The organism is Streptomyces sp. NPDC058295, from assembly GCF_042880655.1.
Taxonomy (GTDB): Bacteria; Actinomycetota; Actinomycetes; order Streptomycetales; family Streptomycetaceae; genus Streptomyces; species Streptomyces coriariae.
This window is the reverse complement of sequence record NZ_JBHVYO010000033.1, coordinates 1-56,105: the sequence shown is the minus strand read 5'-3', so window position 1 is coordinate 56,105 and position 56,105 is coordinate 1. Positions and strand designations below refer to the sequence as shown.

The 56,105-nt window shown below is 71.4% G+C and carries 50 protein-coding genes and 1 pseudogene (1 of these 51 running past the window's edge); 35 read left to right on the top strand and 16 right to left on the bottom strand.

Translation table 11 applies throughout. The features are described from left to right. From ACFVYS_RS30040 to ACFVYS_RS30030, 3 genes are all read left to right on the top strand, one after another. Positions 1–356 carry the end of a hypothetical protein gene (locus ACFVYS_RS30040; protein ID WP_389507079.1) on the top strand. The gene continues 1,072 nt to the left of window position 1, outside the view, so 356 of the gene's 1,428 nt are visible here — the last part of the coding sequence; its start codon lies off the left edge, out of view; the stop codon is at positions 354–356. A 176-nt stretch (positions 357–532) separates the two neighbouring features. Then, positions 533–1,996: an alkaline phosphatase PhoX gene (locus tag ACFVYS_RS30035; protein ID WP_389507078.1), complete on the top strand. Its 1,464-nt coding sequence runs from the start codon at positions 533–535 to the stop codon at positions 1,994–1,996. Positions 1,997–2,500: 504 nt separating this feature from the next. Continuing rightward, on the top strand, positions 2,501–4,084 hold the full coding sequence (locus tag ACFVYS_RS30030) for a TROVE domain-containing protein (protein WP_389507076.1): 1,584 nt from the start codon (positions 2,501–2,503) through the stop codon (positions 4,082–4,084). A gap of 409 nt (positions 4,085–4,493) precedes the next feature. Here the strand turns inward: ACFVYS_RS30030 and ACFVYS_RS30025 are convergent. Then, positions 4,494–4,753 (bottom strand): annotated as a pseudogene (locus tag ACFVYS_RS30025) (SDR family oxidoreductase); the annotation flags it as partial. Between the two features lie 125 nt (positions 4,754–4,878). Here ACFVYS_RS30025 and ACFVYS_RS30020 point away from each other — a divergent pair. The 3 genes from ACFVYS_RS30020 to ACFVYS_RS30010 all read left to right on the top strand — a co-directional run bounded on the left by ACFVYS_RS30020 (position 4,879) and on the right by ACFVYS_RS30010 (position 7,531). Continuing rightward, the gene (locus ACFVYS_RS30020; protein ID WP_389507074.1) at positions 4,879–5,532 is read left to right on the top strand and encodes a GntR family transcriptional regulator; all 654 of its coding nucleotides are present in this window, start codon (positions 4,879–4,881) and stop codon (positions 5,530–5,532) included. Between the two features lie 127 nt (positions 5,533–5,659). Next, a complete protein-coding gene (locus tag ACFVYS_RS30015) occupies positions 5,660–6,676 on the top strand; it encodes a 1-aminocyclopropane-1-carboxylate deaminase (RefSeq protein ID WP_389507072.1) in 1,017 nt (338 codons plus the stop codon). Between the two features lie 519 nt (positions 6,677–7,195). After that, on the top strand, positions 7,196–7,531 hold the full coding sequence (locus tag ACFVYS_RS30010; protein WP_389507070.1) for a hypothetical protein: 336 nt from the start codon (positions 7,196–7,198) through the stop codon (positions 7,529–7,531). A gap of 81 nt (positions 7,532–7,612) precedes the next feature. Here the strand turns inward: ACFVYS_RS30010 and ACFVYS_RS30005 are convergent, their stop codons facing one another. Further along, positions 7,613–9,109: an MFS transporter gene (locus tag ACFVYS_RS30005; protein ID WP_389507068.1), complete on the bottom strand. Its 1,497-nt coding sequence runs from the start codon at positions 9,107–9,109 to the stop codon at positions 7,613–7,615. A gap of 166 nt (positions 9,110–9,275) precedes the next feature. Here ACFVYS_RS30005 and ACFVYS_RS30000 point away from each other — a divergent pair, with 166 nt between their 5' ends. Beyond that, entirely contained in the window at positions 9,276–9,848 is a 573-nt protein-coding gene (locus tag ACFVYS_RS30000) for a TetR/AcrR family transcriptional regulator (protein ID WP_054239184.1), read from the top strand. Positions 9,849–9,933: 85 nt separating this feature from the next. On the opposite strand, the gene ACFVYS_RS29995 is transcribed toward ACFVYS_RS30000, so the two are convergent. From ACFVYS_RS29995 to ACFVYS_RS29965, 7 genes are all read right to left on the bottom strand, one after another. Next, entirely contained in the window at positions 9,934–11,124 is a 1,191-nt protein-coding gene (locus ACFVYS_RS29995; RefSeq protein WP_389507140.1) for a TerD family protein, read from the bottom strand. Positions 11,125–11,217: 93 nt separating this feature from the next. After that, the gene (locus ACFVYS_RS29990) at positions 11,218–12,207 is read right to left on the bottom strand and encodes a zinc-dependent alcohol dehydrogenase family protein (protein ID WP_389507066.1); all 990 of its coding nucleotides are present in this window, start codon (positions 12,205–12,207) and stop codon (positions 11,218–11,220) included. Beyond that, entirely contained in the window at positions 12,204–13,028 is an 825-nt protein-coding gene (locus ACFVYS_RS29985; RefSeq protein ID WP_389507064.1) for a carbohydrate ABC transporter permease, read from the bottom strand. The genes ACFVYS_RS29990 and ACFVYS_RS29985 overlap by 4 nt, the downstream gene beginning before the upstream one ends. After that, positions 13,025–13,963 (bottom strand): carbohydrate ABC transporter permease, encoded by a 939-nt coding sequence (locus tag ACFVYS_RS29980; protein WP_389507062.1) that lies wholly within the window; start codon positions 13,961–13,963, stop codon positions 13,025–13,027. The genes ACFVYS_RS29985 and ACFVYS_RS29980 overlap by 4 nt, the downstream gene beginning before the upstream one ends. Continuing rightward, complete coding sequence (locus ACFVYS_RS29975; protein ID WP_389507060.1) at positions 13,960–15,330, bottom strand: ABC transporter substrate-binding protein; 1,371 nt, start codon at positions 15,328–15,330, stop codon at positions 13,960–13,962. The genes ACFVYS_RS29980 and ACFVYS_RS29975 overlap by 4 nt, the downstream gene beginning before the upstream one ends. 79 nt (positions 15,331–15,409) lie before the next feature. Beyond that, positions 15,410–16,180, bottom strand: a complete 771-nt coding sequence (locus ACFVYS_RS29970) for a DeoR/GlpR family DNA-binding transcription regulator (protein ID WP_389507058.1) — start codon at positions 16,178–16,180, stop codon at positions 15,410–15,412. Positions 16,181–16,544: 364 nt separating this feature from the next. Continuing rightward, positions 16,545–17,369, bottom strand: coding sequence for an NAD-dependent epimerase/dehydratase family protein (locus tag ACFVYS_RS29965; RefSeq protein WP_389507056.1), 825 nt, complete (start codon positions 17,367–17,369; stop codon positions 16,545–16,547). 238 nt (positions 17,370–17,607) lie between these two features. Between ACFVYS_RS29965 and ACFVYS_RS29960 the strand changes: the two genes are divergently transcribed. Continuing rightward, a complete protein-coding gene (locus ACFVYS_RS29960; protein WP_389507055.1) occupies positions 17,608–18,549 on the top strand; it encodes a 5-dehydro-4-deoxyglucarate dehydratase in 942 nt (313 codons plus the stop codon). After that, positions 18,550–19,725 carry a hypothetical protein gene (locus tag ACFVYS_RS29955; protein WP_389507053.1) on the top strand — a complete coding sequence of 392 codons (1,176 nt, stop codon included), beginning with the start codon at positions 18,550–18,552 and terminating at the stop codon, positions 19,723–19,725. Here ACFVYS_RS29955 and ACFVYS_RS29950 read toward each other — a convergent pair. Continuing rightward, a complete protein-coding gene (locus ACFVYS_RS29950) occupies positions 19,662–20,900 on the bottom strand; it encodes an MFS transporter (RefSeq protein WP_389507051.1) in 1,239 nt (412 codons plus the stop codon). The genes ACFVYS_RS29955 and ACFVYS_RS29950 overlap by 64 nt on opposite strands. A gap of 465 nt (positions 20,901–21,365) precedes the next feature. On the opposite strand from ACFVYS_RS29950, the gene ACFVYS_RS29945 reads away from it, so the two are divergent. The 11 genes from ACFVYS_RS29945 (at position 21,366) to ACFVYS_RS29895 (ending at position 33,106) form a co-directional block, all read left to right on the top strand. After that, positions 21,366–21,965, top strand: a complete 600-nt coding sequence (locus ACFVYS_RS29945; protein ID WP_389507049.1) for a TIGR03086 family metal-binding protein — start codon at positions 21,366–21,368, stop codon at positions 21,963–21,965. A gap of 104 nt (positions 21,966–22,069) precedes the next feature. Further along, positions 22,070–22,831 (top strand): MBL fold metallo-hydrolase, encoded by a 762-nt coding sequence (locus ACFVYS_RS29940; RefSeq protein ID WP_389507047.1) that lies wholly within the window; start codon positions 22,070–22,072, stop codon positions 22,829–22,831. Positions 22,832–23,008: 177 nt separating this feature from the next. Next, the gene (locus ACFVYS_RS29935; protein ID WP_028806956.1) at positions 23,009–23,689 is read left to right on the top strand and encodes a GntR family transcriptional regulator; all 681 of its coding nucleotides are present in this window, start codon (positions 23,009–23,011) and stop codon (positions 23,687–23,689) included. After that, positions 23,686–24,597 carry a dihydrodipicolinate synthase family protein gene (locus ACFVYS_RS29930; RefSeq protein WP_314222430.1) on the top strand — a complete coding sequence of 304 codons (912 nt, stop codon included), beginning with the start codon at positions 23,686–23,688 and terminating at the stop codon, positions 24,595–24,597. The genes ACFVYS_RS29935 and ACFVYS_RS29930 overlap by 4 nt, the downstream gene beginning before the upstream one ends. Then, positions 24,594–26,339, top strand: a complete 1,746-nt coding sequence (gene araD / locus ACFVYS_RS29925; protein ID WP_389507044.1) for an L-arabinonate dehydratase — start codon at positions 24,594–24,596, stop codon at positions 26,337–26,339. Before ACFVYS_RS29930 ends, araD begins: the two co-directional genes overlap by 4 nt. 118 nt (positions 26,340–26,457) lie before the next feature. Beyond that, positions 26,458–27,393, top strand: coding sequence for a carbohydrate ABC transporter permease (locus tag ACFVYS_RS29920; RefSeq protein ID WP_389507042.1), 936 nt, complete (start codon positions 26,458–26,460; stop codon positions 27,391–27,393). Beyond that, positions 27,390–28,289, top strand: coding sequence for a carbohydrate ABC transporter permease (locus ACFVYS_RS29915; RefSeq protein WP_389507040.1), 900 nt, complete (start codon positions 27,390–27,392; stop codon positions 28,287–28,289). The genes ACFVYS_RS29920 and ACFVYS_RS29915 overlap by 4 nt, the downstream gene beginning before the upstream one ends. Further along, positions 28,286–29,572, top strand: coding sequence for a polysaccharide lyase family 1 protein (locus ACFVYS_RS29910; RefSeq protein WP_389507039.1), 1,287 nt, complete (start codon positions 28,286–28,288; stop codon positions 29,570–29,572). The genes ACFVYS_RS29915 and ACFVYS_RS29910 overlap by 4 nt, the downstream gene beginning before the upstream one ends. Then, positions 29,569–30,747, top strand: coding sequence for a Gfo/Idh/MocA family protein (locus ACFVYS_RS29905; RefSeq protein ID WP_389507037.1), 1,179 nt, complete (start codon positions 29,569–29,571; stop codon positions 30,745–30,747). The genes ACFVYS_RS29910 and ACFVYS_RS29905 overlap by 4 nt, the downstream gene beginning before the upstream one ends. Further along, positions 30,747–31,601 (top strand): PmoA family protein, encoded by an 855-nt coding sequence (locus ACFVYS_RS29900; RefSeq protein ID WP_389507036.1) that lies wholly within the window; start codon positions 30,747–30,749, stop codon positions 31,599–31,601. Before ACFVYS_RS29905 ends, ACFVYS_RS29900 begins: the two co-directional genes overlap by 1 nt. Further along, on the top strand, positions 31,598–33,106 hold the full coding sequence (locus ACFVYS_RS29895) for a family 43 glycosylhydrolase (protein WP_389507035.1): 1,509 nt from the start codon (positions 31,598–31,600) through the stop codon (positions 33,104–33,106). The genes ACFVYS_RS29900 and ACFVYS_RS29895 overlap by 4 nt, the downstream gene beginning before the upstream one ends. Here the strand turns inward: ACFVYS_RS29895 and ACFVYS_RS29890 are convergent. Further along, positions 33,093–34,367 carry an RNA-guided endonuclease InsQ/TnpB family protein gene (locus ACFVYS_RS29890; protein ID WP_389507033.1) on the bottom strand — a complete coding sequence of 425 codons (1,275 nt, stop codon included), beginning with the start codon at positions 34,365–34,367 and terminating at the stop codon, positions 33,093–33,095. The genes ACFVYS_RS29895 and ACFVYS_RS29890 overlap by 14 nt on opposite strands. 158 nt (positions 34,368–34,525) lie before the next feature. On the opposite strand from ACFVYS_RS29890, the gene ACFVYS_RS29885 reads away from it, so the two are divergent. The 9 genes from ACFVYS_RS29885 to ACFVYS_RS29845 all read left to right on the top strand — a co-directional run bounded on the left by ACFVYS_RS29885 (position 34,526) and on the right by ACFVYS_RS29845 (position 45,034). Then, entirely contained in the window at positions 34,526–35,863 is a 1,338-nt protein-coding gene (locus tag ACFVYS_RS29885; RefSeq protein WP_389507031.1) for an ABC transporter substrate-binding protein, read from the top strand. Between the two features lie 104 nt (positions 35,864–35,967). Next, entirely contained in the window at positions 35,968–36,765 is a 798-nt protein-coding gene (locus ACFVYS_RS29880) for a rhamnogalacturonan acetylesterase (protein WP_389507029.1), read from the top strand. 59 nt (positions 36,766–36,824) lie between these two features. Then, the gene (locus ACFVYS_RS29875; protein ID WP_389507027.1) at positions 36,825–38,156 is read left to right on the top strand and encodes a polysaccharide lyase family 1 protein; all 1,332 of its coding nucleotides are present in this window, start codon (positions 36,825–36,827) and stop codon (positions 38,154–38,156) included. 96 nt (positions 38,157–38,252) lie between these two features. After that, positions 38,253–39,398, top strand: a complete 1,146-nt coding sequence (locus ACFVYS_RS29870) for a pectinesterase family protein (protein ID WP_389507025.1) — start codon at positions 38,253–38,255, stop codon at positions 39,396–39,398. Positions 39,399–39,402: 4 nt separating this feature from the next. Beyond that, positions 39,403–40,431, top strand: coding sequence for a pectinesterase family protein (locus ACFVYS_RS29865; RefSeq protein WP_389507138.1), 1,029 nt, complete (start codon positions 39,403–39,405; stop codon positions 40,429–40,431). Beyond that, the gene (locus tag ACFVYS_RS29860; protein ID WP_389507024.1) at positions 40,418–41,644 is read left to right on the top strand and encodes a dienelactone hydrolase family protein; all 1,227 of its coding nucleotides are present in this window, start codon (positions 40,418–40,420) and stop codon (positions 41,642–41,644) included. Before ACFVYS_RS29865 ends, ACFVYS_RS29860 begins: the two co-directional genes overlap by 14 nt. 49 nt (positions 41,645–41,693) lie before the next feature. Next, on the top strand, positions 41,694–42,806 hold the full coding sequence (locus ACFVYS_RS29855) for a chondroitinase-B domain-containing protein (RefSeq protein ID WP_389507022.1): 1,113 nt from the start codon (positions 41,694–41,696) through the stop codon (positions 42,804–42,806). Between the two features lie 142 nt (positions 42,807–42,948). Then, positions 42,949–43,746, top strand: a complete 798-nt coding sequence (locus ACFVYS_RS29850; RefSeq protein WP_389507020.1) for an HAD family acid phosphatase — start codon at positions 42,949–42,951, stop codon at positions 43,744–43,746. A 133-nt stretch (positions 43,747–43,879) separates the two neighbouring features. Beyond that, entirely contained in the window at positions 43,880–45,034 is a 1,155-nt protein-coding gene (locus ACFVYS_RS29845; protein WP_389507018.1) for a right-handed parallel beta-helix repeat-containing protein, read from the top strand. 15 nt (positions 45,035–45,049) lie between these two features. Here the strand turns inward: ACFVYS_RS29845 and ACFVYS_RS29840 are convergent, their stop codons facing one another. Beyond that, positions 45,050–45,928: a hypothetical protein gene (locus ACFVYS_RS29840; RefSeq protein ID WP_389507016.1), complete on the bottom strand. Its 879-nt coding sequence runs from the start codon at positions 45,926–45,928 to the stop codon at positions 45,050–45,052. Then, complete coding sequence (locus tag ACFVYS_RS29835; protein WP_054239212.1) at positions 45,925–46,494, bottom strand: SigE family RNA polymerase sigma factor; 570 nt, start codon at positions 46,492–46,494, stop codon at positions 45,925–45,927. Before ACFVYS_RS29835 ends, ACFVYS_RS29840 begins: the two co-directional genes overlap by 4 nt. Positions 46,495–46,762: 268 nt before the next feature. Here ACFVYS_RS29835 and ACFVYS_RS29830 point away from each other — a divergent pair, with 268 nt between their 5' ends. Next, positions 46,763–48,211, top strand: coding sequence for an NCS2 family permease (locus tag ACFVYS_RS29830; RefSeq protein ID WP_389507014.1), 1,449 nt, complete (start codon positions 46,763–46,765; stop codon positions 48,209–48,211). Positions 48,212–48,271: 60 nt separating this feature from the next. Here the strand turns inward: ACFVYS_RS29830 and ACFVYS_RS29825 are convergent, their stop codons facing one another. From ACFVYS_RS29825 to ACFVYS_RS29815, 3 genes are all read right to left on the bottom strand, one after another. Further along, a complete protein-coding gene (locus tag ACFVYS_RS29825; protein WP_389507012.1) occupies positions 48,272–49,729 on the bottom strand; it encodes a peptidoglycan D,D-transpeptidase FtsI family protein in 1,458 nt (485 codons plus the stop codon). Positions 49,730–49,839: 110 nt separating this feature from the next. Further along, complete coding sequence (locus tag ACFVYS_RS29820; protein ID WP_389507010.1) at positions 49,840–50,310, bottom strand: GNAT family N-acetyltransferase; 471 nt, start codon at positions 50,308–50,310, stop codon at positions 49,840–49,842. A 3-nt stretch (positions 50,311–50,313) separates the two neighbouring features. Next, on the bottom strand, positions 50,314–51,087 hold the full coding sequence (locus ACFVYS_RS29815; RefSeq protein ID WP_389507008.1) for an IclR family transcriptional regulator: 774 nt from the start codon (positions 51,085–51,087) through the stop codon (positions 50,314–50,316). Between the two features lie 139 nt (positions 51,088–51,226). Between ACFVYS_RS29815 and ACFVYS_RS29810 the strand changes: the two genes are divergently transcribed. From ACFVYS_RS29810 to ACFVYS_RS29790, 5 genes are all read left to right on the top strand, one after another. Then, the gene (locus tag ACFVYS_RS29810; protein WP_389507006.1) at positions 51,227–52,756 is read left to right on the top strand and encodes an aldehyde dehydrogenase (NADP(+)); all 1,530 of its coding nucleotides are present in this window, start codon (positions 51,227–51,229) and stop codon (positions 52,754–52,756) included. A gap of 141 nt (positions 52,757–52,897) precedes the next feature. Further along, the gene (locus ACFVYS_RS29805; RefSeq protein ID WP_389507004.1) at positions 52,898–53,506 is read left to right on the top strand and encodes a DUF1349 domain-containing protein; all 609 of its coding nucleotides are present in this window, start codon (positions 52,898–52,900) and stop codon (positions 53,504–53,506) included. A gap of 41 nt (positions 53,507–53,547) precedes the next feature. Further along, positions 53,548–54,084 (top strand): GNAT family N-acetyltransferase, encoded by a 537-nt coding sequence (locus ACFVYS_RS29800; protein WP_389507002.1) that lies wholly within the window; start codon positions 53,548–53,550, stop codon positions 54,082–54,084. A 103-nt stretch (positions 54,085–54,187) separates the two neighbouring features. Next, positions 54,188–54,904, top strand: a complete 717-nt coding sequence (locus tag ACFVYS_RS29795; protein WP_389507000.1) for a DsbA family oxidoreductase — start codon at positions 54,188–54,190, stop codon at positions 54,902–54,904. A 97-nt stretch (positions 54,905–55,001) separates the two neighbouring features. Beyond that, on the top strand, positions 55,002–56,054 hold the full coding sequence (locus ACFVYS_RS29790) for an aminotransferase class V-fold PLP-dependent enzyme (protein WP_389506998.1): 1,053 nt from the start codon (positions 55,002–55,004) through the stop codon (positions 56,052–56,054). Positions 56,055–56,105: the final 51 nt, after the last annotated feature.

Below are 56,105 nucleotides of genomic sequence, written 5' to 3'. Positions count from 1 at the left end.
CCGAACCCGCCGTCCGTGAGGTCCTCGACGACGCCGAACTCGGCGGCCTCGCCCGCGTCTGGCTCAGCGAGCTCGGCGCGACGGACGTACCGGCGCCCTCCGAGGACCTGGTCTTCTGGCTCACCATCGACACGCTGGCGGCGCAGCTGGCCGCCGAGGGCAACTCCGAGGAGCTCCAGGCCCTCGTCGAAGGGCTGGCCCAGCAGCACGGCGGGTTCTTCTCGGCGGCCTGGCGGGTCGACCACCCGGCGACCCCGGACGTCCTGGAGGCGATGGGGCGCCTGCATCCGGACAAGCGCATCGCAAAGGAAGCCCGCAAGGCCGCGTTCAAGGCGAGGTCACAGCAGGGCGGATGAGTCTCCCGCGGTGCGGGCGCCTTGGGGCTGCCGTGGCCGGATCCGTACGGATTCATGGAACGGGGTCCCCTGAAGTCGCCCCCCGTTCAACTCCCGTTCAGGCATGAGCGGGACGGTGACGCCGAACCGAGGTCCGCCACCCTCCACGGCACTCTCACCGCGTCTCAGGAGACATCATGTCGCTCACCCGCAGGGACTTCGCCAGACAATCCGCGATCACCGGTGCCGGGGTCGCGCTGGCGGGCAGCGTAGGCGCCCTCGCCACCGCGCCGAACGCCCTCGCGTCCGCGGAGACCGAGTCCGCGGCGGACACCGCGGACGCGAAACAGGCGTCGGGGGCCGGGCACCACGGAGTCGGCTACGGACCGCTGCTGCCCGACCCCGATGGCATCCTCGCGCTGCCCGCCGGGTTCAAGTACCGCGTGATCACCTACAGCGGCAGGACCAAGCTGGAGTCCGGCGAGATCACCCCCTCCAACCACGACGGCACCGCCACCTTCTGCGGCCCGCGCGGCGCGACCCTGCTGGTGAACAACCACGAGCTGAAGGGCCCGCGCGCGAGCTGGGCGTACCCGGTCCCGCTCACCGAGGGCCTCGTCTACGACCCGGCGGCGGCCGGCGGCTGCACCGTCGTCGAGGTCCGCCCCGGCGGCCAGGTCGCCGAGTGGGTCGGCATCGCCGGCACCTCCACCAACTGCGCGGGCGGCACCACGCCTTGGGACACCTGGCTGACCGGCGAGGAGACCGAGGACAAGGCCGGCCAGAACGGCATGACCAAGGACCACGGCTACATCTTCGAGGTCGACCCCGAGGACCGCCGCGCCAACCGCGCCCCCAAGCCGATCAAGGCGTTCGGCCGGTACGCCCACGAGGCCGTCGTCATCGACCCCAAGCGCGGCCACGCCTACCTCACCGAGGACGCCTCGGGCCCCAACGGCCTGCTCTTCCGCTGGACCCCGCCGGCGGGCTTCCGCCACGGCCGCGGCAAGCTGCGCACCCTCGCCGACGACGCCGGCGTCCTCCAGGCCTTCAAGTGCTTCGACTCCGGCGGCAAGTTCGTCGACGACCTCTCCAGGGCCACGAAGATCGGCACGGTCTACGGCGTCGACTGGATCGACGTCCCCGACCGCGACGCCAAGACGGTCTCCGTCCGCAAGCAGTTCACCGAAGGCCAGGTCACCCGCGCCCGCAAGCTGGAGGGCATGTGGTGGGGTGACGGCGGCACCTACATCGTCTCCTCCTACGCCCGTGACGAAAGCCCCGTCCAGCACGACGGCGCCGTCTGGTTCTACGACCCCAAGCGCCGCACCCTGACCCTGAAGGTGCTGCTCGGTGTGAACCCCGACCCGTCCGTCGACGGTGCCTTCGACGGCCCCGACAACATCACCGTCTCCCCGTACGGCGGTCTCGTCATCGCCGAGGACGGCGAGGGCGTCCAGCACCTGTTCGGCGCCACCGACAGCGGCCGTACCTACCCCATCGCCCGCAACGAGCTGAACATCGGCACCGCGGACGAGCCGGAATACAGCGAGTTCACCGGCGTCACCTTCTCGCCCGACGGCCACACCCTCTACGCCAACATCCAGACCCCGGGCATCATGCTCGCGATCACGGGGCCGTGGAAGCGGCAGAAGCGGTGAACACCGCCCGGTAGTTAATTCACTCGCTCGATCAGCGGCCGCCCTCCTAAAGTGGTGCACGTCCAGGTGCGAAGGCAGGACCTACTTCCACTGATAATGGGGCGGCCGCGGGTTCGAGTCCCGCCACCGGCACAACGCGCCGGTGTAGCTCAGGGGTTAGAGCACCTTGTCGGTTCCGCCGGCTTCGATCTCTGGACACCACAATTTCACAGCACCTCCCGGTGCGCGGGCTGCGGCTACTTCTTTGCAACAGAAATCCTGGCCGCCGCCGACTTTATCTCGGGAGGCGCAGCATGTGGTGGGTGCCCGGTGCGCAGGCAACGGTTACTTCATTGGATCGGACGGTCGCGGGTTCGAGTCCCGTCATCGGCTTCAGGTCGGTGTAGCTCAGTCGGTAGAGCATCTGGCTAAGTCCGTCGCCGACCCCTGATCTCGGGCACCTTCCTTTTGCTGCGCCTCTCCCGATGGACGACTGAATGAACAATGAATTCGGGGGAATTCACCATGGCGCGCTTCAATTTCCGTGCCCGTAAGCCGCAGCCCGTATCGCCCGTGATCACCACGGGCCGGGTGCTCCGTACTCACCAGGGCGGCCGAGGCCGTGAGCGGGACGCCCGCTCCGAGCTGTTCCTGCTGGCGATCGCCAACTTCGTCTCCCAGCAGACCTTCTACGAGACCGGCGCCGCCCGCGACGACCGCTTCGCCGAGCTGGTGCGCGAGCTCGCCGTCAGTGACCCGTCCTGGACGGCCGGCCTGCTCGGCTGGCTGCGCGGCGAGGGGAACATCCGCACCGCCGCGATCGTCGGCGCCGCCGAGTACGTGCACGCGCGTCTGACGGCGGGCGCCACCGACGGTCCCTCGAACCGGCAGGTCGTGGACCGCGTGCTCCAGCGGCCGGACGAGCCCGGCGAGCTGCTCGCGTACTGGACGGCGACGTACGGCCGCAACATCCCCAAGCCCGTCAAGCGCGGGATCGCCGACGCCGTACGGCGGCTCTACAGCGGCAAGTCGCTGCTGAAGTACGACACGGCCTCGAAGGGCTACCGCTTCGGCGACATCCTCAACCTGGTGCACGCCGCGCCCGACCCGGCCAAGCCGTGGCAGGGCGAGCTGTTCCGGTACGCCCTCGACCGCCGGCACAACCCCGACACGGCCGTGGTGCCCAAGTCGCTGCCCGTGCTCGCGGCGCACCGCGACCTGATGGCGCTGCGACCCGCCAAGCGGCGCAGGGTCGTGACCGGAGCGGGCGGTGCGCGGCGCCTTGCCGAGGCGGGCATGACCTGGGAGGCGCTGGCGGGCTGGCTCCAGGGGCCGATGGACAAGGCGGCCTGGGAGGCGGTGATTCCGACGATGGGGGCGATGGCTCTGACGCGGAACCTGCGCAACTTCGACGAGGCGGGAGTCTCCGACGAGGTCGCGGCGCGGGTGGCGGCGAAGATCAGCGACCCGGCGGAGGTCGCGCGCTCGCGGCAGTTCCCCTTCCGCTACCTCGCCGCGTACCAGCACGCGCCGTCGCTGCGCTGGGCGTACCCGCTGGAGCGGGCGCTCGGCCACTCGCTGGCCAACGTGCCCGCGCTGCCCGGCCGGACGCTGGTGCTCGTCGACCGGTCCGGTTCGATGTTCTACGCCAAGCTGTCGGACCGTTCCGAGCTCAACCGGGCCGACGCGGCGGCGATCTTCGGCACGGCGCTCGCGCTGCGGGCGGCCGACGCCGACCTCGTCGAGTTCGGCACCAGCAGCAACACGATCGAGTTCCGTGAGGAGGAGTCGATGCTGAAGATTCTGGAGCGCTTCGGAGACCTCGGTGGTACGGACACCACCGAGGCCGTGCGCCGGCACTACCGCGACCACGACCGGGTGCTGATCGTCACCGACGAGCAGTACGCGGCGAGCCGCCACGGCGACCCGACCGACCAGGTCCCGGCGAACGTGCCGGTCTACACCTGGAACCTGGCCGGCTACCGCGCGGGCCACGGCCCGTCCGGCAAGGGGAACCGGCACACCTTCGGCGGGCTGTCGGACGCGGCCTTCCGGATGGTGCCGCTGCTCGAGGCCGCCGACGACACCCGGTGGCCGTGGGCGGCCTGAGCGCCGGCGAGGGCTGGTCGAGCCGTGAGACCTGGTAGCGGCCGATGTGCCGGTCCTCGCCCTCGCGCCTGAGCGGAACACCGAGGTACACGGCGATGTGGGCCGGTCGGTGAACGAGAACTCCGCGCCCGGGTGGCCGAGGACCAGGTCGTCGGCGAGGCGCCGGGTCTCGAGAAACCGGTGATCGGCCGTCATGCCGAGGGGCTGGGAGTCGTAGTGGTCCGCGACTCCCGGCCTTCCCGCGCTGTACGGGGTGCAGCCCCTGGAAGATCGCGTCCTCGGTGCAGAGGGCGGCGACCCGCTCGGGTTCGTGCGCGTCGACCGCGGACTTCCACCGGTCCGGGACGCCGCGCGGGATCGCTGCGTCGTCCGTCGTACCGCCGTACATCGCTGTGTTTCTGTCCGCCGGTCAGTGGGTGGCGCTCATGGCGCCGTCGACGTGCAGGATCTCGCCGGTGACGAACGGGGCGTTCTCCCAGTGGACGACCGCGTCGACGATGTCGCTCTGCTCGCCCGTCCGGCCGGCGGGGTGCAGGGCGGCGAGGAAGCCGGGCGTCGCCTCGGCGCGCAGCGGCGTCTTGATGGTGGCCGGCGAGGCGGCGTCGGCCCGGTTGCCCGGGTGGCGTACTCGAGGGCGAGGGACTTGGTCGCGGACCGCGGACCGCCCTCGGCCGGCGCCCTGGACCGGTATCCGCTGAGGCGGAGGGTATGACCGGCGGACGACCGGGCGTCCACACTTCCGGCCGGGACGGAGCCTTGCGCGCCCGGCCGACTGATATCTAACATTTCAGTTCATGGAGGCTGTACCACGCACTCTGCTCAGGGACCGCGCCTACGCGGCGATCCGGGACGCCATCGTGGCCGGGGACATAGCCCCCGGTGCGGTCGTGCGCGACGCCGATCTCGCCGAGCGGCTCGGGCTGTCACGGGCGCCGGTGCGGGAGGCGTTCGCCCGGCTGGTCGACGAGGGGCTGCTGGAGAGCAAACCGCAGAGCTACACGCGGGTGACCCCGGTGGTGGCCGCCGACGTACGGGACGCGGCGGCCGTGGTCGGCGCGATGCACGAGCTGGCCACCCGGGTGGCGGTGCCCCGGCTGTTCGCCGCGGACGTCGAGGGGATGCGCGCGGCCAACGAGCGGTTCGCCGCCGCCGTGGGGGCCGGGGACGTGGACGCCGCCCTGCGCGCCGACGACGCGCTGCACGACGTCCTGGTCCGGGCCGCCGGCAACCGCGCGGCCGCCGCCACCATCGCCCGCTACACCCCCCTCATCCGGCGGTTGGAGCGACGGCGCTTCGGCGAAGGCGGCACCTGCCGTTCGGCCGGACTGCACGGCCGGCTGATCGAGGCCTGCGCCGGAGGTGACGTGGACGAGGCGGTCCGCGTCACCGCGGAGATCTGGCGCACCCTCGCGGATCTCGCCGACTCCGACGACCTGGCCACCGAGTAACCGGGCGGCCGAGTATCCGGGCGGCCGAGTATCCGGGCGGCCCGAGTCGCCGAGTCGCCGAGTGGCTGACCGACCCCCGCTCCAGGCGCCCCTTCGCCCCCCTCGACCCACTGCTCCAGGAGGCCTCATGACCCTCTCCTCGTACGCGCGTTACCCCCTCCTCTTCGGGCCCTCCCCGGTACACCCGATGGAACGGCTCACCGCCCACCTCGGCGGAGCCGCCCTCTGGGCGAAGCGGGAGGACTGCAACTCCGGGATCGCGTACGGCGGGAACAAGACCCGCAAACTGGAGTACCTGGTCGCCGACGCCCTCGCGCAGGGCTGCGACACGCTCGTGTCGATCGGCGGGGTGCAGTCCAACCACACCCGTCAGGTCGCGGCCGTCGCCGCCCGCGCCGGACTGAAGTGCGTGCTGGTGCAGGAGAGCTGGGTGGAGTGGCCGGACTCCGTGTACGACAAGGTCGGCAACATCCTCATCAGCCGGCTGGCCGGGGCCGATGTGCGCCTGGTCCGGGCCGGGTTCGGGATCGGCTTCAAGGAGAGCTGGGAGCTGGCGCTCAGGGAGGTCGAGGAGTCGGGCGGAAAGCCGTACGCCATTCCCGCCGGGGCCTCCGACCATCCGCTCGGCGGCCTGGGCTTCGCCGGGTGGGCGTACGAAGTCGCCGAGCAGGAGCGGGAGTCGGGCGTCTTCTTCGACACCGTGATCGTCTGTTCGGTGACCGGTTCGACCCAGGCGGGCATGGTCGCCGGGTTCGCCGCGCTGGAGGAGGCGGGCGCGCGGTCCCGGCGCGTCATCGGGATCGACGCCTCGGCCAAGCCCACCGAGACCCGCCGCCAGATCGCCCGCATCGCGCACGGCACCGGTCAACTCATCGGGCTGAAGCGCGAGTTGACCGTCGAGGACATCGAGCTGGACGAGCGGTACCACGCCGGCGTCTACGGTGTCCCGGACGAGACGACCCTGGAGGCGATGCGGCTCGCGGCGCGCACCGAGGGCATGGTGACCGACCCCGTCTACGAGGGGAAGTCGATGGCCGGGCTCGTCGACCTGGTCGCACGCGGTGAGATCGGCCGCGATTCCACCGTGCTGTACGCGCACCTGGGCGGGCAGCCGGCGCTGAACGCCTACAGCGCGCTGTTCTGAGCCCCCGGCGTGGTTCCGGACCAGGCCCGGCCGGGCCCGGGAGCGGCTCGACGTAGAGAACCTTGGCCTTCATGTGCGAGACCGCGCCGGGCCTTGTCCTGGCCCGTGCCCCGCGTGCCGAGCCGACGCGGCACGGCCTCGCGCGGGTGACTCCGGAGGCAGGCCCGGGACCGGATCAGGAACCGGTGTCCCGCGTTGCCCCGAAGCTCCGACTGCCGGCGCCCTCACCGCCCGCCGCGCCGGCCCGCCCCCGGCCGGGGCCCGCGCTCCCGGCCCCGCGTCGCCCAGTCGCACCGGGCCTCTGGCGTGTGTTGTCGGTGGCCGCCACAGCAGTCTCCGTCAGCCCGGTTTCCGTCGCCCCGGGGCGCGTTCCGGCTCTGCCGCGGTTGGCGCTGGTCGGACCAGAGGATGAGCCGCCGATGACGCCGTCAGCGTGATGTACGGCCGCGACCGCAACCGGCGCGGGCTCCGCACGCTTCCTGTCCGGCAGAACCGTAAGAAGCCGGTGAGGAGAGCAACGTGACGACCACCGCCCCCGAACACAGCGACCCCCGCGCCTTCGTCGACCCCTATGCCGTCGACGCGGCCGACGTCCGCTGGCCGGACCCGGCCGACGTCTGGCCGGGCCCGGCCGACTCGGACCGGGACATGGACCACCTGCTGCCGCCGGATCCCGCCGAGCGCCTCGACCTCGCCATCGGTCCGCGCGACCGGCGACGCATCGACCTGCACGCCGCGCTGACCGTGGCCGGCATCCCGCCGTACCCCGAAGACCGCGACGCCATCGAACAGCTCAGCGCCCTGTCCGGCAGCGTCAACGCCGCACTCCAGCGCTGGCTGCACCACCCCAGGTGAACCCGGGCGCGGTGCCTTCTCGGTGCCCGGCGGTGGCGGGCCGGCCACGGCGCTGTCTCCGGTGGCCGTTCTCGGTCCCCATCAGCCGCCCGCGGCCGGGATCCTCCTGCCCCTGATCGCCAGGGCCGCCGTCAGCAGGGCCGCCAGCGCGATCAGGGCGGCCGCCCCGAACGCCCGGGTCGCCCCGTGGGTGAGGATCTCGGCCGGGCTGCCCACCGCGTGCCGGGTGGCCGTGCCGTACACCGTGACCAGCACGGACAGACCGAGCGTGCCGCCGAGCCACTGCAAGCTCTGGAGGAGGCCGGAGGCGGCGCCGGCCTCCTTCGGCCCGACCTTCGCCAGGATGGTGGCGTTCAGTGGCATCAGGGCCAGGCCGACGCCGACGCCCAACAGCAGCAGCGGGCCGAGCAGACCCGTCGCGTAGCCGTCGTCGGGACGCAGCCGCCACAGCCAGAGGCCCGAACCGGCGAGCAGGGTCATACCGGTCAGGATCAGTGGCTTGGCGCCGAGGCGGGCCAGCAGTCGCGGCACGAACCGGGCGGTCGTGAACATCACCGCCGTCATCGGCAGGAACGCGAGACCGGCCCACAACGGGCTGTAGCGCAGCACCTCCTGACTGATGAGGGTGAGGAAGTAGAAGGCGCCGAACATGCCCGCGGGCAGCATCAGGACGCCGAGGTAGGCGCCCGCCCGGTCGCGGTCGGCGAAGAGCGCGAGCGGCATGATCGGCTGTTCGGCGCGGGCCTCGACCAGCGCGAAGCCGACGAGCAGGGCGGCCGCGCCGGTGAAGCCGAGCAGGGCCAGGGTGTCGCTCCACCCCTCCTGCGAGACCCGGATGAACGCGTACACCAGCGAGGTCGTCCCGGCGGTGCCGGTCAGGGCGCCCGCCGCGTCGAACCGGCCCGCGTGGCGCGGGGTCTCGGTGACGAAGCGGGGCAGGGCGAGGGCGACCGCGATCCCGATGGGCACGTTGATCAGCAGGGCCCAGCGCCAGGACGCCCAGGCGGTGAGCATGCCGCCGAGGACCAGCCCGATGGAGGCGCCGATCCCGGCCGTGGAGGAGTAGACGCCGAGGGCGTGGTGACGGCGGGGGCCCTCGGGGAAGTTGGTGGTGATCAGGGCGAGGGTGCTGGGCGCGGTGAGGGCGGCGCCCGCTCCCTGCAGGGCGCGGGCGGCGAGCAGCCAGCCCCCGTCGCCGGCCAGGCCGCCGAGCAGCGAGGAGGCGGCGAACAGCAGGACGCCGAGGGCGAGCGTGCGGCGGCGGCCGAGGAGATCGCCGACGCGTCCGCCGAGCAGCAGCAGTCCGCCGAAGGCGAGGGTGTACGCGTTCAGCACCCAGGACAGTCCGGTGGGGGAGAAGCCGAGGTCGCGCCGGATGTCGGGGAGGGCGACATTGACGACCGTGGAGTCGACTCCGACCATGAGATAGGCGGTGACGATCACGAGCAGGACGGCGCCGGGCCGGGCGGCCGGTCCGGGTGGCGCGGGTGGAGGGGAAGAAGCGGCAGGGGCGGAAGCGGCCGGGACCTCGGCGGTCGAGGCATCGGCGGCCGAGGCGGAAGGGGACGGCGTGGACATGGGGTACTCCCTGTCTGGTGTCCCCGCGCGAAGTGGTGGAACATGCGGGCAGCACGAAGAGACCCTGGTCGTGGACCCGCAGAGACGAGCGCAGCAAGCGGGGACTGTCTCCGTTTACTGTCTGCCAAAATACGGAGAGAGTCCCCGGTTTGCAAGGAGTAACTGGATGACGCAGGTCAGGCCCATGCGTGCGGACGCTCGCCGCAACTACGAGCGCTTGCTCAAGGTGGCGGCGGAGGCTTTCGCCGAGCATGGGGAGGGCGCCTCCCTCGACGACATCGCCAAGCGGGCGGGCGTCGGATCCGGCACGCTGTACCGGCACTTCCCGACGCGCCAGGCGCTGCTGGAGGCGGCCTACGTCGACCGGATCGAGGCGCTCGCCGTGCGGGCCGACGAACTCGGCGGCGAACTCCCGCCGGGCGAGGCGCTGGTGGAGTGGCTCAACGAGCTGTGCGTCGGCACGATCCAGGTCCGCGGAATGAAGGCCCTGCTGGGCTCCGCCGTCACGGACGGCAGCGCGGCCGCGGTCACCGCCTGCGGTACGAACATGAAGGAGGCGGCGGCCCGGCTGGTGGAGGCGGCGCAGCGGGAGGGCACCCTGCGACCGGACATCGAGCCGATCGACGTACTGCGCCTCGCGCACGGGGTGGCGACGGCGTCGGAGCTGGCGAAGGGCGACCGCAGCGCCATCCGCCGCTATGTGTCGCTGCTGACCGAGGGGCTGCGGCCCGCGCGGTGACGGCGCGGTGACGGCAGCGGGCGCCCCCGTGGGGGCGGGCGCCCGTGGCTGAGCGACTCCGGGCCGGGGACGGCCCGGGCACGGGCTACAGGGCCTGGGCGCCCGGCTTCACCATGTTCCGTACGGTGCGGGCCTTGACGAAGTCGCCCATGGCCGTCATCTCCCACTCGCCGGAGAACTGCCGGATCAGCTTGGCCATCAGCACGCCCGTCTGCGCCTCGGCACCGGTGAGGTCGAAGCGGACGAGCTCCTCGCCCGTCGCCGCGTCCAGCAGACGGCAGTAGGCCTTGGCGACCTCCGTGAACTTCTGGCCGGAGAAGGAGTTCACCGTGAAGACCAGACCGGAGACCTCCTGCGGGAGCCGGCCGAGATCGACGACGATCACCTCGTCGTCCCCGCCGCCCTCGCCGGTGAGGTTGTCGCCGGAGTGCTTGATCGCGCCGTTCACGATGGAGAGCTTGCCGAAGTAGCAGCTGTCGATGTGGTTGCGCTGGGGGCCGTAGGCGATGACCGAGGCGTCCAGGTCGATGTCCTTGCCGCGGAACGCCGGCTCCCAGCCCAGGCCCATCTTGACCTGCGAGAGCAGCGGGCGGCCGCCCTTCACGAGGGAGACGGTCTGGTTCTTCTGGAGGCTGACCCGGCCCTTGTCCAGGTTGATCTTCCCGGTGGCGGCGGGGGCCGCGGCGGGCGGTGCCGGGGGCATCGGCGGGGCCGCCGGGGTCACCGGCGACTGCGGCACGGGCGGCGGCGGGGCCATCTGCCGAGGTGCGGCGGCCGGCGCCGGTTCCTCCACCGTCACCCCGAAGTCGGTGGCGATGCCGGCCAGGCCGTTGGAATACCCCTGGCCGACCGCGCGGGCCTTCCAGGCGCCGTTGCGGAGATAGATCTCCACGACGACCAGGGCTGTCTCCGAGCCGAGCTGCGGGGGCGTGAAGGTGGCCAGCACGCTGTTGTCGTCCGCGCTGCGGATCGTCGCCGTCGGTTCGACGCCCTGGAACGTCTGCCCCGCGGCGTCCGGGCTGGCGGTGACGACGATCTTCTCGATGCCCGGCGGGACCGCGGACGTGTCGACGGTGATCGCGTCGGGGGCCGTACCGCCTCCGGAGCGGTAGGTCACGCCGGGGCCGCTCGGCTGGTTGTAGAAGATGAAGTCGTCGTCGGAGCGCACCTTGCCGTCGGCGGTGAGCAGCAGGCCCGAAACGTCGAGCCGCACCGGAGCGGCGACGTCCACCGTCACGCGCGCGGTGGAGAGAGGGATGTTCGAGCCGGGGGTCATAGCTGTCATGCCGGGTGAACGAGCGAGACCACTTTGCCGTTCCCTTACCCGGACCCGAACGGGCCCGGGCAGGGACAGGGCAGGCACACCGGCCTACGGCACCACCACGATCTTGCGGCCGACGCCCGCCGCGAACTGCTCCAGCGCCCTCGGGTACTCCTCCAGCGGCATCCGGTCGCTGATGAAGACCTCCGGGTCCAGCACCCCGTTCGCGAACAGTTCGGCGGCCCGCTCGAAGCTGTGCAGGACGGCCATCGAGCCGGTGATGGTGATCTCCTGGTTGTAGATCCGGTACGGGTCGATGGTGACCCGGGTCGCGTAGTCGGCGACGCCGAACTGCAGGAACGTCCCCGCCTTCGCCACCCGCCCCAGACCGTCCTGGATCGCCGCCGCGTTGCCCGTCGCGTCCACGACCAGGTCCCAGCCCCGCGGCCGCTCCAGCTCGTCCGCGTTCGCCGCCGTCCCGGAGACACCCAGCCGGCGCGCGGTCTCCAGCCGCGCCGGATTCAGGTCCACCACGTCCACGCTCGCCGCGCCCGTGCGCTTCGCCAGCTCCAGCATCATCAGCCCCATCGTCCCGGAGCCGTAGATCAGCACATGCGCGCCCAGCCGCGAGCGGAGCACGTCGTAGCCGCGCACCGCGCACGACAGCGGCTCGATCAGCGCCGCGTCCTGGGTGCGGATGTGCTCGGGCAGCCGTACGCAGTTCGCCACCGGCGCCACCGCGTACTGTGCCGCGCCCCCCGCCGTGGTGACACCGATCGCGGCCCAGCGTTCGCAGAGGTTGTTGTGCCCGGTACGGCAGTAGCGGCACTCGTGGCAGTACAGGGAGGGGTCCACCGCCACCCGGTCGCCCACCGACACCTCCGTGACCTGTGTGCCGACCCCCACGACCGCGCCCGCGAACTCGTGCCCCGGCACGATGGGCAGCTTCGGCGCGAACTCGCCCTGGAGGATGTGCAGATCGGTGCCGCACAGTCCGCAGGCGGCGACCTCCACGACCACCTCGCGCGGCCCTGGCGTCGGGTCGGGGACCTCGGTGACGACGGCGCGGCCCACGGACTCGATGACGGCGGCCTTCATTTCACGGCTCCCAAGGACAGGCCCTGGACCAGTTTGTCCTGGGCGGCGAACCCCGCGGCGAGCACCGGCAGGGAGATGACGAGCGACGCGGCGCACACCTTCGCCAGGAACAGGCCCTGGCTGGTGATGAAGCCGGTCAGGAAGACGGGGGCGGTCTCCGCGACCACACCCGTGAGCACCCGCGCGAACAGCAGCTCGTTCCAGCTGAAGATGAAGCAGATCAGGGCCGTCGCCGCGATGCCGGGCAGGGCGATCGGGGCGACCACGCGCGCGAGGATCGTCGGCAGCCGCGCCCCGTCCACCCGCGCGGCCTCGATGATCGCCACCGGCACCTCGGCCAGGAACGACTGCATCATCCACACCGCGATCGGCAGGTTCATGGAGGTGTAGAGGATGACCAGCAGCCAGATGTTGTCCAGCATCCCCGCGTTCTTCGCGAACAGGTAGATCGGCAGCAGGCCCGCCACCACCGGCAGCATCTTGGTCGACAGGAAGAAGAACAGGACGTCCGTCCACTTCTTCACCGGCCGGAGCGACAGCGCGTAGGCCGCCGGGAGGGCGAGGAGCAGGACGAACAGGGTCGACGCGACCGACGCCACCACCGAGTTGACCAGTGCGGGCCATGGGCTCGCACCACCGCCGGTGCCGAAGAACTCGCGGTAGCCGTCGAGGGTGAGGGCGGCGGTGAAGGACGGCGGGTTGGTGGCCGCGTCCTGCTCGGAGTGGAAGGACGTCAGGGCCATCCAGGCGACCGGCAGGAAGAACACGATCCCGGTCACCCAGGCCAGCAGCCCGAGGCCGCCTCTGCGTACGACGTTCATGCGCGGGACACCTCCTCACGGAACAGGGACGAGACGACCCGCAGGGCGAAGGTCGCGATGACGATCGAGCCGATGACCACCAGGACGCCCGCGGCCGAGGCGAGGCCGTTCTCATGGGCCTGGTAGAAGCTCTGGTAGACGGTGTAGGGGAGGTTGGCCGTGCCCAGTCCCCCCGAGGTGATGGTGAAGACCGCGTCGAAGTTCTGGACGATGTAGATCGAGCCGAGCAGGGCCCCCAGCTCCAGGTAGCGGCGCAGGTGCGGGAGGGTCAGATGGCGGAAGATCTGCCAGTCGCTCGCCCCGTCCACCCGGGCCGCCTCGATCTGCTGCTGGTCCCGGCTCTGCAGGCCGGCCAGCAGGATCAGCATCATGAACGGCGTCCACTGCCAGATCAGGGAGGCCTCCACCGCGAGCAGCGGGGTGTCGGAGATCCAGTCCGGCTGGGGCCCGCCCACGTAGTGCAACAACCCGTTGAGCAGGCCGTATTCGGGGTTGTAGAGGACGTGCTTCCAGAGCAGGGCCGCCGCGACCGGCACCACCAGGAAGGGCGCGATCAGCAGCGTGCGGACCACGCCCCGGCCCCGGAACCGACGGTCCAGGAGCAGGGCCAGGGCCAGTCCCAGCACCAGGCTGACCAGCACCACGGTCGCCGTCAGCAGGACGGTCGTCCACACCGAGTGGCGCAGGTCGGCGTCGGTCAGGACCTGGTGGTAGTTGTCGAGCCCGGTGAAGCGGCGGGCCTTGGGGTAGAGCGCGTTCCAGTCGAAGAACGAGATCACCACCGTGGCCACGAACGGGAGCTGGGTGACCACGATCATGAAGACCAGGGCGGGCAGCAGCGGGGCCCGGGTCGCCCAGGCGCGCAGCCGGGGGTTCGGCCCGTGCGGGGTGCGTGCGGGAGGTGCGGCCACGGGGGCCGTCGTCGTCGCGGTCATCGTCCCTCGTACTCCTCGGAGATCCGCTCGGCGAGCTGCTGGGACTTCTTCAGGGCCGACTCGACGGACTGGCGTCCGGCGATGGCCGCGCTGATCTCCTGGGAGACCTTGGTGCCGAGGTCGGTGAACTCGGGGATGCCGACGAACTGGATGCCGGGCGCGGGCCGCGGCTGCGTTCCCGGGTCGTTGGGCTTCGCCGCCTCGATGGCCTGCTTCGTCATGTCCTGGAAGGCGGACGCCTCCGCGCGGTAGTCCGCGTTCTCGTACGTCGACGCCCGTTTGCCGGCCGGCACGTTCGACCAGCCGATCTCCTCGCCGACCAGCTGCTCGTACTGCTTGCTCGACGCCCAGGAGACGAACTTCCAGGCCTTGTCGGCGTTGCGGGAGGCCTTCTGGATGCCCCAGGCCCAGGTGTACAGCCAGCCGGAGGAGTCGGTGCGCTCCACGGGGGCCGGGGCGTAGCCCATCCTGCCCTTGACCGGGGACTTCGCCGCCTCCAGCGAACCTGCCGCGGAGGTGGCGTCGTACCACATGGCGACCTTGCCCTGGGTCATGTTGTTGAGGCACTCGGCGAAGCCGGACTGGGCCGCTCCGGACTCGCCGTGGTCGCGGACGAGGTCGACGTAGAACTTCGTCGCCTTCTCGAAAGCGGGCGAGTCGAGCTGTGCCTTCCAGTTCTGGTCGAACCAGGTGCCGCCGAAGGTGTTCACGACGGTCGTCAGGGGTGCCATCACCTCGCCCCAGCCGGGCAGCCCGCGCAGGCAGATGCCCTTCATGCCGGGCTCGGCCCCGTCCGTCTTCGCCGCGAGGTCGGCCACCTGCTGCCAGGTCGGACGGGCGGGCATGGTCAGGCCCTTCGCGGCGAACACGTCCTTGCGGTACATCAGGAAGGACGACTCGCCGTAGAAGGGCTGGCCGTAGAGCTTTCCGTCGTCCCCGGTGAGGGACTCGCGCATCGGTTTCAGGACGTCCTTCTCGTCGTAGGCGGGGTCCGCCGCCACGTACGAGTCCATCGCGTGCAGCCAGCCGTTGCGGGCGTAGATCGGTATCTCGTAGTTCGACAGGGTCGCCACGTCGTACTGGCCCGCCTGGTTGGCGAAGTCCTGGCTGATCTTGTCGCGGACGTCGTTCTCCGGCAGCAGGGTGAAGCTGACCTCGATGCCGGTCTCCTTGGTGAAGTGGGCGGCGGTGAGCTTCTGCAACTCGGCCATCTGGGGGTTGTTGACCATGAGGACGTTGAGGGAGTCGCCGCCGGAACCCGCCCCGCCGGCTCCGGCCCAGCAGCCGGAGAGCAACGGGGCGAGCAGCGTCCCTGCGGCGACCGCGGCGAGCGTGGCTCGCGGCCTCCGTCGGCTCTGGGTGCGCATGGATCGCTCCTGGGCATAGTGGGATGTATCGGGCGACCCGAGGCATGGCGGTGCCCTCGGGAGTGGGTGGTTCGGGGGTTCAGACCCGGATGACCTGAGGCCCCAGCAGTGAGTACCGGTGGGCCTCGGCCGCCGGCAGCAGCGTGCTCGTCACGATCGCCTCCAGCGCGCCCACCTCGGCGAACCGGCAGAAGCTGACCGCCCCGAACTTGGAGTGCACACCGGTGAAGACCACGCGCCGGGCCGCCCGCACGGCCTGCGCCTTGACCTCGCCGACGGCCGGGTCCGGGGTGGTCAGACCGTGTTCGCGGGAGATGCCGTTGGCGCCGATGTAGGCGAGGTCGACGACGAAGCCGGCCAGCATCTTCGTCGTCCAGTGGTCGACGGTGGCCAGGGTGCCGGAGCGGACCCGGCCGCCGAGCAGCAGCACGGACGTGTTCTCGGTCTCGGCGAGCGCGCCCGCGACCGGCAGGGACGCGGTGACCACGGTCAGCGGCCGGTCCCTGGGCAGCGCCTCGGCGATGAGCTGCGGGGTGAAGCCCTCGTCGACGAAGACCGTCTCGGCGTCCCCGAGCAGAGCGGCCGCCGCGGCGGCGATCCGGCGCTTCTCGGGCACGTGGCTGGTGGCGCGGAAGGCCAGTGTGGTCTCGAAGCCGGCGCTCTCCACGGGATAGGCGCCGCCGTGCGTACGGCGCACCAGGCCGTGGTCCTCCAGGGCGCGCAGGTCCCTGCGCACGGTCTCCCTGGCCACGCCCAGTTCGGTGGCGAGCGTGGCGACGTCGACCGCGCCGGTGGCGCGCGCGGCGCGCACGATCTCGCGCTGGCGCTCCTCCGCCGTTCTCGGGGTCATGTCCTCACCTCGCTCTTCCGCCGTCCTGCCCGTTCGGGCCCGGTAGGGCCCATGGGGGAAGTTCTACAGCGGGCGCGCGGCACTGACCAGGCCTGTTGCGGGCCCGATACTGCCCGGGTGGGCCCGTTTGCGGTGCGGCCTGCCCGGCTCGGACCTGCGGGGCAGCCGGGCGGTGGGTGGGATCGGGCACGGTGCGTGCCCGGATACGGCGGCGGGCGGGCCCCGGGGGGGGCCCCCCCCCCGCCGGGGCCCCCCCACCGGCCGGCGGGGCCCGCCGGCGGGCGGGGGGGGGCCGGCACCGGCGGTGGTGTCGAGGGCAGGCCCGTTCGGTGCCCGCCCGCCGTCCGTGGGGTTCGTTTTCCGGTCAGTACGGCCAGATCGGCGGGTCGCTGACGAAGTGGCCGCCCAGGTAGGCGTGGGCGATGTTCTCCGGGTCCAGCTCGCCCTGCTCGGCGATCAGCTTCTCGGCGTACGGCTCGGAGTCGTCCTGCGGCTCGTAGCCGAGCGCCCGCGCGGTGCCGAGGTCCCACCACAGCCGGGTGTTGGCGGAGGAGCCGTAGACGACGGTGTGGCCGACGTTCTCGGCGGTCAGGGCCGCGTGGAAGAGACGGGCGCCGTCGGCCGGGCTCATCCACAGCGACAGCATGCGCACGCTGGTGGGCTCGGCGAAGCAGGAGCCGATGCGTACCGACACGCTCTCCAGGCCGTGCTTGTCCCAGTAGAGCTGCGCGAGGTCCTCGCCGAAGGACTTGGACAGGCCGTAGAAGGTGTCCGGGCGGCGCGGGGTGTCGACCGGGATCAGTTCGCCCTCGTCGGGCGACACGGCGTCCCGGGGGCGGGGGGTGAAGCCGACCGCGTGGTTGGAGGAGGCGAAGACGACACGCTGTACGCCCTCCTCGCGGGCCGCCTCGTACAGGTTGTACGTGCCCGCGATGTTCGCGCCGAGGATCTTCTCGAAGGGGGCTTCCAGCGAGATGCCGGCGAGGTGGACGATCGCGTCGACGCCCCGCACGGCCTCCCGGACCGCGTCCTTGTCGGCCAGGTCCGCGACGATCGCCTCCGGCTCGCCCTCGATCGGACGCAGGTCGAGCAGGCGCAGCTCGTAGCCGTAGGCGGGCAGCAGGTCCCGCATCAGGGTGCCGAGGCCGCCGGCGGCGCCGGTGAGCAGGACGGTGCGCGGAGCGGGCATCCTCGGGTCTCCTTGGATCACATCAGGGGTGGACGCATGTGTAGTCGCAGTTCACATGCATGGACACGCTAAGGAGCGGTGGCGGCACCCGTCAAGTGTCCTACAGGAGTGGCAAAACTGCTGGTGTCTCGGGGGTTGCCATGCTTGACCCGGCTCGATCGGGCACCCTAGCGTGAGGTTGTTCAGGAATATGGACGCCGATCAAGGATATGGACCCGTTATGGACCCGGGAGAGCCCGTGACGTCAGCCCCGCTCGCCGACCGCCTCCGCGTCCCCAGCGGACCCCTGTTCTTCCCCGTCACCGCCTACGGCCCCGACGGCGCCCTCGACCTCGACACCTACCGCGCGCACGTCCGGCGCGGCGTCGAGGCGGGTGCCGCCGCCGTCTTCGCGGCTTGCGGGACCGGGGAGTTCCACGCGCTCGCCCCGGAGGAGTTCGAGGCCTGTGTGCGGGCGGCCGTGACCGAGACCGCCGGGCGGGTGCCGGTCGTCGCGGGCGCCGGCTACGGGACCGCGCTCGCCGTGCGCTACGCGAGGCTGGCCGAGTCGGCCGGGGCGGACGGCCTGCTCGCGATGCCGCCCTACCTCGTCGTCGCCGCCCAGGAAGGGCTGCTGCGCCACTACCGGGAGGTGGCGGCCGCGACCGCCCTGCCGGTCGTCGTCTACCAGCGCGACAACGCCGTCTTCACCCCCGCGACCGTCGTCGAACTCGCCCGCACCGAGGGGATCATCGGCCTCAAGGACGGCCTCGGCGACCTCGACCTGATGCAGCGGACCGTCAGCGCCGTCCGCACCGAGGTCCCCGGCGACTTCCTCTACTTCAACGGTCTGCCGACCGCCGAGCAGACCCAGCTCGCCTACCGGGCCCTCGGCGTCACCCTCTACTCCTCGGCCGTGTTCTGCTTCGCCCCCGAGATCGCCCTCGCCTTCCACCGGGCCCTCACCACCGGCGACGACACCACCGTCCACCGCCTCCTCGACGGCTTCTACCGGCCGTTCGTCGAACTGCGGGCCCAGGGCCGCGGGTACGCCGTCTCCCTCGTCAAGGCCGGGGTCCGGCTGCGCGGCCTCGACGTGGGCGAAGTGCGCCCGCCGCTGCACGAACCGAGCGAGGATCATGTCAAGCAGCTCGCCCAGGTGATCGAGCGCGGCTACGCGCTGCTGGAGGAGGACGAGTAAATGAAGGCGTCGACGTTCGTCTACCCCTGGGACATCACCGGCGACCCCCGGGCGGCGGCCCGGATCGCCGCGCTCGGCGTGGAACAGGTGACCCTCGCCGCCGCCTACCACTCCACCCGCGCCCTCACCCCCCGCCACCCGCGCCACCGCATCGTCACCGCCGAGCACGCGGCCGTGCTGTACCCGACGGATCCGGCCGGCGACCGCTGGAAGGGCCGCGCCCTGCGCCCCTACCCGGCCGGTGACTGGGCCCCCGGCGACGCCTACGGCGAGGCCGCCGAAGCGCTCGCGGCGGCCGGGCTCGACGTGCACACCTGGGTGGTCCTCGCGCACAACTCACGGATGGGCGCCGAGCATCCGGACACCTCGGTCGTCAACGCCTACGGCGACCGCTACCCGTGGGCCCCCTGCATCGCCCAGCCCGCCACGCGCGCGTACCTCGTCGACCTCGCCGCCGAGGCCGCCGTACGCCCCGGCGCGGGCGGCACCGAACTGGAGTCCCTCGGCTGGTACGGGCTCCAGCACCTGCACGCCCACGACAAGACCGGCGGCGTCGGCCTCGGGGACGCCGGCCAGTACCTGATGGCGCTCTGCTTCTGCCCCGCCTGCCGGGCCGGCTACGGCGAGCAGGGTCTGGACGCCGACGCGCTCGCCGCCGCCGTACGGGAGGCGCTGGAACCGCTGTGGCAGGGGGCACCGGACGGCGGGGGAGGCTGGGCGGAGATCGAGAAGCTGCTCGGGGAGGAGACGGCGGCGGCCACGCGCGCGTGGCGTGACGAGACCGCCCGCACGCTCCAGGAGACCGCCGTGCGGGCGGTACGGGACGCCGCGCCCGACGGCTTCCAGGTGCTGCTGCACGCCGACCCCGTGACGTACCACGTCGGCGCCAACCCGGGTGTCGACCCCGAGCACATCCTGTCCGTCGCGGACGGCGTCGTCGTGCCCTGCGCGGGCGGGCCCGGCCTGCTGGCCCCCTTCGCCGGGCAGGGCCGCGAGGGCGCGGTCGTCGCCGCCAACCTCGGCGTCGTCTCCGGCATGGGCGGCAGCCCGGGGACACTCACCGCCGACCTGGCACGGGCGCGCGCCCTCGGGGCGACCGAACTCCGGCTGTATCACGCGGGATTGGCGTCGGACGGGGACCTGGCCTCCGTACGTGAGGCGCTGGCCGCCCGCTGACCGCCGCGCAGCAGCGGCAGGACCGTCAGCCGGGCCAGCGCCAGCAGCACCAGCAGCGGCTGGTACGGCACGAGTTCGACCAGGCCCGCGCCCGCCGCGAGGCCGACGGCGGTCGGCGCGTACATCAGGGTGCCGGCCGTCGCGGTGACCCGGCCGAGCAGCGCGTCCGGCGTCTCGCGCTGCACGGCGGTGAGCGCGGCGATCAGCACACAGGGCAGCCCCGCCCCGATCGCCGCGCCGCACACCAGGGCCACGGGGTCCGAGGCGACGGCCTGCGCGGCGACCGCGCCGGCCGTGAGCGCGATCCCGCAGGCGGCGAACCGGCGTTCCCCCAGCCGCCGCAGGGCGGGCCCCGAGAGCAGCCCCACCACGACCGAACCGGCGCCCTGGACGGCGTAAAGCGTGCCCGTGTACGCGGAGGAGTGGCCGAGGCCCTCGACGACGGCGTAGACCAACGGGCCGCCGAGACCCGAGAACAGCATCGTCGCACCGCCCGCCAGGACCAGCGGGCGCAGCTCGGGGTGGCCCCACAGGAAGCGGGCTCCCTCGGCGGTCTGCGCCCGCCAGTGCCCGTCGGCCGGCCGCGGCCGCTCCTCGCGGACCCGCACGCACGCGTACAGCCCCGCCGCGCACGCGAAGGTGGCCGCGTCCAGGAGCGCCACGGCCGGGCCGCCGTAAGCCGCGTAGACGCCCGCGCCGGACAGCGGGGCGACCAGCTTCATGCCCTCGGTGGCCGTCATGCGCAGCCCGTTGAAGTCGCCCAGCAGCTCCGGCGCGACGGCGGCGGCGACGAGCGCGGACTCCGCCGCGTCGGCGACCACCGAGGCGGCGCCGTACAGGAACAGCACCGCCCACAGCAGCCACAGCCGGCCGGGGGAGTCGACGGCGAGGACGGTGGGCAGCAGGGCCGCCGGACCCAGGTGGAGCGCGACGAGCAGGGGCTTGCGACGGCCGAGGTCGGCGAGGGTGCCCAGCGGCGGGCCGAACAGCGTCGGCACCCACAGGGCGAGCACGGACAGCGCCGCGAGCCCGTTCGAGCCGGTGAGGTCCTTGACCCACACACCGGACGCCAGCCAGAGCGCCGAGGTGCCGAAACCGGAGACCGACGACGCGGCCAGGTAGAGCGCCGCGTCGCGGTCCCGCAGGACACGCGCCACGGACCAGTTCTTCGTCATGCCAGGTCATCGTGGAGCTAAGGCCCCCGCCCGGGCATCGGGCAGCTGCCCCGTACGCGCCGCCCACCCCGCAGGAATCCGGGCGGCCCCGTCGGCCAGTCCCCGGGGCGCCTAGGGCACCGGTCCCGGCGCCGGACCGACGAACCACGTCACCGGCGCCCACGGAACGCCGCGTCGGCCGCCGGAGTTCGCCGCGGACCGAATCGCCCGCGTCGGCCTCCCGCGCGGGCCTCCCGTGCCGCCCGCGCGCGCGTGTCGCGGACCGAACCGCCCGTGCCGGCCGCCCGTGTGCCTGCCTCCCGCGCCGTCCGCCCGTGTCGGCCTCCCGCGCCGTCCGCCCGTGTCGCCCGCCCGCGCGTGCCGTGGACCGAATCGCCCGCGCCGGCCGCCCGCCCGCGCCTGTCGCGGTCGGAATCGCCGGGCGGGACACCGATGAGTTCGCGCGCCGGCGTCGGTCCACCCCGTATGACCGACACGACAGCCGTACCCACACTCGACCTCGGCCCGCAGACCCTGATCGTGGCGCGCCTCGCGGAGGGCGTCCGCGACGAGCAGCTCGCGGACGGGACGCCCTGCCCGGGCTGCGCGGTCCGTAACATGCTCGGCCACCTCACCGGCCTCGCCGTCGCCTTCCGGGACGCCGCCCGCAAGGATCTGGGCCCCACGACCGACACCCCTCCGGACGCCGCCGCGCCGGAGATCGGCCCCGGCTGGCGCGAGGAACTCGCCAAGTCCCTCGACGAGCTCGCCGACGCCTGGCGCGACCCGGCCGCCTGGACCGGCATGACCCGCGCGGGCGGCGTGGACCTGCCCGGCGAGGTCGCGGGCGCCGTCGTCGCCGACGAACTGGTGATCCACGGCTGGGACCTGGCCCGGGCCACCGGCCGGCAGTACACGCCCGACCCGGCCGCGCTGACGGCGGCGCACAGGTTCCTCGCCGCCGCCGCGGCCCAGGGTGAGCCCGGGAGCGGTGTGTTCGGCCCCGTGGTCCCCGTCCCGGACGACGCCCCGCTGCTCGACCGGGCGGTCGGACTGAGCGGGCGTGACCCGGGGTGGACGCGCTGAAGCCCCGTCGGCCCGGCGAACCGGGTGCGGACGGCACCCGGCGGTCGCCGTAGACAAACGGAATCACAGCGCGTCCCGCGGGCCCGAAACGTACGCTCCCCACCATGCCCCTGAGCCTCACCGTCCTCGGTACCGCCTCTCCGCACCCGGGGCCGGGCCGCCCCTGCTCCGGCTACCTGCTGCGCGGCGCGGGAGCGGAGGTGTGGGTGGACGCGGGCCCCGGGACGTTCGCGGAGTTGCAGCGGCACACGGATCCCGACCGGCTCACGGCGATCTGGATCTCACACCTGCACGCCGACCACAGCGCCGACCTCCTCGCCGCCGCCTACGCCCTCGCCTACGGTGGGATGACCCCGCCGGCCCCGATCCCGGTCTACGCGCCGCTCGACTGCGCCCGGCGTCTGGCGGGCTTCTTCGGCCGGCCGGACGTGCGCTTCCTGAGCGGGGTCTTCGACTTCAGGGCGCTGTTCGACGGGCACACCGTGCGGCACTGGAACCTGCGCCTCAGCTCGCGCGCGGTAGCGCACGACACCGAGGCGTACGGGCTGCGGGCGGAGTGCCAGGGGAGCGTCCTGGCGTACTCGGGCGACACCGGGCCGTGCGAGGCCCTCACCGAACTCGCCTCCGGCGCCGACCTGTTCCTGTGCGAGGCGGACATCGACAGTCATCGCGAAGGCGAACACGAGCCGCAGGTCCATCTCACGCCCGAGGAGGCCGGTGAGGCCGCCCGCAGGGCCGGGGTGCGCGAGCTGTACATCACCCATGTCGGGCCCACGCTGACCCGGGAGGCGGCGACCGCGCGGGCCGCCGTCGCCTTCAAGGGCCCCACCCGGACCGCTCGCGAGGGCGAGACCCTGCCCTTCTGACCCCCTGCGGGCACTCGAGCCCCGGCAGCCTCACCTCGGCAACCTCAACTTCCTTTGTCAGAAGCATTGACGAAACACAGGGGCCCTCCTACCTTCAACGCGTCGTACTTCGTACGTCATATATGAGACGCGATACGCCAGATCCGAGATCAGATACGCGACATCCGAGAGGCGCGCATGACCTCTGTGCCCACGCCGATCCCGTCCCGCACGCAGTACGTGCTGGAGGAGATCAAACGCCGCATCCTCACAGGCCGGCTGACGCCCGGCCAGGCTCTGGTCGAGACCGAGCTCGCCGCGCAGTTCGGGGTCTCCAAGACCCCGGTGCGCGAGGCGCTCAAGACCCTGGCCGGCACCGGACTGGTCGTCATGAGCCAGTACAAGGGCGTCACGGTGCGCATGGTGGACGCGGACATGGCGCGCGAGGTCTACGACGTACGCCTGCTCCTCGAACCCGAGGCGCTCCGGCGGGCCGTACGGCGAGGCGCTTCCCTCGACGCCGCACGCCAGGCGCTGACCAGGGCCGACGAGGCGACCGACACCGCCGAACGGTCGCTGGCCAACCGTGAGTTCCACCGTGCCCTGTACCTGCCGTGCGGCAACCCGCTGCTCGGCCGGATGCTCGACGAGGTGCGTGACCAGGCCGCCCTGGTCTCGGCCGTCGCCTGGGCCGCCTCGCCCTCCTGGGAACGGGAGGCGGGCGAGCACCGCGAGATCCTGCGGCTCGCCCTGGACGGCGACTCCGACGGAGCGGCCCGCGCCCTGCACGCCCACATCGCGTCGTTCGTGCACCGGGCGTTCCCCGAGACCGCCCAGGAGGCCCATGAGGGACCCCGGGCAGAGAAAGGTCAGGAATGAGCAGCGTGGCGTTCGAGACCCAGCGTGCGGCCCTGGCCGACGTGGTGGCCATCCCGGTGACCCCGTTCGCCGAGGACGGCTCCGTCGACGGCGAAGCCCACCGGGCCCTGCTGCGCCGGCTGCTCGACGGCGGGATCACCACCCTCACCCCGAACGGCAACACCGGCGAGTTCTACGCCCTGACGCCCGAGGAGCGCCGCCTGGTCACGGAGGTGACCGTCGAGGTGGCGGGCGGACGGGCGGCGATCCTGGTCGGCGTCGGACACGACGTACCGACCGCCGTCGCCTCCGCCCGGCACGCCCGTGAGCTGGGCGCGCAGATGGTGATGGTCCATCAGCCCGTCCACCCGTACGTGTCGCAGAGCGGCTGGGTCGACTACCACCGGGAGATCGCGGCGGCGGTGCCCGAGCTGGGCGTCGTCCCGTACATCCGCAACGCCCAGCTGCGCGGCGAACGGCTCGCCGAGCTCGCCGACGCCTGTCCCAACGTCATCGGCGTCAAGTACGCCGTCCCGGACGCCTCGCGCTTCGCCGCGTTCGCGCGGGACGCGGGCCTGGAGCGCTTCGTCTGGGTGGCCGGCCTCGCCGAGCCGTACGCCCCCTCCTACTTCTCCGCGGGCGCCACGGGCTTCACCTCCGGGCTGGTGAACGTCGCCCCGGCCGTTTCGCTGAACATGATCGAAGCGCTTCGATCAGGGGACTACCCGGCCGCGATGAAGGTGTGGGAACAGATCAGGCGCTTCGAGGAGCTCCGCGCCGCCAACGGTTCCGCCAACAACGTCACCGTCGTCAAGGAAGCCCTGTCGTCCCTCGGCCTCTGCCGCCGTGAGGTCCGCCCGCCGAGCCGGCCGCTGCCCGAGGACGAGCGTGCCGAGGTCGCCGCCATAGCAGCGGGATGGTCCATATGAAGCGCTTCGACGATCAAGCCCGCAAGCGCCCGGAGGACCTCAGAAGCCACCAGTGGTACGGCGCCGAGGGCCTGCGCTCCTTCAGTCACCGCGCCCGCACCCGCCAGCTCGGTTACCTCCCCGAGGAGCACCTCGGCAAGCCGGTCGTCGCGATCCTCAACACCTGGTCGGACATCAACCCCTGTCATGTCCACCTGCGCGACCGCGCGCAGGCCGTGAAGCGGGGTGTGTGGCAGGCGGGCGGCTTCCCGCTGGAGTTCCCGGTCTCCACGCTCAGCGAGACCTTCCAGAAGCCGACCCCGATGCTCTACCGCAACCTGCTCGCGATGGAGACCGAGGAGTTGCTGCGCTCCTATCCCGTGGACGGCGCCGTGCTGATGGGCGGCTGCGACAAGACGACACCCGCGCTGCTCATGGGCGCGGCCAGCGTCGACCTGCCGACGGTCTTCGTCCCGGCCGGGCCCATGCTGCCGGGCCACTGGCGCAACGAGGTCCTCGGCTCGGGCACCGACATGTGGAAGTACTGGGACGACAAGCGGGCCGGCCTGATCGGCGACTGTGAGCTGGCCGAGCTGGAGAGCGGCCTCGCGCGCTCGCCGGGCCACTGCATGACGATGGGTACGGCGTCCACGCTGACGGCCGCCGCGGAGGCGCTGGGTGTGACGGTTCCGGGCGCGTCGAGCATCCCGGCCGTGGACTCCGGGCACGACCGGATGGCGGCCGCCGCGGGCCTGCGCATCGTCGAACTGGTCCACCGGGACCGCCGGCTGAGCGAGATCCTCACCGCCGACGCGTTCGAGGACGCGGTGACGACCGTCCTCGGCCTCGGCGGTTCGACGAACGCCGTGATCCACCTCATCGCCATGGCGGGCCGCGCGGGCGTCAAGCTCACCCTCGACGACTTCGACCGGATCGCCCGGACCGTCCCCGTGCTCGCCAACGTGCGGCCCGGCGGCCAGAAGTACCTCATGGAGGACTTCCACTTCGCGGGCGGACTCCCCGGCTTCCTCTCCCGGATCCCGGACCTGCTCCACCTGGAACGCCCGACCGTCTCCCACGACACGATGCGTGAGCAGCTCGCCGGCGCCCAGGTGCACGACGAGGACGTCATCCGTCCCCGGAGCAACCCGGTCGCGAGCGAGGGCGGGGTCGCCGTCCTGCGCGGCAACCTCTGCCCGGACGGCGCCGTCATCAAGCACATCTCCGCCGAGCCCCACCTGCTCCGGCACACCGGCCCCGCGGTCGTCTTCGACGACTACCGGACCATGCAGCGCACCATCAACGACCCGGAGCTGGGGATCACCGCCGACACCGTCCTGGTGCTGCGCGGTTCCGGCCCCAAGGGCGGGCCGGGCATGCCCGAGTACGGGATGCTGCCCATCCCCGACCATCTGCTCAAGCAGGGGGTGCGGGACATGGTGCGGATCTCCGACGCCCGGATGAGCGGGACGAGCTACGGCGCGTGCGTCCTGCACGTGGCCCCCGAGTCGTATGTCGGGGGGCCGCTCGCCCTGGTCCGCACGGGCGACTCGATCACCCTCGACGTCGAGGCCCGCTCCCTCCGGCTCGACGTGGACGACGAGGAGCTGGAGCGGCGTCGGGCGGAGTGGACACCGCCGCCCGCCCGGTACGAGCGCGGCTACGGCGCGCTCTACAACGAGCAGATCACCCAGGCCGACACCGGCTGTGACTTCGAGTTCCTGGCCCGTCCGGGCAAGGTCGCGGACCCGTACGCGGGCTGACCGCGACAGCACGACCGGGCCGACCCCTGTGCAGAGAGAAAGCGCTTAACCCGCACGAAAGCACGATGCACACGAACGCACGACGCACCGAGAGACGTACCGAGAACGGAGAACAGTCATGGCCCAAGCCGCAGCCGTGGCGAAGCCGCCCGCGCCACCCCGGCGGCGCCGTGCCTCCGCCACGCCCCGCAGACTGCCGTACCTGCTGATCGCGCCGGCGGCCCTGCTGATGCTGGGCTTCATCGCCTACCCGGTCATCAGCGTCTTCTACTACAGCCTGCAGAACTACAACCCCACCAAACCGTGGCGCAACGGCTACGCGGGCTTCGACAACTTCGCCCACGCCTTCACCGACGACCCGCAGTTCTGGGACACGCTGACCTTCAGCGCCCAGTGGGTCTTCGTCGAGGTCGGACTCCAGCTGCTGTTCGGCCTGGCGCTCGCGCTGATCGTCAACCAGACCTTCGTGGGGCGCTCGCTCGGCCGGGCGCTGGTCTTCTCCCCGTGGGCCGTCTCCGGAGTGCTGACCTCCGCGATCTGGGTGCTGCTCTACAACTCCCAGACCGGCATCTCCCGTTACCTCGCGGACATGGGGATCGGCGAGTACGGCACCAGCTGGCTGTCGGACACCTCCACCGTCTTCCCGGCGGCGATCATCGCCGACCTGTGGCGCGGTGTCCCCTTCTTCGCGATCCTCATCCTCGCCGACCTCCAGTCCGTCTCCAAGGACCTGTACGAGGCCGCCGAGGTCGACGGCGCGAGCCGGATCAAGCAGTTCTGGCACATCACCCTGCCCCACCTGAAGGACGCCATCGTCCTGTCCACGCTGCTGCGCGCGGTGTGGGAGTTCAACAACGTCGACCTGCTCTACACGCTCACCGGCGGCGGCCCGGCGGGGGAGACCACCACCCTCCCGCTCTACATCGCCAACACCAGCGTCGACGCACACAACTTCGGCTACGCGTCCGCCCTCACCACGGTCGCGTTCGTGATCCTGCTCTTCTGCTCGATGGTCTATCTGCGGCTGAGCAAGTTCGGAGGAGGCGACAAGTGATCACCAAGGAGGCCACCGAGGTCAGACCCGTCCCCGTACGCGTGACCGACGCGCCCGACCGGCGCCCGTCCCGGCACAAGCGTGCCTGGGACGAGGCCCCCCGCTGGCAGATCTACCTCCCCCTGTCGATCTACCTGGTCTTCACGCTCGTCCCCTTCTACTGGATCCTCCTCTTCGCGCTGCGCCCGGCCGGCTCGACCTCGCTGGTGCCCTGGCCGATGACCTTCGAGCACTTCGAGAAGGTCTGGAACGAGCGGGACTTCGCCGTCTACTTCCAGAACAGCGTGCTCACCGGCGTGGCGACCCTGCTGCTCACCACCGGCGTCGCCCTGGCCGGCGGCTACGCCCTCGCCCGCTTCGACTTCAAGATCAAACGCGGGTTCATGCTCGCCCTGCTGTGCACCCAGTTCGTGCCGGGCGCGCTGCTCCTCGTACCGCTCTTCCAGATCTTCGCCGAGCTCAAGATGATCAACTCGCTCGGCAGTGTCATCATCGCCGAGACGGTCTTCCAGCTGCCCCTGTCGATGATCCTGATCAGCGGCTTCATCCGGAACGTGCCGTACTCTCTGGAGGAGGCCGCCTGGGTCGACGGGTGCAACCGGCTCACCGCCTTCCGGATCGTCGTCCTTCCCCTGCTGCGGCCCGGGCTGATCGCCGTCGGTTCCTTCGCCTTCGTGCACGCCTGGAACCACTTCCTGTTCGCCCTGATGTTCCTGTCCGACCAGACCAAGCAGACGATCCCCGTCGGCCTCAACACCCTGATGAGCGCGGACAGCGTCGACCTGGGCGCGCTGGCCGCGGGCGGCATCATCGCCGCCGTCCCGGTGGTGCTCGTCTTCGCCTTCATCCAGAAGTGGCTGATCACCGGCTTCAGCGCGGGGGCGGTGAAAGGATGAGGCTCCGTCAGGTCACCGTGGTGGCGGCCGCGTTGGGGCTGCTCTGCGTGCCCGCGCAGGCCGAGGCCCGGGACATCTCCCGGGACACCCTGGCCGCCGACGACGGCTGGGCGGCGTACGGCACCGGCACCACCGGAGGCGCGGCCGCCGACGACGCGCACGTGTACACGGTCACCGACCGCGCCGGGCTCGTCCGCGCCCTCGACGGCGGCAGCGACACCCCGAAGATCATCAAGATCGCCGGGACGATCGACGCCAACACCGACGACGACGGCGACCACCTGGACTGCGCCGACTACGCCACCGACGGCTACCGCTTGAAGAAGTACCTGGCCGCCTACGACCCGCGCACCTGGGGTTCGGCCAAGCCGAGTGGCCCCCAGGAGGAGGCCCGCCAGGCGTCGGCGGCCGCGCAGGCCGAGCGGATCGTGCTTCCCGTCGGCTCCAACACCACGATCGTCGGCCTCGACAAGGCCGTCCTGAAGGGCGCGAGCCTTCAGGTCAGGAACGCGGACAACGTCATCCTCCGCAACCTCGACCTGCGCGACGCCTACGACTGCTTCCCGGTCTGGCAGCCCAACACCGGCGGCCTCGGCGACTGGAAGACGGCGTACGACACCATCTGGCTGAACGGCGCGACCCATGTCTGGGTCGACCACGTCACCGCCTCCGACCAGGGCCACCCCGACTCCGCCGAGCCCACCTACTTCGCCCGCAACTACCTGCGCCACGACGGACTGCTGGACATCACCAACGGCTCCGACCTGGTCACCGTCTCCTGGAGCCGGTTCGCGGGACACGACAAGGCGATGCTCGTCGGCAGCGGCGACACGGCCACCGGCGACCGCGGAAAGCTCCGCGTCACGCTGCACCACAACCAGTTCGAGTCCGTCGTCCAGCGCGCACCGCGCGTCCGCTTCGGGCAGGTGCACCTCTACGACAACCGGTACGTCGTCCCCGAGGGCGCCGAGTACCGCTACTCCCTCGGCGCGTCGACCGAGTCGGCGCTCTACGCCGAGAACAACGCCTTCCACACCCCCGGCCACGTCGAGGTCGCCGACCTGGTCAAGAGCTGGAACGGCACCGCCCTGCACCAGAGCGGCACCCTCTTCAACGGCCGGCCCGTCGACCTCCTCGCGATCTACAACGCCTACAACAGCGGCAGCGAGCGCGACCTCACGGCGGACGTCGGCTGGACGCCTACCCTGCACACAAAGATCGACAGCGCCGCGGTGGCCGACCGCGAGGTGGCACGCGGCGCGGGCGCAGGGAGGATCCCATGAGCACCGCCGCACCGATGAGCAGCCCGGTCCCGATCGTTCTCGCGGGCGCGCGCGGCCACGGCCGCTGGCACCTGGACAACATCCGCCGGCTCCAGGACAAGGGCATCGTCCGCCTGGCGGGCGTCTGCGAGCTGACCCCGCTGACCGCGGCGGAGATCCCCGAAGGGCTCGGTACGCCCGAGCAGTCTGCCGACTTCGGCGCGCTGCTGGACACGACCGGCGCCCGGATCGCCGTCATCTGCACCCCGATCCCCACCCACACCGACCTGGCCCTGATCGCGGCGCGCAAGGGGGTGCACCTGCTCCTGGAGAAGCCGCCCGCGCCCTCCTACGCCGAGTTCCGGCGGATGGCGGACGGGGTCGCCGAGGCGGGCGTGGTCTGCCAGATCGGCTTCCAGTCGCTGGGCTCGCACGCCGTGCCCGCGATCCGCGCCATGATCGAGGACGGGGTGGTCGGCGAGGTCGCCGGGGTCGGCGGCGCCGGGGCATGGGCCCGGCCGGAGGCGTACTTCCGGCGGGCGCCCTGGGCGGGCAGGCGACGGCTGAACGGCGTCGAGGTGATCGACGGGGCGCTCACCAACCCGCTCGCGCACGCCGTCGCCACCGCCCTCGCGCTGGCCGGCGCCACCCGCGCCACCGACGTCACCGGCATCGAGACCGAGCTGGCGCACGCCAACGCCATCGAGTCCGACGACACCTCCTGCGTCCGCGTCACCACGGCCGACGGCCGCGAGATCGTCGTCGCGGCCACGCTGTGCGCCGAGGACCCCGACGACCCGTACATCATCGTGCACGGCGGCCGCGGCCGGATCACGTACTGGTACAAGCAGGACCGAGTCCTGCTCCAGCGGGCCGGCCACGGCCCCGAGGAGTTCGAGTACGGCCGCACCGACCTGCTGGAGAACCTCGTCGAACACCTCACCGACGGGACGGAACTGCTGGTCCCGCCCGCCGTGACCGAGTCGTTCATGCGGGTCGTCGAGGCGATCCGGGTCGCCCCCGACCCGGTGCGGGTGCCCGACGACGCCTGGCGCCTGCTGCCCGACGAGGAGCGGCGGGTCGTCCCCGGCATCGACGGCCTCGTCGCGGCCGCCGCCGACACCCTCGCCCTCTACTCCGAACTGGGCGCCCCCTGGGCGTTCACGACCGCGCACCCGAAAGAGGTGAGCCCCTGATGACCGCAACCGCACCCGGCGCACCGGTCGTCCTGCGTGTCGCCGGCCGCCCGGTCGCCCGCTACGTGACCCGGCCCGAGCTGCCCGCCCGGCTCTCCCCGCGGCCCTATCTGCACCCCGTCACCACCCTGGCCGGCACGGCGGTCACCGAACTGAGCCCGGCCGACCACGCACACCACCTCGGCGTCGGTGTAGCCGTACCCGACGTCGAGGGGCACAACTTCTGGGGCGGACGCACCTACGTCCGCGACCGGGGCCCGACCGAGCTCGACAACCACGGTGCCCAGCGGCACGGTTCCTTCCAGCTCCGCGACCCGGACGGCTTCGTGGAGGAGCTGCGCTGGGTCGCCTCGGGAACCGAGCTGCTGCGCGAGCGCCGTACCGTCGCGGCCACCGAACTCACCGACACCGCCTGGGCGCTGGACTTCACCTTCTCGCTGACCAACGTCACCTCAGGACCGCTGTCCCTCGGCAGCCCGGCGACGAACGGGCGCCCCGGAGCGGCCTACGGCGGCTTCTTCTGGCGGGCCCGCAAGGAGGACGCGGCCCCCGAGGTCTTCACCGCCGGCACGGAGGGCGAGGCGTCCGTCCACGGCACCCGCGCCGACTGGCTCGCCCTGGCCGGCGCCCACTGGACCCTGGTCTTCGCCGGGGCCACCGCCGCTACCCGCCGCGACCCCTGGTTCGTCCGCACCGCCGAGTACCCGGGCGTCGGCTCCTCGCTGGCCTCCGCGGAGAGGCTGCGGGTCCCGCCCGGCGAGACGGCCGTACGCCGGATCGTCACCGTCGTCGCCGACGGCCGTCTGGACCGGCACGAGGCGGCGGCACTGGTGCGGAAGGCGGTCAACCAGTGACGCACGAGACGTACACCAACCCCGTACTGAACGCCGACTGGTCCGACCCGGACGTCGTGCGGGTCGGCGACGACTTCTACCTCACCGCCTCCAGCTTCGGCCGCGCCCCCGGCCTGCCCCTGCTGCACTCGCGCGATCTGGTCCACTGGACGCTGATCGGCCATGCCCTCGAACGCCTCGAACCGGCGGCCGAGTTCAGTTCTCCGCGGCACGACCGCGGAGTGTGGGCACCGTCCCTGAGGCACCACGACGACCGCTTCTGGATCTTCTGGGGCGACCCCGACCAGGGCATCTTCCAGATCAACGCCCCGCAGATCAGGGGGCCTTGGTCCCGCCCGCACCTGGTGAAGGAGGGCAAGGGCCTCATCGACCCCTGTCCCCTCTGGGACGAGGAGACGGGCGAGGCCTATCTGGTCCACGCCTGGGCCAAGTCCCGTGCGGGCGTCAAGAACCGGCTCACCGGCCACCGGATGCACCCGGAGGGGACGGCCGTCCTCGACGAGGGCAAGGTGATCGTCGACGGGGACCGGATCCCCGGCTGGTTCACCCTCGAAGGGCCGAAGCTCTACCGGCACGACGGCTGGTTCTGGATCTTCGCGCCCGCCGGGGGAGTGGAGACCGGCTGGCAGGGCGCCTTCCGGGCCCGGGACTTCTTCGGCCCGTACGAGGAGCGGATCGTCCTGGAGCAGAAGGACACCCAGGTCAACGGTCCCCACCAGGGCGGCTGGGTACGCACCCGGTCCGGCGAGGACTGGTTCCTGCACTTCCAGCAGCGCGGCGCGTACGGCCGGGTCGTCCACCTCCAGCCGCTGCGCTGGGGCACGGACAACTGGCCCGTCATCGGCGACGAGGGTGCACCCGTGCTCGAGCACCGGCGGCCCGACCTGCCCGCGGGACCGCCCGCCGCACCCGCCACCGACGACGACTTCCCCGGCGGACGCTTCGGCCGCCAGTGGTCGTGGACGGCCAATCCGCAGGACGGTCTCGCCACCCAGCACTCCGCCGACGGGCTGCGTCTGACCTGCGTGCGGACCGCCGACGCGCATGATCTGCGGACCCTGCCGAGCATCCTCACGCAACGGCTGCCCGGCCTTCCGTCCGCCGTGGAGGTGGAGCTGGAGCTGCACAGCGAGGAGCCGGGTGCCCGCGCCGGGCTCGCGGTCCTCGGGGACGCCTTCGGCTGGATAGGGCTCCAGCGGGGCACCGACGGGGCCGTCCACCTCGTGCACCGGTTCGCCGAACCGGTCGCCGAGCGGGAACGGGACGCGGCCCACCCGCGGCTCGCCCCCCGGGGACGGGCGCGCCTGCGGATCGAGGTCGGCACCGGGGCACGTTGCCGTTTCGCGTACGACATCGGTGACGGCCTGCGCTGGTCGGGTCCCGTGTTCGCCGCCACGCCCTGGCGCTGGGTCGGTGCCCTGCTCGGTCTCTTCGCCCTCGCGCCCCCCGGAACCGGGGAGGCCGGAGCGGCCTCCTTCACGGAGTTCCGGATCAGACCGCTCTGACCCCTTCCCCCGTACGCCTGTCGGGAGCCGCATTGGCTTCCTCCCCTGCCTGACGGCGGGGGATTCCAGCGGTCGCCCGCTGGGTTTCCTGCTTCACCGACGACCGCCCCGTCCGGGAGGACTCCCGTTGAGGTCTTACACCGTCTCCACAGGCAGACGTCGCCAGCCCGGCGGCCAGGATGTTGCGTGCCGCGTTCGCGTCGCGGTCGTGCACGACACCGCAGTTGTCGCACGTCCACTCGCGGACGCTCAGCGGCAGCTTCTCGCGGACCGTGCCGCAGTTTCCGCACAGCTTGCTACTGGGGAAGAAGCGGTCGATCACGACGAGTTCGCGCCCGTACCAGGCGCACTTGTATTCCAGCATCGTGCGGAGTTCCGTCCAGGACGCCTCGGAGATGGCGCGCGCGAGCCTGCCGTTCTTGAGCAGGTTACGGACGGTGAGGTCTTCGATCACGACCGTTTGGTTCTCACGGACGAGCCGAGTGGTGAGCTTGTGCAGGAAGTCTCTGCGGCGGTCGGTGATCCGCGCGTGCACACGGGCCACCTTTTGGCGTGCCTTCTCCCGATTCTTCGAGCCCTTGACCTTGCGGGACAGCTCCCGTTGCGCGCGGGCCAGTCGAGTGCGGTCCTGACGCTCGTGCTTCGGGTTGGCGATTTTCTCCCCGGTGGACAGGGTCACCAGGGAGGTGATCCCGGCGTCCAGGCCCACCACCGCGTTGGTGGCGGGGGCTGGAGCAATGACGTCCTCAACGAGCAGCGAGGCGAACCAGCGGCCCGCGCTGTCCCGGGACACCGTCACCGTGGACGGCTCCGCGCCCTCTGGGAGCGGACGCGACCAGCGGATGTCGAGGGCCTCCGCCATCTTCGCCAGCGTCAGCTTCCCGTCACGCCACTTGAACGCGCTGCGGGTGTACTCGGCCGACGCACGGGACTTCTTCCGCGACTTGAAACGCGGGTACTTCGCCCGCCTGGCAAAGAAGCTCCCGAACGCCGTCTGAAGATGGCGCAGCGCTTGCTGGAGAGGGACGGAGGAGACCTCGGTGAGAAAGGCGAGTTCCTCAGTCCTCTTCCACTCCGTCAGCGCTGCGGACGACTCCACATAGGAAATCCGGCGTTGCTCGCTGTACCAGGCGCGAGTGCGCTCCTCCAGTGCTCTGTTGTACACAAACCGGACGCAGCCGAACGTGCGCGACAGCTCCGCTGCCTGCTCGGCCGTGGGGTAAAAGCGGTACCTGAAAGCCCGCTTGACCTGCTGCGTCATACCTCACATCTATCAGTTCCCGTGTGAGGGGCTGCCGTGTGGTGATGGGCGGGCGCCGCGTCGCCCTGGCGACGACTCACCTTTCCCCGCCCCGCTGTGCGGGAGCTTCGATTCCTTCCCCGGTTGACGCCGGGGGTACCCACGAGAGAGAGCCGCAAATGAAGAGCAGCATCCGCAGAAGCAGGCGCGCCGCCCTGGCCGTCGCCCTGGGCTCCGTGCTCGCGCTGACCGCCACCGCCTGCGGCGACGACGGCAGCGGCGGCGCGGGGGACAAGGGAGGCGAGGGCTCCGGCAAGGGGGAGATCACCTTCTGGGACAACAACGGCGGTGTGCGTACCGACGTCTGGAAGGAGATCATCGCCGACTTCGAGAAGGCGAACCCCGACATCAAGGTCAACTACGTCGGTGTGCCGGCCGACAGCGTCCAGTCCAAGTACGACACCGCCATCCAGGGCGGCGGTCTGCCCGACGTCGGCGGCGTGGGCACCGCGATGCTCGCCGAGGTCGCCGCGCAGGGCGCCCTCGAACCGCTGGACAGCCGGATCTCCAAGAGCGCGCTGAACGGCAAGCTCAACGAGAAGTTCCTGGACGGCGTCAAGGCGGCCGGGATCGACGGCAAGACGTACTCGGTGCCGACCTCCGCGAACAACGGCACCCTCTGGTACCGGACCGACCTGTTCCAGCAGGCCGGCCTCGACGCGCCGACGACCTGGACGAAGTTCTACGCGGCCGCCGACAAGCTCACGATCAAGAAGAAGAACGCCTTCGGGTACACCATCCGCGGCGGCGCGGGGTCCATCGCCCAGGCGCTGGACGCCACCTACGGGCAGAGCGGCATCACCGAGTTCTGGAACGGCGAGAAGACCACGGTCAACGACCCCAAGAACGTGGCCGCGCTGGAGAAGTACGTCGGTCTGTTCAAGAAGAACACCCCGTCCGCCGACGTCAACAACGACTTCACCAAGATGGTCGCCCAGTGGGACTCCGGCACCATCGGCATGCTGAGCCACAACCTGGGCTCCTACGGGGACCACGAGAAGGCGCTGGCCGGCAAGTTCAAGGGCATCCCGGCGCCGACGCAGGACGACGGCACGCGGGTGCAGGTGTCCAACCCGGTCGACGGGCTCGGGCTGTTCAAGGCGAGCAAGAACAAGACCGCCGCCTGGAAGTTCATCGAGTTCGCCGCGTCGCACGCGTCCAACAGCAAGTGGAACGAGACGGCGGGTCAGGTGCCGGCGAACAACGAGGCCGCGCAGGACAGCTGGGTGCAGGAGTCGGAACCGACGAAGCTGGCCGCCGAGGCGCTGGCGGGCACCACCACCAAGATCGTGCAGCTGCCCTACTACCTGCCCGACTGGAACACCATCTCCAAGGCGGACAACGAGCCGAACTTCCAGAAGGTGCTGCTCGGGAAGCTGAGCCCGAAGGACTTCCTGAACACGTTGGCCGAGCAGCTGAACGCGGCGCAGGCCGACTGGAAGAAGAACCACGCGTAGGTCACGCGGTTTCGGTCGTGGGGGACTGCGGACCCGTTGTGGCTGGTCGCGCAGTTCCCCGCGCCCCTAGGGAATTCACTGAACCCCTGCTGAAAGGTCCTCTGGTGTCCCTTACCCGCAGACAGGTCACCTCGGCGGCGCTCGCCGCCGTTCCGCTGGGCGTGGTGGCCGCCGGGCCCGCCCGGGCCGGGGCCCGTCGGCCCCGCACGCTCTTCATCGCCGGTGATTCCACCGCCGCCCAGAAGTACTCCGACGCCGCTCCCGAGACCGGGTGGGGAATGGCGCTCCCCTTCTTCCTGCACAAGGACCGGCCCGTCGCCAACCACGCGGTGAACGGGCGCAGTTCGAAGAGCTTCGTCGACGAGGGCCGGCTCGACGCCGTCCTCGCCGCGATCCGGCCCGGGGACCTGCTCCTCGTCCAGTTCGCGCACAACGACGAGAAGACCACCGATCCGACCCGCTACACCGAGCCCTGGACCACCTACCAGGACTACCTGCGGATGTACGTGGACGGTGCCCGTGCGAAGGGCGCCCGGCCGGTGTTGGCCACGCCCGTCGAGCGCCGCAGGTTCGACGCCGAGGGGAACGCCGTGCCGACGCACGGCGAGTACCCGGCCGCCATGCGCGCGCTCGCCGAGGCGGAGCGGGTGGCACTGCTCGACGTCCAGGCGCTGTCGCTCGCGCTGTGGCAGCGGCTGGGCGTCGAGGAGACGAAGACGTACTTCAACTGGACCGCGTCCGAGCAGGACAACACGCACTTCAATCCGCCGGGCGCGATCGCCGTCGCGCGGCTCGTCGTGGGGGAGTTGCTGCGGACGCGGGTGCTCGGGCCGCGTGACGTGGTCCGGCTGCACGACGAGATCCCCACGTCCTGGATCACCTGGCCCGCACCGCTCGCCTAGGACCCGCCCCCGCTCGCGCAGGACCCGCACGCCTTTCGCCACAAGAGGAGAACCGTACAGTGCGTACACAGATATGTCATGGACGCGTCATTGCTGCCCTGGTCGGCTGCACCGCGCTGGTCCTGTCCGTCACCGGCACGGCGTCCGCCCAGGCCGACGCCCACTCCCGCTCCTCGTCCCGCGACCTCGGCCGTCAGGTCCTGGCCGCGAACGACGGCTGGGCCGCCTACGGGACGGGCACCACGGGCGGGTCGGCCGCCGACGCCGCCCATGTGTACACCGTCACCACCTGGGCCGAGTTCAAGGCCGCCCTCGCCGCCGGCGGCAGCGCGCCGAAGATCATCAAGGTGAAGGGCGTCATCGACGCCGTCGCCGAGGGCTGTGACGCCTTCGCCGCGCCCGGCTACGACTTCGACGCCTACCTCGCCGCGTACGCGCCCGAGACCTGGGGCCTCGACACCGATCTGAGCGCCGAGCCCGCCGACAGCCCGGAGGGGCTGCGGCGCGCCTCCGCCGCCGCCCAGGACACGGCCATCAAGGCGAACATCCCCGCCAACACCACCATCGTCGGCATCGGGAGGAACGCCGGCTTCAAGGGCGTCAGCCTGCAGATCAAGGCCGTCGACAACGTGATCATCCGGAACCTGGCCTTCGAGTCGCCCATCGACTGCTTCCCGCAGTGGGACCCGACCGACGGCACCAACGGCAACTGGAACTCCGAGTACGACACGGCCGTCGTCTACGGCTCGACGCACGTATGGCTGGACCACAACACGTTCACCGACGGATCGCACCCGGACAGCGCCGCGCCGACCTACTTCGGCATGCTGTACCAGCAGCACGACGGCGAGCTGGACATCGTCCGGGGCGCCGACTACGTCACCGCCTCCTGGAACGTCTTCACCGACCACGACAAGACGATCCTCATCGGCAACAGCGACAGCGAGTCGACGGCCGTCGGCGACCGGGGGCACCTGAAGGTGACCTTCCACCACAACCAGTTCTCGAACCTGGTCGAACGCGCCCCCCGGGTCCGCTTCGGGCAGGTCGACTCCTACAACAACCACTTCGTCGCCGACGACGCCTTCGCCTACAGCTTCGGCATCGGCAAGGAGTCCCGACTCGTCGCCCAGCACAACGCGTTCACGCTGCCGACGGGGGTCAGCGCGGCCAAGGTGCTGAAGCGGTGGAACGTGTCGCCGCTCACCGCCGACGACAACTACGTCAACGGCCGGCTCACGGACCTGATCGCCGTGCACAACGCGGAGATCCCGGCCGAGGTCCTGGAGTCCGGCGCGGGCTGGACGCCGACCCTGCGCACCAAGGTCGACCCGGCGAAGGCCGTCCCCCGGATCGTCGACTGCGGCGCGGGCGCCGGGCGCCTGGGCTGACCCCTTCGGCCGACCCCTCCTACGAAGGCCGGGGCGGGCGGCGACCGTCGCCGCCCCGGCCCCCTCAGCAGAGCCGCACCGCCAAGGAGCACCCGCATGTCCTCGCCCCGACACCCCCACGCCCCCCGACTCCCGCTCTCCAGAAGGGGGTTCCTCACGGCGACCGCCGGTACGGTCGCAGCCCTCGGCCTCGCCGCCACGCCCGCGCGGGCCGCCACCGCGCGCCGCGGCCCCTTCGGCCGCCACGGCTCCCCGGCCGATCGGCTCACCCCGCGGACCCTGTACGTCGACCCGCTGGGCCGGGGCGACTTCACCGGCGTCCGGGACGCCGTCGCCGCCACCACCGGCAGCGGCTGGACCCTGGTCCTCGCCCCCGGCACCTACCGGGAGACCGTCGCCCTCGACGTCACCCGCACCGAGGCCACCTGGATCGGCGCCTCCGAGGACCCCCGTGACGTCGTGATCGTCTACGACAACGCGGCCGGCACCGCCAAGCCCGGCGGGGGCACCTACGGCACCACCGGGTCGGCCACCACCACCGTGCAGGCCGACGGCTTCACCGCCCGCTGGATCACCTTCGCCAACGACTGGCTGCGCGCCGACCACCCCGACATCACCGGCACCCAGGCCGTCGCCATCAAGGTCCAGGGCGACCGCTCCGCCTTCCACCACTGCCGTTTCCTCGGCCACCAGGACACCCTGTACGCCGACTCCATCGCCCTCGCCGCCTTCGCCCGGCAGTACTACGCGCACTGCTACGTCGAGGGAGACGTCGACTTCGTCTTCGGCCGGGCGACGGCCGTCTACGAGCAGTGCCACTTCCGCACCCTGAACCGCACCGACCTGGCCGCGGCCCCCTACGGCTTCGTCTTCGCGCCCTCGACGGCGGGCGCCAACCCGCTCGGTTACCTGGTCGTCCGCGGCCGGATCAGCAGCGAGGCGCCCGCCGCCTTCTACAAGCTGGCCCGCCCCTGGGTTCCGAGCTCCGACACCACCGCCCGCCCGAGCCTCACCGTCCGCGACACCCGCCTGGACGCCGGGATCGACGCCGTCGCGCCCTACACCAACATGTCGGCCTCCTTCCCCTGGCAGAACCAGCGCTTCGCCGAGTACCGCAACAGCGGGCCGGGAGCACGGATCACCGTCCCCGAGAACCGCCCCCAACTCACCGCGGAACAGGCGCGATCGGCGACCCGCGGGGCCTACCTGGGCGACTGGGAGCCCTGGAAGGGGGAGTGCTGAGATGCTGCGCCGACGCACCCTCCTCGCGGGCATCACGGGCGCTGCCCTGATCACCGCGACTCCGGCCCACGCCCGGTCCCAACGCGTCCTGCACGTCCGCCCCGGCGACTCCCTCCAGGCCGCCGTGGACGCCGTCGACGGCCCCGGCCGGACGATCGTCGTGCACCCGGGCACGTACCGGGAGGTCGTGAACGTGCCTGCGGAGAAAGGCGAGTTGACGATACGGGGCGTCTCCCGCGACCCGCGCGCCGCCGTGCTCGTGTACGACAACGCCAACGGGACCGCCAAGCCCGACGGGTCCGGAACCTACGGCACCGCGGGCTCCGCCACCTTCACCTCCGCCGCGCCCGGCCTCACCGTCCGCGACCTCACCCTCGCCAACGACTGGCTGCGCGCCGACCACCCGGAGATCACCGGCACCCAGGCGGTCGCCGCCTACGTCACCGGCGACCGCACCCACTTCGACAACGTCCGCCTCCTGGCCCACCAGGACACCCTGTTCGCCGACACCACCGCGCTGGACGCCTTCGACCGGCAGTACTTCCACCGCTGCTACATCGAGGGAGACGTCGACTTCGTCTTCGGTCGGGGCCGGGCCGTCTTCGACGCCTGCCACTTCCACACCCTGCAGCGGGACGTGAGCTTCACGCCCAAGGGCATGGTCTTCGCCCCCGCCACCGCCCGGGCCGATCCCTACGGCTTCCTCGCCCTGCGCGGCCGCATCACCTCGGGCGCCGAGGACGCGGCGTACAAGATCGCCCGCCCCTGGGTGCCCTCGTACGAGACGACCGCCTGGCCCTCGCTGGTCGTACGGGACACCTGGATCGGCCCCGGGATCGACGCGGTCGCCCCGTACACCAACATGCGCGACGCCTACCCCTGGCAGACCATGCGCTTCCGCGAACACGCCAACTCCGGGCCCGGCGCGGTGATCTCGGTGCCGGAGAACCGGCCGCAGCTGACCGCCGAGGAGGCGGCCACCCACACCCGGCGGACGTATCTCGGGGACTGGAGGCCGTATGGACGCCCGTGACCCGGGGGTGGGGCGGCGGGCCTTCGTGGCCGGCACCGGAGCCGCACTCCTGACCGGGACCGTCGCTCCCGCCGCCGCGCAGGCGGCCGTCGCGGAGGGACCGGCATGCGCCGCGGAGGGACCGGGAGCCTCCGTGGACGGGCGGACGGCTGTCGTGGACGGGCCGCTGCCGGACTTCCACCCCGCCCTCAGAGCCGCGCTGACCTTCCCCCTGGCCTGGGGTAAGTCCCCGATCCGCGACTTCCGCGCCTGGCGCCGGGCCGCCCGCGCCAAGGTCGAGGAGCTGCTGGTCGTCGGATCACAGGACCGGACCTCGTACGCCCCCGAGTTCACCGACCGGCGCCGGCAGGACGGCTACACGAGCGAGCTGGTGACACTCTCCCTCACCCGCCACGAACGCATCCGCGCCGCGCTCCTCACCCCGGACGGCCCCGGCCCCTTCCCGGCCGTGCTGCTCCTGCACGACCACGGGGCGAAGTTCGACATCGGGAAGGAGAAACTGGTCCGGCCCTGGTACGACGACACCCGGCTCGCCTCCGCGCAGGGTTGGTCGGAGCGGTACTTCAGCGGACGGTTCGTCGGTGACGAGCTGGCCCGGCGTGGGTATGTCGTGCTGTGCGCGGACGCCCTCGGCTGGGGCGACCGCGGACCCCTCGCCTACGACCAGCAGCAGGCCCTCGCCTCCAACTTCTACCACCTCGGCTCCTCGCTCGCCGGCCTCATGGCCCGCGAGGACGCCCGGGCCGCCGGGTTCCTGGCCGGCCTCGACATGGTTGACCGGGGCCGGGTCGCGGCCGTCGGGTTCTCCATGGGCGCCTTCCGCGCCTGGCAGGCGGCCGCGCTCAGCGACGACCTCGCCGCCGCGGCGGCCGTCTGCTGGATGACCGGCCTGAAGGAAATGATGGTGCCCGGCAACAACACCCTGCGCGGGCAGTCCTCGTACTACATGCTCCACCCCGGGCTTCCCCGGTTCCTCGACTTCCCCGACGTGGCGAGCATCGCCGCACCCAGGCCGATGCTGTTCTTCGACGGCGGGCTCGACCCGCTGTTCCCCGCCGACGGCGTCCAGGTCGCGCACGACAAACTGCGCGCCGTCTGGCGCTCCCGTCACGCCGAGGAGCGGTTGCACCTGAAGAGCTGGCCCGACCTCGGCCATGTCTTCGTCGACCGCATGCAGGACGAGGTCTTCAGCTGGCTCGACACCGTCCTCTGAACCGCTCTCCCGCTCCCTCCCGCTGAACGACGGAAAGGACCCGCACTCCATGTCTCGTCGTACCGCTCTCACGGCCGTCGCCGCCCTCACCCTGGGCGCCGGACTCGCCGTCCTGCCCACCCAGGCGCAGGCCGCCACCGTGGTGGTCAGCAACTCCACCGACCTGTCCAACGCCATCAAGAACGCCACCGCGGGCACGGTCATCCAGGTCCGCGCCGGCACCTACTACCCGACGGCCACCCTCCAGTCCACGGCCAACGGCACCTCCTCGTCGCCCGTCACCCTCACGGCGTACGGCTCGGAGACCGTGAAGATCGACGGCTCGTCGCTGCCCGACGGGGACTGGATCTTCAAACTGACCGCCGACTACTGGAACGTCTCCAACCTCACCTTCCAGAACTCCCCGGACAGCGCGGTCGTCTGCCAGTCCTGCACCGGCACCAACTGGAACAACATCAAGACCATCAACGGCGGCGACTCCGGCTTCACCCTCACCGGAGACGGCACGGTCAACAACACCGTCAGGAACATCGACTCCTACGGCCACTACGACGCCGCCAACCACGGCGAGAACGCCGACGGTGTCGCCGTGAAGTACGGCTCCGGCACCGGCAACCTGATCACCGGCGCCCGCCTCTACAACAACTCGGACGACGGCATCGACTTCTGGTCCTTCTCCTCGCCCGTCACCATCGAGCACACCTGGTCCTTCGGTAACGGCGTCAACCGCTGGTCCGACTCGGCCTTCGCGGGCGACGGCAACGGCTACAAGCTGGGCGGGGACGGCGAGGTGGTCGCGCACGTCGTCAACAACTCGGCCGCCTGGGGCAACGCCGGGAACGGTTTCACCGAGAACTCCAACAAGGGTGCGATCGTCATCAACCGCACCACCGCCTACGCCAACAGCAAGTGGGGCTACTACTTCGCCACCGGCGCCGCCAAGCTCGGCAAGAACCTGGCGGTGAGCAACGGCGGTGGCGCGGTCAGCAAGGGCTCGTCGGTCACCTCGGCCGGCAACAACTGGGACTCCGGCGTCTCCACGCCCGCCTTCAGGTCCACGGACGCGAGCTCCACGTACAACGCGCGCAGTTCGAGCGGCACCCTGCCCACGACCACGTTCCTGACGACGGGTTCGGCGACCATCGGAGCGACCATGGACTGACCTGCCGGGCTCCCACCGGGCCGTCCGGGCGCCTGACCCGATCGTCCGCCCCGATCGCTTGACCCGATTTTTGCCCGTGAACGGGTAACGGTCGGGCAACGGGTCTCGCGCTCGGCCGTGTGACGCGCGTAGAAAACGTGTCATGCATAAGCCACTTCGCCTCGCGGCCGTCGCCGCTGCCTGCGCCGTCGCCGGCGCCGCCCTGTACGGCGCCGGCGCGGCCACGGCCGGCCAGTCCACGGCCAACTCCACCCACGAGCCCTACAACATCGGGCTCCTGGTGAAGGACCTCGACACCTACTACGGCACCGCGCCGGACGCGAACGGCGTGTACCAGGCGTCGCCGGCCAGCCCGTACGCCAAGGACCTCGCGAGCATCGACAAGGCCGCGAGGAAGTACATCGACCAGGCCGCCCGCAAGGCGGTCAGGAAGGGCGAGAAGCCCGCGGTCGTCTTCGACATCGATGACACGCTGCTGCTCAGCCTCGACTACGAGAAGCGGTACAACTACACGTACAGCTCCGCCACTTGGGCGGCATACGTGAACAAGGCCGACCGCCCGGCGGTGTTCGGCAGCCCCGAACTCGTGCAGTACGCCGAGAAGCAGGGCGTCGAGGTCTTCTACAACTCGGGCCTCAGCGAGGCGCAGCGCTCCGCCGCCGTCGAGAACCTGAAGAAGGTGGGCGCCGACATCAACCTCGACGCCGACCACATGTTCCTCAAGAACGCGGCCACCCCGCCGTCGTACCTGAGCGGCTGCGCCACCCCGGGCGCCTGGACCTGCACGACCGTCCAGTACAAGTCCGGCACCCGCAAGCACATCGAGGGCGACCTCGGGTACGAGATCATCGCGAACTTCGGCGACCAGTACTCGGACCTCGAGGGCGGCTACGCCGACCGGACGTACAAGCTGCCGAACCCGACGTACTACGTCGGCTGACGCGACCTTCTCGATCTCTTTCGGTGGCACGGCAACCTGTTCCGGCCACGGTGACGACTGAGGAGCGGAAACGGGCCGGGGCGGCCCCTCCGTCCCGTTTCCGCTCTCACTCGCTCACCGAAAGGAACGCCCCGTGCGCATGAGCACCGGACGCCACCGCAGGACCCGCACCCTCTCGATCGCCGCCGCGGTGGCGGTCTCGGCGGGGGCGGGCGGCGTCTACCTCGGCCTGTCCGGCGGCGGCGCCGAGGCCGCCTCGTCGACGGTCACCGTCTCCACCACCGCCCAGCTGGAGTCGGCCGTGCAGAACGCGGTCGCCGGCACCGTCATCCAGGTCCGCGGCGGCACGTACTACCCGACGGCCACCCTCAAGTCGACCGCCAGCGGCACGAGTTCGGCCCGGATCACCCTTCAGGCGTACGGCACCGAGAAGGTGAAGATCGACGGGTCCAAGCTGCCCGCCGGCTCCTGGCTCGCCGGGATCTACGGCAGCTACTGGACCGTGCAGAACCTCACTTTCCAGTCCTCCCCGGCCCAGGGCTTCGTCGTCACCTCGTCGACCGGCGGCGTCTTCAAGAACCTGGTCACGGCGAACAACGGCGACTCCGGGTTCACCCTCCGCGGCGACAACACCGTCAACAACCTCGTGCAGAACCTGGACAGTTACGGAAACTACGACGGCGCCGGGCACGGCCAGAACGCGGACGGCATCGCCATCAAGTTCGGGTCGGGCACCGGGAACAGGATCACGGGCGCCCGTCTCTACAACAATTCGGACGACGGCCTCGACCTGTGGCAGTTCTCGACGCCGGTCACCATCGAGCACTCGTGGGCCTTCGGCAACGGGAAGAACCGGTGGAGCGACGCCGCGTTCGAGGGCAACGGCAACGGGTTCAAGCTGGGCGGCGGGGGCGTGGCCGTCGCGCATGTCGTCAACAACGACGCGGCCTGGGACAACACGCTGAACGGCTTCACCGAGAACTCCAACACCGGGGCGATCGTGCTGAACCGCAACACCGCGTACGCCAACACCGAGGCGGGGTTCTACTTCGCCACCGGCAAGGCCAGGCTCGCCCGCAACCTCGCGGTCGGCAACAAGGGCGGGCTCGACAAGCTGGGTTCGTCGGCCGTCTCCGCGGCGAACAACTGGGACGGCGGAGTGTCCACGCCGGCGTTCATCTCGACGGACGCGACGACGGCCTACGGCGCCCGGAAGGCGGACGGCTCGCTGCCCGCGACGACCTTCCTCACCACGGGCTCGACCACCATCGGTACGACGATGAAGTAGACGGTGTCCCGGTGGTCAGGAGTCGCCTTCGCCGTCCTCGGCGGAGGCGAAGTCACCGCCCACGGCGCCCTGTCGCTGCTCCGAGCGGCCCGTGACCGCGTAGGTGTCGTCCTTGGCGTCGCGGCCGCCGCGGTCGTGGTCGTACTGCCCGGCGAAGACCCACTCGCCCTTGGCGACCGTACGGCCCTCCTTGAGCACCCAGGTGTAGACCAGGAAGCCGTCCCGCTCGGCCACCGAGAACGTGAAGTCGTCCTCGGGCAGTGAACGCCAGGCGCCCGCCGACGAGACCCCGCCGGTCTGCGCGACCTTCAACTGCACGGTCAGTGTGGTGAGTGCCTCGGACGTCTTGATCGTGACGTTGCTCTGCGCCCAGAAGTCGTTGCTGTGCGGGTCGACCGAGCCGTCCGACCACAGCGGGCCGTCCTCGTCGTCGGCCGTCGCCGGCAGCAGCGTGGCCACGGGCGCGGAGGGCGTCGCCGCGGAGCTCTGAGACGGGGAGGCGCTCGGCTTCGCCGGGGCCTTCGCGCCGCCGCCGGAGCTCGGCGTGGCCTTCGGCGAGGCAGGCGGGCGGCTCGTCGCGTCCGGGGACTCCACCGGCGGCGGGGAGACGGAGACCGTCTGCTGGGCCGGGGTGTCGTCCTTCACGGCGGACGCCACCGCGTAGCCGCCGACCGCGAGCATGCCCGCGACCGCCGCCGTGGCGCCCACGATCCGTGCCCAGCCCCACAGGGCCGGGCGGCTCGCCCGGTGGTCGGACCGCTCCGGTTCCTGTCCCTGCCCCGCCATGCCCCGCTCGACGCGGGCCAGGATGTACGCCCGGTCGGGCTCGTGCGCCTCGGCCGCCTCGTGCAGCCGGGCGCGCAGCTCGTCGTGCACGTCCCGCTGCATCGTCATCGGTCCCTTCCTGAGGCCGAGGCCTCACCGGTGCGCACCATGGCAGGCATCTTGAGCGGAGCCCCCTTGGCGCCGAGCAGTTTCTGGAGCTCGGCCATTCCCTTCGAGGTCTGGCTCTTCACCGTACCGACCGAGACCCCCAGGGCGAGCGCGGTGTCCTTCTCCGACAGGTCGAAGGCGTGCCGCAGCACCACACAGGCGCGTTTGCGGAACGGAAGTCTACGCAGCGCCGACTGGACGTCCACCACGCCCGCGATGTCGGGGTTCTCCGTCTTCTCCTCGCGCTGCGACCAGAACAGCGCGATCCTGCGGCGTTCCCGGACGGCGCTGCGGATGCGGGTGCGGGCGAGGTTGGCGACGACGCCGCGGGCGTACGCCACCGGATGGTCGGCCGCGCGCACGCGGTCCCAGCGGTTCCACAGCGCGAGCAGCGCGTCCGCCGCGAGATCGTCGGCGGCGTCCGCCTCACCGGTCAGCAGGTGGGCGAGACGGGACAGTTCGGCGTAGTGGCGATCGAAGAAGGCATGGAATTCCACGGAGGCGGCGTCGTCGACGACTGTGCCCACGGGTGACCTCTTCTCGGAACGACTGCTGTGCCTGTGTGTGTCATGTGAATGACATGCGGATGCCCCGAGGAGGTGGCCGGGGCGAGATCGGGAAGCGTAGCAGTGATCGATTACTCGGTCTGGTGCGGGGGTTCGAACATCATGTGGCGGGCCGAACGTCCTCGGAGTCCGATTCCGTAACACGGCGAAAACCTGAAGACGGTTCAACACGGCCACAATCCAGCCAGCATCCGCGCACAGATCATTCAGGCCCCTAGGAGCACCAGCCATGTCCGAGACGAAGACGACGGCCGACCGGCCGGGTACCGCGCCACCCGCGGCGAACAGCGTCGACCGGTACTTCAGGATCTCCGAGCGGGGGTCCACCTTCGGCCGTGAGATACGCGGCGGCTTCGCCACGTTCTTCACCATGGCCTACATCCTTGTCCTGAATCCCATCATCCTGGGCAGCGCCAAGGACAAGTTCGGGCACCAGCTCGACGCCGTCCAACTCACCACCGCCACCGCCCTGGTGGCCGCGGTGATGACGGTCATCATGGGCGTCGGCGGCAACCTGCCCCTCGCCCTCGCGGCGGGCCTCGGCCTGAACGCGGTCGTCGCCTTCCAGATCGCCCCGTTGATGAGCTGGGACGACGCGATGGGCCTCATCGTGCTCGAAGGCCTGCTGATCTGCGTCCTGGTGGTGACCGGTCTGCGCGAGGCAGTCATGCACGCCATCCCGCAACCGCTGAAGCAGGCGATCAGCGTCGGCATCGGCCTGTTCATCGCCTTCATCGGCTTCGTCGACGCCGGCTTCGTCAGCCGCATCCCCGACGTCGCCAACACCACCGTCCCCGTGCAGCTCGGCGGCACCGGCACCCTCTCCGGCTGGCCGGTGCTCGTCTTCTGCCTCGGCGTGCTGCTGACGATCGGTCTGCTGGCCCGCAAGGTCAAGGGCGCGATCCTGATCAGCATCGTGACGATGACGGTCCTCGCGATCGTCATCAACTCGATCGCGGACATCAAGTCCTGGGGCCTGACCACGCCCTCGTGGCCCGACAAGATCGTCGACACCCCCGACTTCGGGCTGATCGGTCACTTCAGCCTGTTCGGTGCCTTCGGCGAGACCAGCGTCATCACCGTCGTCCTGCTGATCTTCACCCTGATCCTGTCCGACTTCTTCGACACCATGGGCACCGTCGTCGGCATCAGCGCGGAGGCCGGGCTGCTGGACGAGAAGGGCGACGTGCCGGGCCTCGGCCGGGTGCTGCTCATCGACGGCGCGGCGGCGGTCGCGGGCGGCGCGGCCTCGTCGTCCTCCGCGACCTCCTACATCGAGTCGGCCGCCGGCGTCGGCGAGGGCTCGCGCACCGGCTTCTCCAACCTGGTCACCGGTGGACTGTTCGCGTGCGCCCTGTTCCTGACGCCGCTCCTCACCATCGTCCCGCTCCAGGCCGCAGCCCCGGCCCTGGTCGCCGTCGGCTTCCTGATGATGACCCAGGTCAAGAGCATCGACTGGGACAAGTACGAGATCGCGATCCCGGCGTTCCTCACCATCGCCGTGATGCCGTTCACCTACTCGATCACCAACGGCATCGGCGCGGGCTTCCTCGCGTACGTCGTCATCAAGACGGTGCTCGGCAAGGCGAAGGAGGTCCACTGGCTGCTGTGGGGGGCCTCGGCGCTGTTCGTGGTGTACTTCGCGATCGACCCCATCGAGCAGGTGCTGGGCGTGTAGTTCCCCGGGGGCGACCCCCGACCCCCGGCCGGGAGCGGGCTCGGCCGGGGGTCTCGGTACTCAGCTCTTCAGCGCCGCTTTCATCATCGCCTTCGCGACCGGGGCGGCCAGCCCGTTCCCGCTGACCTCGGACCGCGCGGCGTCGGACTGTTCGACCACCACCGCCACGGCGACCTGCTTGCCGGAGGAGTCGGACTTCCCGTACGACGTGAACCAGGCGTACGGCGCCTTGCTGTTGTTCTCGCCGTTCTGGGCCGTGCCCGTCTTGCCGCCGACGGTGACGCCGTCGATGAGCGCGTTCGTGCCGGTGCCCTTCTCGACGACCGTCTCCATCGCCGACCGGAGCTGTTCGGCGGTGGAGGAGCTGACGATCTGCGTGGTCGACGCCTCGTCGTCGTAGTCCTTCAGGACGTCGCCGCCGCCGTCGGTGATCTGCGAGACCATGTGCGGCGAGACGAGCTTGCCGCCGTTGGCGATGGCGGCCGACACCATGGCCATCTGCAGCGGCGTCGCGGTCACGTCGAACTGGCCGATGCCGGTCAGAGCGGTGGACGACTCGTCCATGTCGGACGGGTACACGCTCGGGTACGCCCGCACCGGCACGTCCTGGCTGTCGTCGTTGAAGCCGAACTTCTCGGCCGTCGCCCTCAGCTTGTCCTGTCCGAGCTCGACGGCCATGTGCGCGAACACGTTGTTGCAGGAGTACTGGAGCGCGACCCGGATCGTGGCGTTCTCGCAGGGCGCGGACGTGTTTTCGTTCTTCAGGACCGTGCGCGTGCCCGGCAGGGTGTACGGGTCCTCGCTGTCGGTCTTCTCGTCCACCGACGAGTACAGCCCGTCCTCCAGCGCGGCCGCCGCCACGACCAGCTTGAACGTCGAGCCCGGCGCCAGCGGCTGCCGCAGCGCCCGGTTGGTCAGCGGCTTGTCGGAGTCCGCGTTGAGCTTCTTCCAGGCCGTCCCGGCGGTGTTGGCGTCGGTCAGCGTCGACGGGTCGTACGAGGGGGTCGACACCACCGCGAGGATCTGGCCGGTCGCCGGGTCGACCGCGACCGCCGCGCCCTTCTTGTCGCCGAGCGCGTCGTACGCCGCCTTCTGCACGTCCGGGTCGATCGTGGTGATCACGTTGCCCGGGTCGGCCCGCTTGTCGGTGACCGTGTCCAGCGCGGTCTTCAGCCGGGTGTCCGTGCCGTTGAGCAGGTCCGCGTAGATGCCCTCCAGCTGCGTGGGGGCGTAGCTCTGCGAGGCGTAGCCCGTCACCGCCGCGTACAGCTCGCCGTCCGTGTACGTGCGTTTGTATCTGAGGTCGCCGCCCGTGGTGACGGCCGAGCCGGTGATCGCCTTTCCGGCCACGATGATGTTCCCGAGCGGCTCCGCGTACGTCTCGATCGCGTTGCGCCGGTTGTCCTTGTCGTCCGCGAGTGCCCGGCCCTCGTAGAACTGCACCCAGGTCGCCCGGAGCAGCAGGGCGAACACCAGCAGCAGCGCGAAGACCGAGGCGCGCCTGATCGTCTTGTTCATTGCGAACGGAAAGACGAGCGGGAGGGAGGCGATCGTTCCCGTTCGCCCGTTTTCTCATCGACCGTTCATCCGAGACCGGTTCACTCGGGGACCGGCCACTGCGGCCGGGCTCAGGCCTCCAGCCGCAGCACGATCTCCTCGATCTCGCCGCCCCGCGCGTTCGCGTAGCCGGTGGCCCGGGCGGTGGACCGGAAGCCGCACTTCTCCAGGACGCGCAGGGAGCCCGCGTTGTCGGCCGCCGCCCGCGCGAACAGCGGACGCTCCGGGACCTCGGCCACCAGCGCCCCCAACGCCTGCGTGGCGATGCCCCGGCCCCAGTAGGCGCGGTCCACCCAGTACGTCACCTCGCGCTCGCCCGGCTCCCCGTACACCGCCGCGCTGCCGACGACGTCCCCGTCGGCCAGGATCGTGCGCGGCACGGCGGACGAGGCGAGGATCCTCGCCCAGTGGGCGTCGAACGCGTCCCGGTCGGCCGGATCCTTCGCGGTGAACGCGGCCATCCGCAGGGACTCGGGGTCGTTCATCTGCCGGAAGAACACCGGCAGATCGCTGTCGTGGACCTGGCGCAGGGAGATCAGCATGCCTCAGAGCCTACGGGTGGCCAGCGTGAGCCGGTCGCGTGCGTCGAACAGCGCGTCCTTCACCAGCTGCTCGTGCGCGGGGGTGAGCCTCGCCACCGGCACCGAGCAGCTGATCGCGTCCCGGGCCGGCGTGCGGTACGGGATCGCCACGCCGAAACAGCGCAGGCCCAGCGTGTTCTCCTCGCGGTCCACCGAGAAGCCCTGCTCACGGATCTGGTGCAGCTCCTCGATGAGCTTCTCGCGGTCCGTGATGGTGTGCTCGGTCAGCGCGGGCAGCGTCTCCGGCAGCAGCTTGCGGACCTGCTCGTCGCTGTAGGTGCTCAGCAGCGCCTTGCCCAGCGAGGTGGAGTGGGCGGGGAGCCGGCGCCCGACCCGGGTGAAGGGGCGCAGGTAGTGCTGGGACTGGCGGGTGGCGAGGTACACGACGTTCGTGCCGTCGAGCCGGGCCAGGTGGATGGTCTCGGTGGTGTCGTCCGAGAGCCGGTCCAGGGTGGGGCGGGCGGCCGCGACCACCTCGTCGCCGTCGATGTAGGAGGTGCCGACGAGCAGCGCCCGTACCCCGATGCCGTACCGCGTGCCCGTCGCGTCCGTCTCCACCCAGCCCAGCTCCACCAGCGTGCGCAGCAGCATGTAGAGACTGGACTTGGGATAACCGACGGCCTCCTGGACCGACGCCAGAGAGTGCATTCCTGGGCGGCCGGCGAAGTATTCCAGCAGCTCAACCGTCCGCACCGCGGACTTGACCTGCGCCCCGCCCCCCGTCTCGCCAGCCGACATCGCCCTTGACCCCTTCGTTCGACGGGAAATACGCTCCGACAGCATATTCATCATCAGAGACAGCGTTCAGTATATCGAACGACCCTGATGAATGAGCCAGTACCAAACGTGGTCAGAACCAAGCGTGGAGGGACCCGCGGTGGCAGCAGCACCAGTCTGGAGTGTCGACCCCCGAACCGGGAAGCAGCGTGAACAGGTTGCGGTGGAGGCCACGGCCCAGGAGGTCGACGCCGTCGTCCGCGCCGCCCATGAGGCGCGCGGCTTCCTCGCCGACCGTAGCGTCCGCGCCGCCTTCCTGCGTTCCGCCGCCGACCGGCTCCAGGCGGCCAAGGACACGCTCGTGGAGGTGGCCGACGCGGAGACCGCGCTCGGCCCGGTCCGGCTGACCGGAGAGCTCGCCCGCACCTGCTACCAGCTGCGCGCGTTCGCCGACATCGTCGACGAGGGCGCGTTCCTCGACGTCGTCATCAGCCACCCCGACGACACCGCCACCCCGCCCATCCCCGACCTGCGCCGCTACAAGGTGCCGCTCGGGGTGGTGGCCGTGTACTCGGCGTCCAACTTCCCCTTCGCGTTCTCCGTCGCCGGCGGTGACACCGCCAGCGCGCTCGCGGCGGGCAACCCGGTCGTCGTCAAGTCCCACCCCGACCACCCGGGCCTGTCCGAGCTGGTCGCCAAGGTGGTGCGCAACGCCGCCGCCGAGCACGGCATCCCGGCCGGCGTGCTGGGTCTGGTGCACGGCTTCGAGGCCGGCGTCGAGCTGATCAAGCACCCGCTGGTCGCCGCGGCCGGTTTCACCGGGTCGATCCGGGGCGGACGCGCGCTGTTCGACGCGGCGGCGGCCCGCCCGGTGCCGATCCCGTTCCACGGCGAGCTGGGGTCGCTGAACCCGGTCGTGGTGACCGAGGCGGCCGCGGCCGAGCGGGCCGAGGCGATCGGCACCGGCCTCGCCGGGTCCATGACGCTGGGTGTCGGCCAGTTCTGTGTGAAGCCGGGGCTGGTCCTGGTGCCGTCCGGCGCGGCCGGCGACGGGCTGGTCAAGTCGCTCACGGACGCGGTGAGCGACACCGACGCGGGCGTGCTGCTCGACCACCGGATGCGCGACAACTTCATCGCCGGGGTGGCCGAGCGGGCCGGGCTGCCCGACGTGGAGTCGCCGGTGACGCCCGGCGCGGGCGGGGAACACACCGTCAGCGCGGGCTTCCTGACCGTGCCGGCCTCCCGGCTGGCCGCCGAGGGCGCGCACGACCTGCTGCTCGAGGAGTGCTTCGGGCCGGTCACCGTCGTGGTCCGCTACGACGACGAGGGCGAGGTCAAGGCGGTGCTGTCGCGCCTGCCCGGAAACCTCACGGCGACCGTCCAGCTGTCCGAGGGGGAGGCCGCGGGCGAGGGCCGCGGCGGGGAGATCCTCGCCGAGCTGACCCCGCTGGCCGGGCGCGTGCTGGTGAACGGCTGGCCCACGGGCGTCGCCGTCGCGCCGGCCCAGCATCACGGCGGGCCGTACCCGGCCACCACCTCCACGTCCACCTCGGTCGGCGGGACCGCCATCGAGCGGTGGCTGCGGCCGGTCGCCTACCAGAACGCTCCCGCGGCGCTGCTGCCCGTGGAGCTGCGGGACGAGAACGAGCTGGGGCTGCCTCGCCGGTTCAACGGGCGCCTGGAGCGGTAGCGCTCCGCGCGGGCGTCGTCGGGGTGCGGCGGGACTGTCGGGTACGAGTCCGCGGTGGCTCGTCGCGCCCACGCGGCGGAGCCGCACCCCGATGCAGGCCCGCGCCCATAGGTATCTCGGCTCCCCTGCGATGATGAGGCAATGGACGTCTCCCTTCCCGAACTGCCCTTCCCTCTTCGTACTTACGGGCCCGACGGGCACTGGTCCCACGAGGGCGGGGTGCTCACCGGGTGGGCCGGGGCCCGGCAGGACCGGTTCGTGCCGCCCACCGGGGACGGGGTCGACCCCGCCGCCGACGCGCCCCGGCTGCTGGGGGCGCCGGAAGGGGACTTCCAGCTCATCGCACGCGTCACCGTCGGGTTCAACTGGGCCTTCGACGCGGGGGCGTTGTACGTCCACGTCGGTGAGCGGGCCTGGGCCAAGCTGTGTCTGGAGTACTCCCCGGACGTGGCCACCGTCTGCACGGTGGTCACCCGGGGACACTCCGACGACGCCAACTCCTTCACTGTGGAAGGGAGTTCGGTCTGGCTCCGGGTGAGCAGGACCGGCCGTGCCTTCGCCTTCCACGCCTCCCGGGACGGCAGACGGTGGACCTTCGTCCGCCTGTTCACGCTGGGCGAGGAGAAGGAGACCGGCGCGGCCCTGATCGGCTTCATGACGCAGTCGCCGATGGGCGAGGGGTGCGTCGTGACGTACGACCATCTCGAGTTCAGGACCGAATGGCCGGACGACCTGCGCGACGGAAGCTAGCCGGCCGGAACCGGCGCACGGGCCCTCTCGTCCTGTCTTGCATGATCGGAGATCGCGTCATGGGCCACCGGGTGATCCGCACCGCCGTTCCCGCCGAGGTGGAGAGGGTCGCCGCGCTGCACGCGCGCGCCCGGGCCACGTACTACCCCGACGGGATCCCGCAGGACGGCACCGACTGGCTCGCCGCCTGGCGCACGGCCATCGAGCGGCCCGACGGCCATGTGCTGTGCGTCGTCGAGCAGGGACGGCTCGTCGGCCTCGCGTCCTTCCGCACGCCGGAGGGCGCACCCGTGCACACGGTCAAGTTGTTCCAGTTCCACGTCGACCCCGACCACTGGCGTTCGGGGATCGGCACGGACCTGCACACGGCCTGCGTCGAGCAGTGGCGGGCGGACGGGCGGCGCACGGCCGTGCTCGACGTGCACGTCGACAACGGGCGGGCCCAGGCCTTCTACGCCCGGCAGGGCTGGAGCCCGGACCCGGAGAACCCGTCCGGCGAGGGCGAGCACCACCTCTGGCTGAGGTACGCGGTGGCCGGAGAGCGACCGAGGAGCGATCGGGGGACGACCGGGGAATGAAACGTCCTGCTTGAACGTTCATGCACTCGCCGGAGGGAACCTCCGTGCGGATCTCCCGCAGGGGAGCTCCGTACCAGCCGCACGACCTGGAGAGAGCCGAGACATGCGCGTCGAGATCTGGAGCGACATCGCCTGCCCCTGGTGCTACGTGGGCAAGGCCCGCTTCGAGAAGGCGCTCGAGGCCTTCCCGCACCGTGACCAGGTCGAGGTGGTGCACCGTTCCTTCGAGCTGGACCCGGGCCGCGCCAAGGGTGACGTCCAGCCCGTACTGGCCATGCTCACCAAGAAGTACGGGATGAGCGAGGCACAGGCGCAGTCCGGCGAGGAGAACCTGGGTGCCCAGGCCGCCGCCGAGGGCCTCGACTACCGCACCCGGGACCGCGACCACGGCAACACCTTCGACATGCACCGGCTGCTGCACTTCGCCAAGGAGCACGGCCGGCAGGACGAGCTGATCCAGATCCTCTACCGGGCGAACTTCGCCGAGCAGCGGTCCGTCTTCGCCGAGGGCGACGAGCGGCTCGTGGAACTGGCCGCCGAGGCCGGTCTGGACGCCGAGGCCGCCCGCGAGGTCCTCGCCGACCCCGCCCGCTACGCCGACGAGGTCCGCGCCGACGAGCGCGAGGCCGCTCAGCTCGGCGCGAACGGTGTGCCCTTCTTCGTCCTCGACCGCGCCTTCGGCGTCTCCGGGGCCCAGCCCGCCGAGGTCTTCACCCAGGCCCTCAACCAGGCCTGGGGCGCCCGCTCCCCGCTGCAGCTGATCGACGACGGCGGTGCGCAGACCTGCGGTCCGGACGGGTGCGCGGTCCCGCAGCACTGAAAAACCGCAGGTGGGAGCCGATCTATAAGTTCTCCTTAGCGGAATCACGTAAAAATCGGCAATGGACGAGGGGTTCCCGGGGACCCACAGTGGACCCATGGAGACCTTCGAGAGCCTCGTCCGCGCCGAGTTCACCCCGAAGACCACATACCTGAACACGGCGAGCAACGGTCTGCTGCCGGCCCGTACCGTCGCCGCCCTGCACGAGGCGGCGGTACTGCGCGCCGAGGGCAGGCCGCTCACCCCGCTGCACGAGGACGTGGAGGCCTGCCGGGCCGCGTACGCCCGGCTGGCCGGAGTCCCGGTCACCCGGGTGGCGCTGGGCGCCTCGGTCGCCGCGCACACCGGCGTGATCGCCGCCTCGCTCCCCCCGGGCGCGGAGGTGCTCACCGCCGAGGACGACTTCACCTCCGTGCTCAACCCGTTCCACGTCCGCGGGGACCTCAAGGTCCGCGCCGTCCCGCTGGAGCGGATCGCCGAGTCCGTCCGCCCCGGCACGGCGCTGGTCGCGGTGAGCGCCGCCCAGTCCGCCGACGGCCGGATCGCCGACCTCCCCGCCCTGCGCGAGGCGGCCAGGACGCACGGCGCACGCACCTACGTCGACTTCTCGCAGTCGGCCGGCTGGCTTCCCACGGACGCCGACGCCCACGACTTCTCCGCCGCCGTCTCCTTCAAGTGGCTGCTCGGCCCGCACGGTGCGGCCTTCCTGGTGGTCCCGGAGGACTTCGGCGGGCTGTCACCGGTCCTCGCGGGATGGGTCGCCGGCGAGGAGCCCTGGGACAGCTGTTACGGCCCGGTGGCCGAACTCGCCCACTCGGCACGGCGGTTCGACCTGACCCACGCCCTGTTCACCTACGCGGGACTGCGCCGCTCCCTCGAACTGGTGGAGGAACTCGGCGTGCGGGCGATCGGCGCCCACGACCTCTCCCTCGCCGACCGCTTCCGCACCGGACTCGCCGGGCTCGGTCATCGGCCGGTCGCCGCGCCCGGCTCCGCGATCGTCTCGGTGCCGGGACTCGGCTTCCGCCAGCCCGAGCTGGCCGCCGCCGGCATCCAGGTCTCCGACCGCTCCGGCCATCTGCGGGCCTCCTTCCACCTGTTCAACACGGCGGCCGACGTCGACCGCCTGCTGAACGCCCTGTCGGCCTGAGACTCCGAACGCCCGAAAGGCCCGGACGCCCCCACCCGATCCGGGTGGGGG

What these genes read in the sequence shown, in the direction of transcription:
- ACFVYS_RS30035 (WP_389507078.1), top strand. Translation starts at nt 533, where the DNA reads ATGTCGCTCACCCGCAGGGACTTCGCCAGACAATCCGCGATCACCGGT.
- ACFVYS_RS30030 (WP_389507076.1), top strand. Translation starts at nt 2,501, where the DNA reads ATGGCGCGCTTCAATTTCCGTGCCCGTAAGCCGCAGCCCGTATCGCCC.
- ACFVYS_RS30020 (WP_389507074.1), top strand. Translation starts at nt 4,879, where the DNA reads ATGGAGGCTGTACCACGCACTCTGCTCAGGGACCGCGCCTACGCGGCG.
- ACFVYS_RS30015 (WP_389507072.1), top strand. Translation starts at nt 5,660, where the DNA reads ATGACCCTCTCCTCGTACGCGCGTTACCCCCTCCTCTTCGGGCCCTCC.
- ACFVYS_RS30005 (WP_389507068.1), bottom strand. Translation starts at nt 9,109, where the DNA reads ATGTCCACGCCGTCCCCTTCCGCCTCGGCCGCCGATGCCTCGACCGCC.
- ACFVYS_RS30000 (WP_054239184.1), top strand. Translation starts at nt 9,276, where the DNA reads ATGACGCAGGTCAGGCCCATGCGTGCGGACGCTCGCCGCAACTACGAG.
- ACFVYS_RS29995 (WP_389507140.1), bottom strand. Translation starts at nt 11,124, where the DNA reads ATGACCCCCGGCTCGAACATCCCTCTCTCCACCGCGCGCGTGACGGTG.
- ACFVYS_RS29990 (WP_389507066.1), bottom strand. Translation starts at nt 12,207, where the DNA reads ATGAAGGCCGCCGTCATCGAGTCCGTGGGCCGCGCCGTCGTCACCGAG.
- ACFVYS_RS29985 (WP_389507064.1), bottom strand. Translation starts at nt 13,028, where the DNA reads ATGAACGTCGTACGCAGAGGCGGCCTCGGGCTGCTGGCCTGGGTGACC.
- ACFVYS_RS29980 (WP_389507062.1), bottom strand. Translation starts at nt 13,963, where the DNA reads ATGACCGCGACGACGACGGCCCCCGTGGCCGCACCTCCCGCACGCACC.
- ACFVYS_RS29975 (WP_389507060.1), bottom strand. Translation starts at nt 15,330, where the DNA reads ATGCGCACCCAGAGCCGACGGAGGCCGCGAGCCACGCTCGCCGCGGTC.
- ACFVYS_RS29970 (WP_389507058.1), bottom strand. Translation starts at nt 16,180, where the DNA reads ATGACCCCGAGAACGGCGGAGGAGCGCCAGCGCGAGATCGTGCGCGCC.
- ACFVYS_RS29965 (WP_389507056.1), bottom strand. Translation starts at nt 17,369, where the DNA reads ATGCCCGCTCCGCGCACCGTCCTGCTCACCGGCGCCGCCGGCGGCCTC.
- ACFVYS_RS29955 (WP_389507053.1), top strand. Translation starts at nt 18,550, where the DNA reads ATGAAGGCGTCGACGTTCGTCTACCCCTGGGACATCACCGGCGACCCC.
- ACFVYS_RS29950 (WP_389507051.1), bottom strand. Translation starts at nt 20,900, where the DNA reads ATGACGAAGAACTGGTCCGTGGCGCGTGTCCTGCGGGACCGCGACGCG.
- ACFVYS_RS29945 (WP_389507049.1), top strand. Translation starts at nt 21,366, where the DNA reads ATGACCGACACGACAGCCGTACCCACACTCGACCTCGGCCCGCAGACC.
- ACFVYS_RS29940 (WP_389507047.1), top strand. Translation starts at nt 22,070, where the DNA reads ATGCCCCTGAGCCTCACCGTCCTCGGTACCGCCTCTCCGCACCCGGGG.
- ACFVYS_RS29935 (WP_028806956.1), top strand. Translation starts at nt 23,009, where the DNA reads ATGACCTCTGTGCCCACGCCGATCCCGTCCCGCACGCAGTACGTGCTG.
- ACFVYS_RS29930 (WP_314222430.1), top strand. Translation starts at nt 23,686, where the DNA reads ATGAGCAGCGTGGCGTTCGAGACCCAGCGTGCGGCCCTGGCCGACGTG.
- araD (WP_389507044.1), top strand. Translation starts at nt 24,594, where the DNA reads ATGAAGCGCTTCGACGATCAAGCCCGCAAGCGCCCGGAGGACCTCAGA.
- ACFVYS_RS29920 (WP_389507042.1), top strand. Translation starts at nt 26,458, where the DNA reads ATGGCCCAAGCCGCAGCCGTGGCGAAGCCGCCCGCGCCACCCCGGCGG.
- ACFVYS_RS29910 (WP_389507039.1), top strand. Translation starts at nt 28,286, where the DNA reads ATGAGGCTCCGTCAGGTCACCGTGGTGGCGGCCGCGTTGGGGCTGCTC.
- ACFVYS_RS29905 (WP_389507037.1), top strand. Translation starts at nt 29,569, where the DNA reads ATGAGCACCGCCGCACCGATGAGCAGCCCGGTCCCGATCGTTCTCGCG.
- ACFVYS_RS29900 (WP_389507036.1), top strand. Translation starts at nt 30,747, where the DNA reads ATGACCGCAACCGCACCCGGCGCACCGGTCGTCCTGCGTGTCGCCGGC.
- ACFVYS_RS29890 (WP_389507033.1), bottom strand. Translation starts at nt 34,367, where the DNA reads ATGACGCAGCAGGTCAAGCGGGCTTTCAGGTACCGCTTTTACCCCACG.
- ACFVYS_RS29885 (WP_389507031.1), top strand. Translation starts at nt 34,526, where the DNA reads ATGAAGAGCAGCATCCGCAGAAGCAGGCGCGCCGCCCTGGCCGTCGCC.
- ACFVYS_RS29870 (WP_389507025.1), top strand. Translation starts at nt 38,253, where the DNA reads ATGTCCTCGCCCCGACACCCCCACGCCCCCCGACTCCCGCTCTCCAGA.
- ACFVYS_RS29860 (WP_389507024.1), top strand. Translation starts at nt 40,418, where the DNA reads ATGGACGCCCGTGACCCGGGGGTGGGGCGGCGGGCCTTCGTGGCCGGC.
- ACFVYS_RS29855 (WP_389507022.1), top strand. Translation starts at nt 41,694, where the DNA reads ATGTCTCGTCGTACCGCTCTCACGGCCGTCGCCGCCCTCACCCTGGGC.
- ACFVYS_RS29850 (WP_389507020.1), top strand. Translation starts at nt 42,949, where the DNA reads ATGCATAAGCCACTTCGCCTCGCGGCCGTCGCCGCTGCCTGCGCCGTC.
- ACFVYS_RS29840 (WP_389507016.1), bottom strand. Translation starts at nt 45,928, where the DNA reads ATGACGATGCAGCGGGACGTGCACGACGAGCTGCGCGCCCGGCTGCAC.
- ACFVYS_RS29830 (WP_389507014.1), top strand. Translation starts at nt 46,763, where the DNA reads ATGTCCGAGACGAAGACGACGGCCGACCGGCCGGGTACCGCGCCACCC.
- ACFVYS_RS29825 (WP_389507012.1), bottom strand. Translation starts at nt 49,729, where the DNA reads ATGAACAAGACGATCAGGCGCGCCTCGGTCTTCGCGCTGCTGCTGGTG.
- ACFVYS_RS29820 (WP_389507010.1), bottom strand. Translation starts at nt 50,310, where the DNA reads ATGCTGATCTCCCTGCGCCAGGTCCACGACAGCGATCTGCCGGTGTTC.
- ACFVYS_RS29815 (WP_389507008.1), bottom strand. Translation starts at nt 51,087, where the DNA reads ATGTCGGCTGGCGAGACGGGGGGCGGGGCGCAGGTCAAGTCCGCGGTG.
- ACFVYS_RS29805 (WP_389507004.1), top strand. Translation starts at nt 52,898, where the DNA reads ATGGACGTCTCCCTTCCCGAACTGCCCTTCCCTCTTCGTACTTACGGG.
- ACFVYS_RS29800 (WP_389507002.1), top strand. Translation starts at nt 53,548, where the DNA reads ATGATCGGAGATCGCGTCATGGGCCACCGGGTGATCCGCACCGCCGTT.
- ACFVYS_RS29795 (WP_389507000.1), top strand. Translation starts at nt 54,188, where the DNA reads ATGCGCGTCGAGATCTGGAGCGACATCGCCTGCCCCTGGTGCTACGTG.
- ACFVYS_RS29790 (WP_389506998.1), top strand. Translation starts at nt 55,002, where the DNA reads ATGGAGACCTTCGAGAGCCTCGTCCGCGCCGAGTTCACCCCGAAGACC.